Annotated in this window: 49 protein-coding genes and 3 rRNA genes (1 of these 52 only partly in view); 48 read left to right on the forward strand and 4 right to left on the reverse strand. The window is 45.1% G+C overall.

Annotated elements, in window-relative coordinates:
* Positions 1-178: 178 nt before the first annotated feature.
* The 29 genes from ACZ42W_RS06970 (at position 179) to ACZ42W_RS07110 (ending at position 33,798) form a co-directional block, all read left to right on the forward strand.
* Positions 179-637 (forward strand): ribosome maturation factor RimP, encoded by a 459-nt coding sequence (locus tag ACZ42W_RS06970; RefSeq protein ID WP_464169478.1) that lies wholly within the window; start codon positions 179-181, stop codon positions 635-637.
* Positions 638-692: 55 nt separating this feature from the next.
* The gene (gene nusA / locus ACZ42W_RS06975) at positions 693-2,141 is read left to right on the forward strand and encodes a transcription termination factor NusA (RefSeq protein ID WP_464169480.1); all 1,449 of its coding nucleotides are present in this window, start codon (positions 693-695) and stop codon (positions 2,139-2,141) included.
* 9 nt (positions 2,142-2,150) lie between these two features.
* On the forward strand, positions 2,151-2,417 hold the full coding sequence (gene rnpM, locus ACZ42W_RS06980) for an RNase P modulator RnpM (RefSeq protein WP_464169482.1): 267 nt from the start codon (positions 2,151-2,153) through the stop codon (positions 2,415-2,417).
* Positions 2,414-2,710 (forward strand): L7Ae/L30e/S12e/Gadd45 family ribosomal protein, encoded by a 297-nt coding sequence (locus ACZ42W_RS06985; protein ID WP_464169484.1) that lies wholly within the window; start codon positions 2,414-2,416, stop codon positions 2,708-2,710. Before rnpM ends, ACZ42W_RS06985 begins: the two co-directional genes overlap by 4 nt.
* A gap of 46 nt (positions 2,711-2,756) precedes the next feature.
* Positions 2,757-5,852, forward strand: coding sequence for a translation initiation factor IF-2 (gene infB, locus ACZ42W_RS06990; protein WP_464169486.1), 3,096 nt, complete (start codon positions 2,757-2,759; stop codon positions 5,850-5,852).
* 24 nt (positions 5,853-5,876) lie between these two features.
* Complete coding sequence (gene rbfA / locus ACZ42W_RS06995; RefSeq protein ID WP_464169488.1) at positions 5,877-6,254, forward strand: 30S ribosome-binding factor RbfA; 378 nt, start codon at positions 5,877-5,879, stop codon at positions 6,252-6,254.
* On the forward strand, positions 6,244-7,224 hold the full coding sequence (locus ACZ42W_RS07000; protein ID WP_464169490.1) for a DHH family phosphoesterase: 981 nt from the start codon (positions 6,244-6,246) through the stop codon (positions 7,222-7,224). The genes rbfA and ACZ42W_RS07000 overlap by 11 nt, the downstream gene beginning before the upstream one ends.
* Positions 7,208-8,101, forward strand: coding sequence for a tRNA pseudouridine(55) synthase TruB (gene truB / locus ACZ42W_RS07005; RefSeq protein WP_464169492.1), 894 nt, complete (start codon positions 7,208-7,210; stop codon positions 8,099-8,101). The genes ACZ42W_RS07000 and truB overlap by 17 nt, the downstream gene beginning before the upstream one ends.
* A 56-nt stretch (positions 8,102-8,157) precedes the next feature.
* The gene (locus tag ACZ42W_RS07010) at positions 8,158-9,087 is read left to right on the forward strand and encodes a bifunctional riboflavin kinase/FAD synthetase (RefSeq protein ID WP_464169494.1); all 930 of its coding nucleotides are present in this window, start codon (positions 8,158-8,160) and stop codon (positions 9,085-9,087) included.
* 109 nt (positions 9,088-9,196) lie between these two features.
* Positions 9,197-9,463, forward strand: a complete 267-nt coding sequence (gene rpsO, locus ACZ42W_RS07015; protein WP_464169495.1) for a 30S ribosomal protein S15 — start codon at positions 9,197-9,199, stop codon at positions 9,461-9,463.
* Between the two features lie 164 nt (positions 9,464-9,627).
* Complete coding sequence (locus ACZ42W_RS07020) at positions 9,628-11,787, forward strand: polyribonucleotide nucleotidyltransferase (RefSeq protein ID WP_464169497.1); 2,160 nt, start codon at positions 9,628-9,630, stop codon at positions 11,785-11,787.
* Positions 11,788-11,866: 79 nt separating this feature from the next.
* Complete coding sequence (locus ACZ42W_RS07025; RefSeq protein WP_464169498.1) at positions 11,867-12,622, forward strand: polysaccharide deacetylase family protein; 756 nt, start codon at positions 11,867-11,869, stop codon at positions 12,620-12,622.
* Positions 12,623-12,643: 21 nt separating this feature from the next.
* Positions 12,644-13,924: a D-alanyl-D-alanine carboxypeptidase family protein gene (locus tag ACZ42W_RS07030; RefSeq protein WP_464169500.1), complete on the forward strand. Its 1,281-nt coding sequence runs from the start codon at positions 12,644-12,646 to the stop codon at positions 13,922-13,924.
* Positions 13,925-13,928: 4 nt separating this feature from the next.
* On the forward strand, positions 13,929-15,197 hold the full coding sequence (locus ACZ42W_RS07035; RefSeq protein ID WP_464170891.1) for a M16 family metallopeptidase: 1,269 nt from the start codon (positions 13,929-13,931) through the stop codon (positions 15,195-15,197).
* A gap of 23 nt (positions 15,198-15,220) precedes the next feature.
* Positions 15,221-15,679, forward strand: a complete 459-nt coding sequence (dut, locus tag ACZ42W_RS07040; protein WP_464169501.1) for a dUTP diphosphatase — start codon at positions 15,221-15,223, stop codon at positions 15,677-15,679.
* Positions 15,680-15,765: 86 nt separating this feature from the next.
* The gene (locus ACZ42W_RS07045; RefSeq protein WP_464169503.1) at positions 15,766-16,068 is read left to right on the forward strand and encodes a hypothetical protein; all 303 of its coding nucleotides are present in this window, start codon (positions 15,766-15,768) and stop codon (positions 16,066-16,068) included.
* Positions 16,069-16,090: 22 nt separating this feature from the next.
* On the forward strand, positions 16,091-16,372 hold the full coding sequence (locus tag ACZ42W_RS07050; RefSeq protein ID WP_464169504.1) for a YlmC/YmxH family sporulation protein: 282 nt from the start codon (positions 16,091-16,093) through the stop codon (positions 16,370-16,372).
* A gap of 108 nt (positions 16,373-16,480) precedes the next feature.
* Positions 16,481-17,284: a 4-hydroxy-tetrahydrodipicolinate reductase gene (dapB, locus tag ACZ42W_RS07055; protein WP_464169506.1), complete on the forward strand. Its 804-nt coding sequence runs from the start codon at positions 16,481-16,483 to the stop codon at positions 17,282-17,284.
* A gap of 83 nt (positions 17,285-17,367) precedes the next feature.
* Entirely contained in the window at positions 17,368-18,282 is a 915-nt protein-coding gene (dpsA, locus tag ACZ42W_RS07060) for a dipicolinate synthase subunit DpsA (protein ID WP_464169508.1), read from the forward strand.
* Positions 18,283-18,301: 19 nt separating this feature from the next.
* The gene (locus ACZ42W_RS07065; RefSeq protein WP_464169509.1) at positions 18,302-18,889 is read left to right on the forward strand and encodes a dipicolinate synthase subunit B; all 588 of its coding nucleotides are present in this window, start codon (positions 18,302-18,304) and stop codon (positions 18,887-18,889) included.
* A 98-nt stretch (positions 18,890-18,987) separates the two neighbouring features.
* Positions 18,988-19,977, forward strand: a complete 990-nt coding sequence (locus ACZ42W_RS07070) for an aspartate-semialdehyde dehydrogenase (RefSeq protein ID WP_464169511.1) — start codon at positions 18,988-18,990, stop codon at positions 19,975-19,977.
* A 101-nt stretch (positions 19,978-20,078) separates the two neighbouring features.
* Positions 20,079-21,305: an aspartate kinase gene (gene dapG / locus ACZ42W_RS07075; protein WP_464169513.1), complete on the forward strand. Its 1,227-nt coding sequence runs from the start codon at positions 20,079-20,081 to the stop codon at positions 21,303-21,305.
* Between the two features lie 33 nt (positions 21,306-21,338).
* Entirely contained in the window at positions 21,339-22,214 is an 876-nt protein-coding gene (gene dapA / locus ACZ42W_RS07080; RefSeq protein WP_464169515.1) for a 4-hydroxy-tetrahydrodipicolinate synthase, read from the forward strand.
* Positions 22,215-22,584: 370 nt separating this feature from the next.
* Complete coding sequence (locus tag ACZ42W_RS07085; RefSeq protein WP_464169517.1) at positions 22,585-23,649, forward strand: multiheme c-type cytochrome; 1,065 nt, start codon at positions 22,585-22,587, stop codon at positions 23,647-23,649.
* Positions 23,650-23,943: 294 nt separating this feature from the next.
* Positions 23,944-25,608: a ribonuclease J gene (locus ACZ42W_RS07090; protein ID WP_464169519.1), complete on the forward strand. Its 1,665-nt coding sequence runs from the start codon at positions 23,944-23,946 to the stop codon at positions 25,606-25,608.
* Between the two features lie 576 nt (positions 25,609-26,184).
* Positions 26,185-27,915: ribosomal RNA gene (locus tag ACZ42W_RS07095) — 16S ribosomal RNA — on the forward strand.
* A gap of 416 nt (positions 27,916-28,331) precedes the next feature.
* Positions 28,332-31,391 (forward strand): 23S ribosomal RNA (locus ACZ42W_RS07100).
* A gap of 137 nt (positions 31,392-31,528) precedes the next feature.
* Positions 31,529-31,645 (forward strand): 5S ribosomal RNA (gene rrf, locus ACZ42W_RS07105).
* Together the 16S, 23S and 5S rRNA genes form the textbook arrangement of a ribosomal RNA operon.
* A 1,094-nt stretch (positions 31,646-32,739) precedes the next feature.
* Positions 32,740-33,798 (forward strand): cytochrome c3 family protein, encoded by a 1,059-nt coding sequence (locus ACZ42W_RS07110; RefSeq protein ID WP_464169521.1) that lies wholly within the window; start codon positions 32,740-32,742, stop codon positions 33,796-33,798.
* A 182-nt stretch (positions 33,799-33,980) separates the two neighbouring features.
* Here the strand turns inward: ACZ42W_RS07110 and ACZ42W_RS07115 are convergent, their stop codons facing one another.
* The 4 genes from ACZ42W_RS07115 to ACZ42W_RS07130 form a co-directional block, all read right to left on the reverse strand.
* Positions 33,981-34,652 carry a formate dehydrogenase subunit gamma gene (locus tag ACZ42W_RS07115; protein WP_464169523.1) on the reverse strand — a complete coding sequence of 224 codons (672 nt, stop codon included), beginning with the start codon at positions 34,650-34,652 and terminating at the stop codon, positions 33,981-33,983.
* Positions 34,645-35,373 carry a 4Fe-4S dicluster domain-containing protein gene (locus ACZ42W_RS07120; protein ID WP_464169525.1) on the reverse strand — a complete coding sequence of 243 codons (729 nt, stop codon included), beginning with the start codon at positions 35,371-35,373 and terminating at the stop codon, positions 34,645-34,647. Before ACZ42W_RS07120 ends, ACZ42W_RS07115 begins: the two co-directional genes overlap by 8 nt.
* Positions 35,374-35,391: 18 nt before the next feature.
* Positions 35,392-37,533 carry a molybdopterin-containing oxidoreductase family protein gene (locus ACZ42W_RS07125; RefSeq protein WP_464169527.1) on the reverse strand — a complete coding sequence of 714 codons (2,142 nt, stop codon included), beginning with the start codon at positions 37,531-37,533 and terminating at the stop codon, positions 35,392-35,394.
* A gap of 441 nt (positions 37,534-37,974) precedes the next feature.
* Positions 37,975-38,193 (reverse strand): small, acid-soluble spore protein, alpha/beta type, encoded by a 219-nt coding sequence (locus ACZ42W_RS07130; protein WP_464169528.1) that lies wholly within the window; start codon positions 38,191-38,193, stop codon positions 37,975-37,977.
* 371 nt (positions 38,194-38,564) lie between these two features.
* Between ACZ42W_RS07130 and hypF the strand changes: the two genes are divergently transcribed.
* From hypF to secF, 19 genes are all read left to right on the forward strand, one after another.
* Entirely contained in the window at positions 38,565-40,877 is a 2,313-nt protein-coding gene (gene hypF / locus ACZ42W_RS07135; protein ID WP_464170892.1) for a carbamoyltransferase HypF, read from the forward strand.
* Positions 40,868-41,092, forward strand: coding sequence for a HypC/HybG/HupF family hydrogenase formation chaperone (locus ACZ42W_RS07140; RefSeq protein ID WP_464169530.1), 225 nt, complete (start codon positions 40,868-40,870; stop codon positions 41,090-41,092). The genes hypF and ACZ42W_RS07140 overlap by 10 nt, the downstream gene beginning before the upstream one ends.
* A complete protein-coding gene (gene hypD, locus ACZ42W_RS07145; protein ID WP_464169532.1) occupies positions 41,076-42,179 on the forward strand; it encodes a hydrogenase formation protein HypD in 1,104 nt (367 codons plus the stop codon). The genes ACZ42W_RS07140 and hypD overlap by 17 nt, the downstream gene beginning before the upstream one ends.
* Position 42,180: 1 nt before the next feature.
* Complete coding sequence (gene hypE / locus ACZ42W_RS07150) at positions 42,181-43,173, forward strand: hydrogenase expression/formation protein HypE (protein ID WP_464169534.1); 993 nt, start codon at positions 42,181-42,183, stop codon at positions 43,171-43,173.
* Between the two features lie 107 nt (positions 43,174-43,280).
* Positions 43,281-43,691, forward strand: coding sequence for a DUF3842 family protein (locus ACZ42W_RS07155; protein WP_464170894.1), 411 nt, complete (start codon positions 43,281-43,283; stop codon positions 43,689-43,691).
* Positions 43,692-43,878: 187 nt separating this feature from the next.
* Positions 43,879-45,252, forward strand: coding sequence for an MATE family efflux transporter (locus ACZ42W_RS07160; RefSeq protein ID WP_464169536.1), 1,374 nt, complete (start codon positions 43,879-43,881; stop codon positions 45,250-45,252).
* Positions 45,253-45,331: 79 nt separating this feature from the next.
* A complete protein-coding gene (locus ACZ42W_RS07165; RefSeq protein WP_464169538.1) occupies positions 45,332-46,090 on the forward strand; it encodes a YebC/PmpR family DNA-binding transcriptional regulator in 759 nt (252 codons plus the stop codon).
* 188 nt (positions 46,091-46,278) lie between these two features.
* Complete coding sequence (locus ACZ42W_RS07170) at positions 46,279-46,653, forward strand: hypothetical protein (protein WP_464169540.1); 375 nt, start codon at positions 46,279-46,281, stop codon at positions 46,651-46,653.
* A 65-nt stretch (positions 46,654-46,718) separates the two neighbouring features.
* The gene (gene ruvC, locus ACZ42W_RS07175) at positions 46,719-47,216 is read left to right on the forward strand and encodes a crossover junction endodeoxyribonuclease RuvC (protein WP_464169542.1); all 498 of its coding nucleotides are present in this window, start codon (positions 46,719-46,721) and stop codon (positions 47,214-47,216) included.
* The gene (ruvA, locus tag ACZ42W_RS07180; RefSeq protein ID WP_464169544.1) at positions 47,213-47,821 is read left to right on the forward strand and encodes a Holliday junction branch migration protein RuvA; all 609 of its coding nucleotides are present in this window, start codon (positions 47,213-47,215) and stop codon (positions 47,819-47,821) included. The genes ruvC and ruvA overlap by 4 nt, the downstream gene beginning before the upstream one ends.
* Before the next feature lie 387 nt (positions 47,822-48,208).
* Positions 48,209-49,231 (forward strand): Holliday junction branch migration DNA helicase RuvB, encoded by a 1,023-nt coding sequence (gene ruvB / locus ACZ42W_RS07185; RefSeq protein WP_464169546.1) that lies wholly within the window; start codon positions 48,209-48,211, stop codon positions 49,229-49,231.
* A gap of 154 nt (positions 49,232-49,385) precedes the next feature.
* Positions 49,386-50,690 carry a SpoIID/LytB domain-containing protein gene (locus ACZ42W_RS07190; protein WP_464170895.1) on the forward strand — a complete coding sequence of 435 codons (1,305 nt, stop codon included), beginning with the start codon at positions 49,386-49,388 and terminating at the stop codon, positions 50,688-50,690.
* Positions 50,691-50,721: 31 nt separating this feature from the next.
* Positions 50,722-51,747, forward strand: coding sequence for a tRNA preQ1(34) S-adenosylmethionine ribosyltransferase-isomerase QueA (gene queA, locus ACZ42W_RS07195; protein WP_464169548.1), 1,026 nt, complete (start codon positions 50,722-50,724; stop codon positions 51,745-51,747).
* 429 nt (positions 51,748-52,176) lie between these two features.
* Entirely contained in the window at positions 52,177-53,298 is a 1,122-nt protein-coding gene (gene tgt / locus ACZ42W_RS07200; protein WP_464170897.1) for a tRNA guanosine(34) transglycosylase Tgt, read from the forward strand.
* A 99-nt stretch (positions 53,299-53,397) separates the two neighbouring features.
* A complete protein-coding gene (yajC, locus tag ACZ42W_RS07205) occupies positions 53,398-53,790 on the forward strand; it encodes a preprotein translocase subunit YajC (protein ID WP_464169550.1) in 393 nt (130 codons plus the stop codon).
* A gap of 123 nt (positions 53,791-53,913) precedes the next feature.
* Positions 53,914-54,657: an EcsC family protein gene (locus ACZ42W_RS07210; protein WP_464169553.1), complete on the forward strand. Its 744-nt coding sequence runs from the start codon at positions 53,914-53,916 to the stop codon at positions 54,655-54,657.
* Between the two features lie 82 nt (positions 54,658-54,739).
* Complete coding sequence (locus tag ACZ42W_RS07215; RefSeq protein ID WP_464169555.1) at positions 54,740-55,402, forward strand: HD domain-containing protein; 663 nt, start codon at positions 54,740-54,742, stop codon at positions 55,400-55,402.
* Between the two features lie 148 nt (positions 55,403-55,550).
* Positions 55,551-56,780 (forward strand): protein translocase subunit SecD, encoded by a 1,230-nt coding sequence (gene secD, locus ACZ42W_RS07220; protein WP_464170899.1) that lies wholly within the window; start codon positions 55,551-55,553, stop codon positions 56,778-56,780.
* Positions 56,780-57,671, forward strand: partial view of a protein translocase subunit SecF gene (secF, locus tag ACZ42W_RS07225; RefSeq protein ID WP_464169557.1) — the 5' portion only. It continues 98 nt past the right edge of the window; only the first 892 of its 990 coding nucleotides appear in the window; its start codon is at positions 56,780-56,782; the stop codon falls past the right edge of the window. The genes secD and secF overlap by 1 nt, the downstream gene beginning before the upstream one ends.

The raw sequence follows: 57,671 nt of genomic DNA on the forward strand, positions 1-57,671 counted from the left end.
AAGCCTTTTTTGAGTGGGTTGCGAATGCTTTAATGATGTGCTATAGTATAAGCAGGAAATATGTAGCATTGTAATGTAAGGAGTGGGTCTTGGCCCACTCTTTCGTTTGTTTTGTATAACTCTGTTAATCCTTCGCAACACTAGAGATAGTGGTTTTTATTTTAAAGGAGAGATGACTATGGGACTGTCAGTTGAGCAACGGGTTGATGCGCTTATCTCACCGATCCTACGAGATCAAGGGATTGAACTTGTTGATGTCGAGTATGTTAAGGAAGGTGCACATTGGTATCTTAGAATTTATATCGATAAAGAAGGCGGAGTCGATATAGATGATTGCACGAATGTAAGCCACGCTGTTAGTGAGATTTTGGATCGAGATAACCCGATCGCTCAAGCCTATATGTTGGAAGTCTCTTCTCCAGGTTTAGAGCGACCGCTTAAGAAGGACGAAGACTTCCTTCGTTTTGCGAGTAAACTCGTTCGTGTGCTAACGAAAGAACCCTACGAAGGGTATCAGGAATTCACAGGGTATTTAGTTGGTCTCATTGATGATGCGATTGTTCTCGAATATGAGAAGGAGACCATTAAAATACCACGTACAATAGTAGAAAAGCCTAACTTAGCGCTAGAGTTTTAAGAGAGGGTATGAAGGATTAGGAATCCTAACATAACACAAGGGGGAAGAATTAAAAATGAATATGGAGTTCATTGAGGCCCTTCATGAACTAGAGAAAGACAGAGGGATCTCTGCGGAAATTCTGTTTGAAGCCATTGAGGCGGCGTTGATTTCAGCTTATAAGAAGAATTTCGCCTCTTTACAGAATGTACGCGTACATATCGATCGGATGACTGGAGAGTTTAAGGTCTTTTCTCGCAAGACCGTTGTAGAGGAGGTCGAAGACTCACGCATCCAAGTAAGCTTAGAGGAAGCACGGAAGATTGACGGGAACTATATTCTCGAAGACATCGTAGAATATGAAGTGACTCCGCGAGAATTTGGCCGGATTGCAGCCCAAACCGCAAAGCAGGTTGTGGTACAGCGGATTCGCGAAGCTGAACGGGGAATGATTTACGACGAATATGTCAATCGAGAAGGGGATATTGTCACAGGAGTTGTTCAACGATATGACCAAAAAAATGTGATCGTTGACCTTGGTAAAGTTGAAGCAATTTTGACAGCCCAGGAACAAATCCCTGGTGAAACTTATCAACCTTTTGAACGGATAAAGACCTTTGTAGTCGAAGTGAAGAAAACAACGAAAGGACCACAGGTCATGCTATCGAGGACTCATCCTGGCTTGATTAAGCGACTTTTCGAGCTGGAAGTTCCTGAGATACATGATGGTCTCGTCGAGATTAGAGGGGTTTCCCGCGAAGCAGGGGCTCGGTCCAAGATCGCTGTATACTCTAGGGATTCTAATGTTGACCCTGTGGGAGCTTGTGTTGGACCGAAAGGTAGTCGAGTACAGACCATCGTCACTGAACTAAAAGGTGAGAAGATAGATATTGTCAATTATTCGACCGATCCAGAAGAATTTGTAGCCAATGCTCTCTCCCCGGCTAAAGTGCTTGGCGTTTATCCAAAGCCTAACGAGAAAGTGGCCTTGGTCGTTGTTCCGGATTATCAGTTATCCTTGGCGATCGGTAAAGAAGGGCAGAATGCCCGCCTAGCAGCCAAGTTAACAAACTGGAAAATCGACATCAAGAGTGAATCGCAGGCCTTAACTCAGAATCTTATTCCGGTCAAGGAAGAATATTCTGAGGGAGCTCAAGACTACGACGAGTTCTCCGATTACGCTGAGTATGATGAATACGGTGAGTATGACGAATATAGTGAGTACGACGAGAACGCAGAATATGATGAGAATGCAGAATATGATGAGAACCCAGAATATGATGAGTTCTCAGACTATGGGGATGAGAATATCGTATATGCCGAAAGTCCTGGATATGACCAGAAATCAGGCTATGAAGGGTATGAAGATCCTACTCCTGTAGAAGAACCTGAAACTCCTCCTTCTGAGGTTACACCTGTGAAGGAAGAAAAACTAACCGAACGTGATCGATCAATGATGAAGTATTTTGAAGTCGATGAAAAAAACAGTCGCAAGGAGAAAAAGAAAAGTAAAGGGAAAAAGTAGGTGAAGGGTATGAAGACACGAAAAATTCCGATGCGAATGTGTTTGGGTTGCCAGGAAATGAAGCCGAAAAAAGAGCTGATTCGAGTTGTCCGAACACCGGAAGGGACAGTAGAACTTGACCCATCTGGTAAACGGAATGGCCGTGGCGCATACATTTGCCCGAAAGTCGATTGTTTTAAGGCAGCGGTTAAAGGAAAAAGATTTCAAAAAGCACTTGAGATTGAACTGTCACAACAAGTGATTGAAGAGTTAGAAAGGAAGTTGGTGGGTTCGTGATTGAACGGATCTACTCACTCTTGGGTTTGGCCCGAAGAGCTGGGAAAATAACATCCGGGGAGTCCCAAGTTGAAGTGATGCTGAAAAAGGGGAAGGGACATCTTCTGATTCTGGCTGAGGATGCTCCAGGGACCCATAAAAAGTATATGCAATGGGCGGAAGATCTTGGTTTACCCGTTCTCATTGCAGGAACGAAGCAAGGATTGGGAAGTGCTATCGGACTATCGCCCAGATCGACGGTTCTTATAATGGATTACGGATTCGCTAAAGCGATCTTAAAGGTAAGGAGTTGAAAGCCTGGAAAGTATATTGCGCGCCGAATATGTGGGGGTGGTATTATTGAGTATTCGTGTTCATGAATTAGCTAAGGAGTTAAATTTGAGTAGTAAAGATGTAATGACCCGTCTAGAGGGCATGGGTGTTGATGTTAAAAACCATTTAAGTGCGGTAGAGCCAGTGGACGCTGATCGTCTCCGTACGCAGGTCGTAAAACCTCAGGGAAAAGAGAAAAGTTCAGAGGTGCCTAAGACACCGACTCAAGTACAGGAGAATAGGCCACAAGGTCAAGGCCCACGTCCAGGAATGGAAGGACGGCCACAAGGACAAGGTCCACGTCCAGGAATGGAAGGACGGCCACAAGGACAAGGTCCACGTCCAGGAATGGAAGGACGGCCACAAGGACAAGGCCCACGTCCAGGAATGGAAGGACGGCCACAAGGACAAGGCCCACGTCCAGGAATGGAAGGACGGCCACAAGGACAAGGCCCACGCCCAGGAATGGAAGGACGGCCACAAGGACAAGGCCCACGTCCAGGAATGGAAGGACGGCCACAAGGACAAGGCCCACGTCCAGGAATGGAAGGACGGCCACAAGGACAAGGCCCACGTCCAGGAATGGAAGGACGGCCACAAGGACAAGGCCCACGCCCAGGAATGGAAGGACGGCCACAAGGCCAAGGCCTGCGTCCAGGAATGGAAGGACGGCCACAAGGCCAAGGCCCACGCCCAGGAATGGAAGGACGGCCACAAGGCCAAGGCCCACGTCCAGGAATGGAAGGACGGCCACAAGGCCAAGGCCCACGCCCAGGAATGGAAGGACGGCCACAAGGCCAAGGCCCACGCCCAGGAATGGAAGGACGGCCACAAGGCCAAGGTCCGCGTCCAGGAATGGAAGGACGGCCACAAGGCCAAGGCCCACGCCCAGGAATGGAAGGACGGCCACAAGGCCAAGGCCCACGCCCAGGAATGGAAGGACGGCCACAAGGCCAAGGCCCGCGTCCAGGAATGGAAGGACGCCCACCCTATGGTCAAGGTCCGCGCCCACAAGGTCAAGGTCCACGTCCGGGAATGGAAGGACGCCCACCTTATGGTCAAGGTCCGCGGCCACAAGGTCAAGGCCCACGTCCAGGAATGGAAGGACGCCCACCCTTCGGCCAAGGTCAACGCCCTGGTACGGATGGAAGGGGACCAGGCGGTCCAGGTCAACGGCCAGGACAACGACCTCCCGCCGCAGCTCCTAGTACACCAGCTGTAGAACAACCACCAAAGCGGCAGATAACAGACAAAAAGAAACCTCAAGATCGTTTCTTTGAACGTAAAAAAGAGGTGGAGAAAGAAATACGTTCTCCACGTTATAATAACAAGCGTAATTACCGATCTGCACCACGTGAAGTCCGTGATACCGCTCCTAAGCATATCGTTATTCCTGAGTCGATTACAGTGCAGGAACTCGCCTCTATTATGAGTCGTAAGTCCGGAGAGCTAATTAAGAAGCTCATGGATTTAGGGGTTATGGCGACCATCAATCAAGAAGTTGATGCAGAAACTGCTACAATTATCGCCGGAGAGTTAGGGGTTACGGTTGAAGTTAAAGTGGAAAAATCCCTCACTGTCGTAGAAGAGATTGAGGATGATCCCGCTGATCTTATTCAACGTCCTCCCGTTGTTACAGTAATGGGCCATGTCGACCATGGTAAAACCTCCCTACTTGATGCGATTCGTGCAACAAATGTTACGGCGTCCGAAGCCGGTGGTATCACCCAGCACATTGGTGCTTATCAGGTGGAGATTAAAGGACAAAAAATTACCTTCTTGGATACTCCAGGCCATGAGGCTTTTACAGCGATGCGTGCTCGTGGAGCTCAAGTCACTGATATCGCGGTTCTTGTCGTAGCAGCAGATGATGGTGTTATGCCACAAACCATCGAAGCCATCAATCATGCTAAAGCAGCTGAGGTCCCGATCATCGTGGCCATCAATAAAATTGATAAAGAGAATGCACTTCCAGATCGAGTCAAACAAGAGTTAACCGAGTATGGGTTGGTTGTAGAAGAATGGGGAGGCGATACCATCGCCGTTCCAGTATCTGCAAAGGCTAGGCAGAATATCGGGCAACTGCTGGAGATGATTCTTTTAGTTGCTGAAGTAAAGGAGCTTAAGGCTAACCCCAATCGCTTAGCAACTGGAACTGTGATTGAAGCTGAGTTAGATAAAGGTAAAGGACCTGTTGCAACCGTTTTGGTCGCCAAAGGAACCCTTAATGTTGGGGATATCATCCTGGCAGGTTCTTCCTTTGGGAGAATCCGGGCGATGGTTGATGACAAAGGTCGACGGGTGAAAAAAGCCGGACCTTCTATGCCTGTAGAAGTTCAGGGGCTGAATGAAGTTCCAATCGCAGGGCAGCCTTTCAATGTCGTGGAAGATGAGAAGCAAGCGCGTCAAATCGCTACTGCTCGTGCAAATGAGCGGAAGGCTGAAGAAGTTCGGCAGACGACTAAAGTGAGCTTAGAAGACTTGTTTGATCGGATCAAAGAAGGAGAAGTCAAAGAGCTCAACGTTATCATCAAAGCAGATGTTCAAGGTTCGATTGAGGCCCTGAAGCAGTCCCTTCTTCGCTTATCGACAAGCGAAGTCCGCGTCAATCCAATTCATGGTGGAGTAGGAGCAATTACAGAGACTGATGTTATGCTTGCAGCTGCCTCGAATGCGATTATCATTGGGTTTAATGTTCGGCCAGATGCCAATACTAAGGCCACAGCAGAAATGCAAGGGGTCGATTTACGCCTTTATCGAGTCATTTATGATGCAATTGAAGATGTAAAGGCTGCAATGACTGGCATGCTCGATCCAGACTTCAAAGAGGTTGTACAAGGACGTGCAGAAGTCCGTCAAGTCTTTAAGGTTCCGAAAGCAGGAACCATCGGCGGATCTTACGTTCTTGATGGTAAGATAACGCGTAACTCTAAGGTCCGTGTCATCCGAGATAGTGTGGTCATTCATGAAGGTGGATTAGAATCTCTTAAGCGCTTTAAGGATGACGTTAAGGAAGTTGCGGAAGGCTATGAATGCGGAATTGGCGTGGATAACTTCAATGATATCAAAGAAGGAGATATCATCGAAGCGTTTATCATGGAAGAAGTTAAACGTCAACTTTAATTTCGCCCTATGGAGGGAGACCACATGGCAAAACATCGTTCTAACAGACTAGCAGAAACCCTAAAAGAAGAGATATCTTTGCTCATCCGAGAAGATCTTAAAGACCCACGTATTGGGTTCGTCACAGTAACCAGTGTGGAAGTTGCAGATGATCTTTCTCACGCAAAGGTTTATGTCAGCGTTTTAGGAGATGAGCAAGCGGGAAAAGATTCGATTGAAGCACTCAAACGAGCTGCTGGGCATGTTCGGAGCGAGATAGGAAAAAGAATCCGCTTACGGCATGTACCTGATATTGTGTTCAAGTATGATACGTCAATTGAACACGGTGCACATATCGCTCAACTCCTCCGGGGAGTGAGAACCGAAGAGCCTGGGAATGAGGAAGAATCCCATGAAAACTAGGATAGCGAATCAAATGGCTGAGGAACTAAGAAAAGCGCCGCAAGTGGCGCTTTTCTCCCATGTATCCCCCGATGGGGATTGTATAGGCTCGATGCTTGGGATTGGGTTAGCTTTGGAGAAATTAGGTAAGGACGTTTATTTATATAATCCAGACCCGATTCCACGAAATTTGAGTTTTTTACCAGGTGTGGATAGAATTCAGACGACACTTCCTGATCCACTCCCACAGACCTTGCTCTTTGTTGACTGTTCGGATTTGCAGAGAGTTAATTTGAAGCCAGAGCAAATACCTGTCAGGTCCATCGTGCTTAATTTAGATCATCACGTTTCAAATCAAAATTTTGGGAGTATCAACTGGGTAGATGCTAAGGCAAGTGCAAGTGGTGAAGTCGCCTTTGAGCTGATCCGTGAGCTGCAGATTGAGCTTACTCAGGAGATGGCGACCAATCTCTATACAGCAATCCTCACGGATACGGGTTCTTTTCAATATAGTAGTACGACAGCCAAGACTCATCGAATAGCCGCTGAACTTTTAGAATGCGGGACTAGTCTGGTTAAAATACACAATCAGATTTTTGACCAAAAACCACTGGCTAAGGTTAAACTTCTGCAACATGCCCTGAACCAGCTCCAGCTATACGCCGATGGAAAGTGTGCAATCATGTCGCTTCGGATGAAGGATTTTGAAGAGAGTGGTGCAGAGGAAAGCTTAAGTGAAGGTCTTATCGATCATGCCAGGTCGATTCAAGGGGTCGAAGTCGCCATTCTTCTCAAGGAAATCGACTCCAGAAAGGTTCGGGTAGGGCTACGATCCAACCTTTGGTTTAATGTCAATGAGTTGGCTGCCCGATTCGGTGGTGGAGGGCATAAGCGTGCTGCAGGATGCACCTTGGAGACCTCTATAGAAGAAGCAGAGCAGATACTTTTACAAGCGATTGAGGAGGAAATGAAATTTGGACGGGGTTATTAATGTATTCAAGCCGTCTGGCATGACTTCCTCAGACGTGGTCGTTCGTTTAAGAAGAATCTTAAGAACCCGAAAAGTTGGGCATACAGGAACACTCGATCCTGAGGTCACAGGGGTATTGCCGATCTGTGTTGGGAAGGCAACTCGAATAGCCGAGTATCTTACAGATCAGGGTAAGTCCTATCGAGGAGAAATTACCTTTGGGCTATCAACAGATACTCAGGATTCTTCGGGACAGCCTCTTCAGGTAGAGAAGGTTGCACTAAATTCCGAGGACTTTTGTCGTGTTATCCCACAGTTTCTGGGCAAGGTTCTGCAGATTCCCCCGATGTATTCTGCTGTGAGGCATCAGGGGAAGCATCTTTATGAGCTGGCGCGCCAAGGGATGGAAGTGGAAAGAAAAGCTAGAGAGATACGAATAGACCGTTTAGAACTTCTCGAATGGAAATTCGATGAGTTTCCCAAAGCAATATTTGAGGTGGACTGCTCCAAAGGGACTTACGTACGCACCCTTTGTCATGATATCGGACTTGCTTTAGGGTGTGGGGCACATATGTCAGGTTTGGTTCGCATCCGTTCAGGTCCCTTCAAGCTTGCGGAGAGCCATCCTCTTACTGAGATAGAAGAGAAATCACTGCGAGACGATTTTTCATTTTTAATCCCCTTACATCAAGTATTGGATTTACCTCGTGTAAGGTTGAACGCTCAACGTGCCCAAGCCTTTCGCAATGGACTATCGACTTCCTTAAATCAGGTCGAGGAAACGACGAATTGCGACGAGGGTACTGCTGTTCAAGTTTTTAGTGAAGAGAATTTCTTAGGAATTGGAATCTGGAGAGAGCAATCTCTCTGTCCTCATAAGGTTTTGTCCGATGACTAATCACCTTATGAAAGTTTATTTTCTGATTACCCAGTGGGGGGCTAGGAGGTGGTTATGTGCAGATTATAAGAGAATTACCGCCTGAACCGGGGGAACAATGCGTATTGGCCTTAGGCAATTTTGATGGAGTGCATTTGGGACATAGGCGGCTGTTGGAGAGTGGCTTAGAAAAAGCGACCCAGTTGGGGATAAGGCTTAGTGTACTCCTTTTTGAGCCCCATCCGATGAAAATGCTCTTTCCTGAGCGCGCCATTGGCTTACTCACGACCCAAGCGGAGCAAATGAAAGCGTTTGCTGAGATTGGAGTCGATACGGTTTACTTACTTCCGTTTAATCGGGCGATGGCAGGCACTTCCCCTGAAAGGTTTGTCGAGGAAATCCTTGCAAGAATGGGTGTCGTGCATATCGTTGTCGGTTTTAATTATTCCTTTGGAGCCCTGGGAAAAGGAACACCAGATCTCCTACAGTGTTATGGACAGGAATATGGCTTTGGTGTGAGTGTCCTCCAAGCCCAAACACTTGAGGGAAGAGTAATCTCTTCGACAGCAATTCGTAAGGCATTACTGCAAGGGGATGTAAGCCAGGCCAAGAGGTTATTGGGTCGGACTCCAAGTCTTTGTGGTAAAGTCGTCGAAGGGGAGAAACGCGGTAGAGAATTAGGTTATCCGACTGCAAATCTAAGTGTCCCGGAAGATTTATTGATCCCAAAACGTGGAGTCTACGCTGTGTGGGTAGACATTGACGGACAGAAGATTTTGGGGATGATGAATATCGGGATGAAACCGACCTTTCACTCCGAATATCATTTAACGATAGAAGTTCATTTTTTTGATTTCACTGGAGATCTTTATGGTAAGGAACTTGTCGTATACCTAGAGGACAGACTTAGGGAAGAACGAAAATTCTCTGGTATCAAAGAATTGAAGGAACAACTTGAGCGAGACGAGATATTGGCTAAGAAGGCTTTAAAACTTTACAAACGTTAGAATTTCCTGTACAATACATAAGAAATCAAATGAACCGCTCGCTCGGCTAGGCGTTTCTCCGACGCTACTCTGGGCAGCAGGCGATTAAAAATGATGGAGGGTATGCCAAATGATGACAGCTGAAAAGAAAAAAGAAATTATCGAGAAATTTGCACAACACGAAGGAGATACAGGATCTCCTGAAGTACAGATTGCGCTTCTTACCGAGCGGATTCTTTATTTAAATGAACACTTCAAAAGCCATAAGAAGGATCACCATTCCCGTCGGGGCCTTTTGAAAATGGTTGGAAAACGTCGTGCGTTACTCAACTATCTTAAGAGCAACGACTTCAATCGGTATCGTCAAATTGTTACCGATCTTGGCTTACGTCACTAATTCATTAGAAGTTCAAAAAGTAGAAAATAGAAATAAAAGAGGAGCAGATATTTCTGCTTCTCTTTTTTTACGTAGTTTTTTTAGCCAATTTGCAGGAAATAATAATATCATGTCGAAGAGGAAACAAGTTAAAAAGAAGGACAAGAATTTAAGGAGGTTCCATTGTGAAACAGGAAGTTTTTGAACGTTCGATTCAGGTAGGTGGCCGAACCATGACGTTCCAAACCGGGAAAATAGGAAAACAAGCAGGCGGTGCTATTTTTTGTCGGTATGGAGATACGGTCATTTCTGCCTTCGCGACCGCAAGTAATGAACCACGGGAAGGAATTAGTTTCTTTCCACTCACCGTTGAATTTGAAGAGAGGCTCTATGCTGCAGGAAAAATCCCTGGTGGGTTTATTAAAAGAGAGGGACGTCCGAGCGAGAAAGCGATTCTCTCTGCTCGACTTATTGATCGCCCGATTCGTCCTCTATTCCCAGAGGGCTATCGAAATGATGTACAAGTCGTTACTCAGGTTATGTCTGTGGATCAAGACTGTGCTTCAGATATTACTGCAATCAATGCTGCTTCAGCAGCACTCACGATTTCTAATGTTCCCTTTGAAGGGCCAATTGCATCAGTGACTGTAGGTTTGATTGGAGATGAGTTCATCATCAATCCAACGGTTGAGCAAGCAGAAAAGAGCCTGATGCATCTCACAGTAGCAGGAACGAAAGATGCTGTGATGATGGTGGAAGCCGGAGCCCAAGAAGTACCTGAAGCTCAGATGCTTGAAGCGATTATGTTTGGACATCGGGAAGTTCAGCGAATTGCTGAGTTCTTAGAGAATTATAGAGCGGAAGCTTTGGAGAAGAATCTAGCCAAACCAAAGCAAGAAGTTAAGGTAGATCATATTCCGGAGAATATCCTAGAGGCAGTGAAATCTTATGCCTATGATAAGATGGACGCTGCAGTTCGTACCGAAGAGAAAAAGGCCCGCGAAGTGGCAATTAAGCTAGTAAAAGATGAGACTCTTGCTCACTTTGCAGAAGAGCTTCCTGATCAACTTCGTTATATTGACCGGGCACTCGAGGATTTTGTACATAAAATCGTCCGCCGCTTGATCACCGTGGAACATATTCGTCCTGACGGGAGAGCCTTGGATGAGATTCGCCCCATCAGCATTGATGTCGGAATACTCCCAAGAACTCATGGAACGGGTTTATTTACACGGGGACAAACCCAAGTTCTGACTGTAACAACTTTAGGAGCTGTAGGGGATGAACAGATCCTCGATGGACTTGGACTAGAAGAATCGAAGCGCTATATGCATCATTATAACTTCCCTCCCTATAGTGTAGGAGAAACTCGCCCGATGCGAGGACCAGGACGCCGAGAAATCGGACATGGTGCCTTGGCTGAGCGTGCCTTAGTGCCTGTAATTCCGAATGAGAATGAGTTCCCTTATACCCTTCGACTCGTTTCTGAAGTTCTAGAATCCAATGGGTCTAGCTCTATGGCTTCAGTCTGCGGAAGTACGCTTTCATTGATGGATGCAGGGGTTCCCATTAAGGCGCCGGTAGCGGGGATAGCGATGGGTCTAATCAGTGAGGCAGATCATATTGCGATATTAACGGATATTCAAGGGCTTGAAGATCATGATGGAGATATGGACTTTAAAGTCGCTGGAACAAGTGAAGGAATTACTGCCTTACAGATGGATATCAAAATAAAGGGAGTTTCAAGGGAAATTTTAGAGAGAGCGTTGAGCCAAGCGAAAGCAGGACGTCTCTTCATTCTCGATAAAATGTTAGGTGCTATTGAAAAGCCGCGTCCAGAGCTCTCTCCTTATGCTCCACGGATTATTACAGCATCTATCCACCCGGATAAGATTCGAGATGTTATCGGACCTGGCGGAAAAACAATTAAAAAGATTATCGAAGAAACCGGAGTGAAAATCGATATAGAAGACGATGGACGGGTCTTCATTTCTGCTGTGGATGGAGAAGCCGGAGATAAAGCGTTGAAGATTATTCAATCTTTAACCCAAGATATTGAAGTCGGGCGGATCTATAATGGACGGGTTACCCGTGTTATGGACTTTGGAGCCTTTGTCGAAGTTATACCAGGAGTACTTGGACTTAACGGTAAAGAGGGTTTAGTTCATATTTCACAACTAGCCCATAATCGAGTAGAGAAGGTCGAGGATGTCGTAAAGGTTGGAGATGAAATTCTCGTCAAAGCAACGGGTGTCGATAAGCAAGGGCGTTTGAACCTTTCAAGGAAAGAAGCTCTTCCTAATCCTAACCCGAATTCCAATGGTACTTCCCCAAACAAAAAGTAGCTCAGAATGATTTCTAGGCTTGAATCAGTCTGCATTTGCCCCCCCTTGCATAAAACTAAAATGTAAGGGGGGGAGATGAATGATTGCTTATTTCAAGCTTTCGCATCGGGCCATAAAGCTACTTGGCCTGGCGCTGGTTTTACTCTTAGGATTGTTCTGTGAACAAAAGATTTTGGGTGTCATTGCTTCCGTGTCTGAGCCTGTTGATCAGATTAAAACAACACAAAAGGCTATGGGTCTTACGATTAATGTCGATTGGGGCGAGGAATATCTTCCCGCTATCCTCGAGGCGCTTGATCAAAAGAAGGCAAAAGCAACATTTTTTTTAACCGGACGTTGGGCAAAAAAAAATCCTGAATTGGTTAAAGAAATTGTAAGCCGTGGGCATGAGATAGGAAACCACGGATATTCTCATCCACACCCTGACCGAATATCAATCGCTGCAAATCAGGAAGAGATTGTAAAGACAGAAAAGATTGTGGAAGAGATAACGGGGATTAAGATGAAGTACTATGCACCTCCCTATGGAGAAAGAGGGACCCCAGGATTGAGGGCGGCCCAGAATCTAGGCTACCAAACGATTCTATGGACTTTGGATACGGTAGACTGGCGCGCAGATAGCACTCCAGAAGTTATTGCAAAACGGATTTTGAATCCTAGCATTCGTTTTGGGATAAAGCCGACAAAGGAAGGCGCTATTGTTCTAATGCATCCAAAGGAAAATACCGTAAAAGCTCTGCCGAATATTCTACAGCAGCTCACTCGTGAAGGCTTTCGGTTAGTTACGCTAACCGAACTGATAACATTGGAGAGAGTCGGAAATACTACCTCATAGATTGAAAGGTGAGGTGGTTGAATGTTTAGGCAAAAGTGGACGCAAGCCTGGTTTTGCGTCCTTCTTTTAACGGTATTTTCACTGGATACTTTTGTCTCTCAGGTCCGCGCAGATACAGAAAATGCTCCTTCTACGATTACAAGCATGGCCTATAATGCCTATAACATAGCTGCAAAAGCTACAAAGCCCAAAATAAAAACCAAGAAAACTACACCCCAAAAATCCTCAGTTAAAAATTCGTCGGCACCAGTAAAGAACCCAATCGAAAGTACAAATATGCCTACTGTAACAGCCGATGCGGCAATTCTAATGGATTCAGCAACTGGAGACATCCTCTTCGATAAGCAGGCCCATAAGAGAAGACCGCCTGCGAGCACCACGAAGATAATGACAGCCATTCTGGGACTTGAATTGGGGCGACCGGACGAACTAGTTACCGTGAGTGAAAAGGCGGCTGCAGTGGGTGAGTCGACGATTCACCTCGATCCTGGAGAGAAGATTCCACTCTATGAATTGATCACTGGGGCACTCGTTAAGTCAGGAAATGATGCCTGTGTGGCGATTGGAGAGCAAATCGTAGGGAGTGAAGAAAAGTTCGTCCGGATGATGAACCAAAAAGCCATGACTTTGGGTGCAAAGGACACGAATTTTGTCAATACGAATGGTTTACCTAATAAAAATCACTACTCTACAGCCTATGATTTAGCGTTGATGGCTCGTTATGGACTACAAATTCCGGCTTTTTCATCAATTACTCGTTTGAAGGAAACAGAAATTCATTTTCTTGAACCCGATGTTTTCATGGACTTGCGTAATACGAATAAACTCTTATGGAATTACCCTTTTGCAGATGGGGTGAAGACTGGAACGACGACTGCAGCCGGCAAATGCTTAGTTGCTTCTGCAAGCAAGGATGGAAGGCAACTCATTGCAGTGGTTTTGAACGCACCGAATCGCTTCGGTGATGCACAGAAACTCTTAGAATGGGGTTTTCAACAGACAGAGACGGTTATGCTTGCCAAAGCCGGAGAGGTCGTTGCTGAGTTTCCAATGGTTAGTAAAGAGCCAGTTAAGGCTTTTGTACAATATCCTTTAGATGTATGCGTACAAAAGATGGATAAGGAGAAAATAGAGAAGAAGATTGTCTGGACGAGGAAAGCTAGCCTTCCGATTCAAGCAGGAGAAGAGCTTGGAGTTTATGAGGTATGGCTGAACGAACAAAAATTGAAGAGTACTCCATTATTTGCTGAAGGAGATGCAAAACTCAAAGGAGGCTTCTTGAATCTCTATGAGGGGAAGTGAAATAGTGTATCAAAAAACGGTATTATCCAATGGAGTTCGAATTATCACGGAAGAAATTGATCATGTACGCTCTGTTTCAGTAGGCTTGTGGGTTGGAGCAGGCTCTCGAGATGAGAAAGAAGGATATGAGGGGATTTCTCATTTTATTGAGCATATGTTCTTTAAAGGGACGAAAAATAGGACAGCGCGGGATTTGGCAGAATCCTTAGAAGCTGTCGGTGGTCAACTGAATGCCTTCACCACGAAGGAGTGCACTTGTTTCTATGCTAAAGTGCTGGATGAGGATATGGATTTAGCGATTGATGTACTCAATGATATGTTCTTCGAGTCACTTTTTGATGAGAATGAAATCGAAAAGGAAAAGAAAGTCGTCATCGAAGAAATTAAAATGTACGAAGATTCTCCGGATGAGATCATTCATGATGTTTTTTCCGAACAGGTCTGGAACGATCATCCATTAGGAAGGCCAATTCTGGGCAGTGAAGAGAGCATCCGTGAACTCAGCAGAGAAAAGATTCTGAACTATTTAAGTCAGCATTATGCTCCAGATAATTTAGTGATAGCACTTGCAGGCAAACTAAAGCATGAAGATGTCTTAAAGAAGCTTGCACCGATCTATGGAGAGTTCAAAAGAGGCGGAAGACGAGTTCTTGAGGGAACTCCTACGGGGCATCAAGTCCATAAGATGGTCACTAAGGATACCGAACAGATGCACCTCGTCCTCGGAGTGCCAGGTCTCGGTCAGGATGATGACGATATGTACCCGATGCATATAGTGAATAGCATTCTCGGTGGAGGTTTGAGTTCTCGATTGTTTCAGGAAATACGGGAACAGCGTGGGATGGCTTATTCCGTTTTTTCCTATCATTCCACCTATGTTGATACAGGATTGTTTGCTATCTATGCTGGGACGACACCTGCGAATTCGACTGAGGTTGTTGAATGTATTCTAGCTGAAGTTTTGGATATTAAAAACAAGGGTATTACTACTGCTGAGCTAGAACGAACGAAAGCACAGATCAAGGGAGGTCTTTATCTCGGACTGGAGTCTGCCAGCAGTCGAATGAGCCGTCTAGGAAAGACTGAATTAACCTATAATCGGGTGATTTCGCCAGATGAAGTAGTAGAGAAGTTAGAGCGTGTAACGTTAGAGGATATTAAGAGGGTTATCAATCGTTTGTGGGAAAAAGATAAGATAAGCCTCGTTATGATGGGTCCCTCGGGTCACGAGGTAGATCTCGAGGCACTTTTCAAAAAAGTGGGCTGGAATTAAGGCTCTTTAAGGGGAGAGAACGTTTGAATCGTATTTCTGTCAAAATTACAAGTATACACAAGGAAAAGCCCTTGACACTTCCTCACTATGCGACCCCTGGATCTGCAGGGGTAGATTTGCACGCTTCCCTCGAAGAAGAGCTATGGATTCTTCCTGGGCAGATTGTCCGCGTGCCGACAGGGATAGCGATTGAAATTCCTGATCCCAATGTAGGGGCTTTCGTCTTCGCTCGAAGTGGTTTAGCGTCTAAGTATGGAGTGGCTCTTGCGAATGGAGTCGGGGTCATCGATTCGGATTATCGCGGGGAGATTCAAGTGGCGGTCGTTAACCTTGGAGCTGAACCTTTTAAGGTGAGTGATGGAGATCGAATCGCTCAGATGGTTTTCCTTCCTGTGTATTTAGCAGACTTCCAGGCAGCTGATCAGCTAGAGGAAACCGCTAGAGGCAGTGGTGGATTTGGCTCGACCGGAGTCCAATCCTAAGATGAATCCTCTAATCGGATAAAACCTAAGAAAAGTTCTAGGGCTGTTTATCTTGTCATACTAATTCCTTAGAAGGGGGTAACGGTATGCAAGCCCTAGGACTTTTCTGTCTTTTTATGGGAGCGGTAGTATCAGTTCGAGCAAGACGATTTTTTTTAATGTGGCGATCTGATACGAAAACGAGTCTACTCTCTACAGCAATCGCTCAACTGGTTGGGACGGCTGGAGGAATTTATCTTTCACTTGAACTCTTATTTTCTTTCTTGAAGATTCCAGAAAATTGGTGGAATCCATCTTCTTTTATCGTTGAGCCACTTGCAGTTATTTCTTTAGTCCTAGCTATTGTCCAACCCTTTGCAATTAGAGCTTGGATGAGGATTCGTAAGTGAGTAAATAAGGGAGGTTACACTCATGCTTTTAAGCGATCTGGCAGGAAAGGAAATCATTAATCTATATGATGGGGCAAAGCTGGGATTAGTAGGAGATGCGGACCTCGCGATCTCTAATGGGGGGGCAATAGAGGCGATTATCTTAACCTCTCGATCGGGCTTCGGTGGGTTCTGGGGGAATACGAGTTCTAGAGAGAGAGATACCATAGTTATTCCTTGGCAATCCGTGAAAAAAGTCGGAACAGAGGTCATTATCGTCGATATGCATAATAAATCAGAAAGAATGAATAAATATTCCGTTTGACACGATTAAACTAATTCAATAGAATAGTAAAAAAGGTGACAACCCCGAATTGCCATGTTGGCGACGGGGTTTTTAGTCTATTGTTTAGGCTCTTAGGAGGGGTTCTATTTGAAAAAAATTCGCGTGTTTGTTGCCGGAGCCGGGGGCAAAATGGGGAAAGAAGTTCTCCGTACAATTCTTAATCAAGAAGATATGCAACTTGTCGGCGCTTCAGACACCCGTCACCAAGGAATGGATATTGGATATATGATTGGAGCTCCTCGTTTGGGAATGGATGTATCTGGCGGATTAGAAGCAAGTCATTTGCGTGATACTCAGGCCGATGTACTTGTTGATTTTACCAACCCACAGTCAGTGCTTAAAAATGCAAAATGTGCTATTTCTGCTGGAGTCATTCCAGTCATAGGGACGACGGGGTTGGATGAAACCGAGATATCTGAACTCCGTGAACTTATCGATCGTGAAAAAACAGGAGCTTTTATCGCTCCAAACTTCGCTATCGGGGCAATACTGATGATGCGTTTTGCTCAAGAAGCTGCAAAGTATTTCCCACATGTCGAAATTGTTGAACTTCATCATGATCAGAAGTTGGATGCTCCATCCGGAACGGCCTTGAAAACCGTGGACTGGATCTCCGAAGTTAGAAAACCGATGGTTCAGGGTCATCCCAATGAATATGAGAAAATAGCGGGAGCACGTGGTGCAGATGTAGAAGGGGTTCATATCCATTCCGTCCGCTTACCAGGCCTTGTTGCTCATCAGGAAGTCATCTTTGGGGGGCTTGGACAAGCTTTAACAATCCGACATGATGCGTACTCGAGAGAAACCTACATGCCAGGTGTTATGTTAGCGATTCGAAAGGCCTGTAACCTCACAAATTTGGTAATTGGACTAGAGAATTTCCTCGATTAGGAATTTTTCTTAGGGAACCGCCTTCCTTATTCCCTCATATACTGGATAGTAGTCATGGACACTGTCTTAAAGGGGGCTTAAAGATGAGTGCGGGTCTGAAAGGAATTCGACTAGCTGTGATTGGAGGGGATGATCGAGAACTTTACATGATTTCAGAGCTTCAAAAACTGGGGGCCTACATAGTCGGGGTCGGATTTGAAAAAGCAGTTCCAATTGAGGGGCTTACCCTTGCCACTTCGCTACAAGAAGTAGTAGGTCAAGTGGATGCCTTGCTTTTTCCAATGTATGGTACCGATGAACGTGGGGGGATCAAGGCCAAATATTCAAATTCGCCCATCATTCTAAACAAAGAAGTGCTTGAAGCCATTCCTTTGCATGTGCCGCTTTTCATTGGCTGGGCACGCCCGGCCCTGAAGTCTGCAGCAGATTTGATGGGGATACGAATCATTGAGACTGCAAATCTTGACCAAATAGCAATTCTTAATTCAATTCCATCTGCAGAAGGTGCTATCCAGATGGCTATGGAAGCTTCAACGATTACAATCCATGGCAGCGAGAGTTTTGTTCTCGGATTAGGTCGATGTGGATGGACCCTTGCGCGTACATTAAAGGGGATGGGGGCTCATGTCACTGGAGTAGCCCGTAAACCCGCCGATTTGTCTAGGGCGACTGAGATGGGCTTGAAGGCTGTTCCTTTTCCCGATCTAGAGGAGGAAATTGGGCGAGCAGAGTTCATTTTCAATACAGTGCCTCAACTCATACTGGACAAAGAGATGTTGGATCGAGTGGCTAAAGATGCAGTAATCATTGATATTGCTTCCGTTCCAGGTGGAACCGATTTTGAATATGCCCAGCTATCCGAAATTAAGGCTGTGCTGGCACCAGGCTTACCTGGGATTGTTGCTCCGAAAACGGCTGGTCGAATTCTAGCTCAAGTATACCCGCAGCTTATTCTTCGCTACCTGACCACGATCATGAATACGTCCTTAAAGTCTTGAAGTGGAGGTGCCGAAGGAAATGAAGTTCGACGGGTTAAAAATTGGTTTTGCAGTGACAGGTTCTCATTGTACATTGCACGAGATCACTCAGGTGTTGCAGAATATCGTAGATGAAGGAGCCGATGTGACTCCGATTATCTCTTACGCCGTAGAAAGTATGGATACTCGGTTCGGCAAAGCGGAAGATTGGAAAAATAAGCTTAAGGAGATAACTCATAAAGAGCTGATTCATACCATTCCGGATGCAGAACCCATTGGGCCTCAGAAAAAGTTTGATTGTCTGGTTATTGCACCCTGTACGGGTAACACTTTAGCTAAGCTTGCCAACGGAATTACAGATACTCCGGTTCTCATGGCTGCTAAAGCTCATTTACGTAACCAAAGGCCACTGGTCATCGCGATATCTACGAACGATGGACTTGGCATGAATGCACGAAATTTAGGTGTCTTACTCATCACAAAAAATATATTTCTTGTTCCATTCGGGCAGGATAGCCCAGCTACGAAAGCGAATTCTTTAGTAGCACATATGGACAGAATTCCCGACACCATCCTGATGGCTTGCGAGGGAAAGCAAATCCAGCCACTGCTTGTGGATTATCATTAAACGTTGATAATAGCCGTGTAGGTAATACGGTGCCCTGCTGGAAAGTAAGGCACCCTTTTCCTACATCTTAATTTCAATCATAACGAGGAGGGGCAATAATGCCGAATGTTGCAATCGTTGGAGCCACTGGCGCAGTGGGACAAGAGTTCTTAAAGATACTTTCAGAAAGAAATTTTCCTGTGGATGAGTTGCGTTTACTCGCAACGAAACGTTCGGCAGGTAAAAAGGTGATGTGGCAAGGAAGGGAACTAGAAGTTCGAGAAACAACGCATGAGAGTTTTCATGGGATTGATATTGCCTTATTTGCAGGTGGCTCTTCCAGCACAGAATTTGCGCGCTCCGCTGTGGAAAGCGGCGCAGTCGTAATTGACAATAGTAGCGCCTTTCGCCTTGATCCAGAGGTTCCGCTGGTCGTACCAGAAGTTAATCCTGAAGATGTTAAATGGCATAAAGGGATTATTGCCAACCCCAATTGCTCGACCATTATTATGGTGGTAGCGTTAAAACCTATTTTTGATCTGGTAGGAATTAAACGGGTCGTCGTTTCGACTTATCAAGCGGTTTCAGGTGCAGGGAGAGAAGGAATAGAAGAACTTGAAGATCAGGTTCGTTCCTGGACCAAAGGAGAAGAACTTAGGAATCAAGCCTTCCCTTACCAAATCGCGTTTAATGTAATTCCTCGGATCGATGTTTTCCAGGAAGGGGATTATACAAAAGAAGAGTGGAAAATGGTTAAAGAAACTCAAAAGATTTTCCATGTCGAAGATATGGCAATCACTGCAACCACGGTTCGAGTTCCTGTCTTTCGTAGCCATTCCGAATCGATTAACATAGAAACAGAACGTAAAGTTGAGTTGGACGCAGTTAAGGCAGTATTAGGTAAAGCCCCTGGTGTTATTGTAGTGGATAACCCAGCAGAAGATCGTTATCCCATGCCTTGGTTTAGCGCGGATACAGATGAAGTTTATATTGGACGAATTCGTAAAGACTATTCCATTGAAAATGGCATTAATTTATGGGTCGTTGGGGATCAGATTCGCAAAGGAGCAGCCACGAATGCAGTCCAAATCGCTGAACTTTTGCTGTAGCTAAAACTCCACTTGTAGTAAGATTCCTTAACTAGGCTTTGGCTGAAAATGAAAGAGCATCAATAAAGAAAGAGATTAAGGTTGACAGGAGGAGTTTGGGAATGCGCGTCCTTGTGCAAAAATTTGGAGGAACATCAGTATCCACAGCCGATCGCCGTGCCCAGGTCGCTGCTAAAGTCTCAGAAGCAATACGAGCAGGGTATTCACCTGTTGTAGTAGTATCTGCGATCGGTCGTACTGGAGATCCTTACGCGACGGATACCTTTATCAATTTAGTAAAGGGGATATCAAGTGAGCTTCCAAAACGTGAGCTCGACCTATTGATGAGTTGTGGTGAAGTAATTTCTGGTGCTGTGATGACTAGTACCCTAAAGAGTTTAGGGTTTGAGGCTGTACTATTAACGGGCGGTCAGGCCGGAATTATCACGAATGATAGTTTTGGCGATGCTCGAATTACCCGTGTTGAACCTAAGGCGATCTTAGAGTATCTTCAGTCAGGTAAAGTCGTTGTCGTAACTGGCTTCCAAGGCATTACTGAAGAAGGGCAGGTGACGACTCTAGGACGTGGCGGGAGTGATACGACGGCTGCTGCTCTCGGAGTTGCCCTAAATGCTGAAGCGATTGATATATATACGGACGTTGAGGGAATCATGACAGCAGATCCCCGAATTGTTGAGGATGCTCGCATCTTGGATGTAGTCACATATAATGAGATCTGCCAACTCGCTCATCAAGGGGCCAAAGTTATTCATCCTCGAGCTGTGGAAATCGCCATGCAAAGAAATATCCCAATATGGATTAAGTGTACCTTCTCAGATGCCCCAGGTACTTTGGTTTCAAGTATGCAGCCAGATATGTGTGCTGGAACAGATATTACTGGAGATCGTATCATTACGGGGATTGCCCATACTCCAAATGTAACACAAATCCAAGTTCCAACCTCAGAGGTGCCAGATTTACTTCAAGTAGATAAGCAGATTTTTAAGGGAATGGCACTTGCTGACATTAGTGTCGATTTTATCAGTGTTCAGCCTGAGGCCGCTCTTTATACCGTCCCAGATGATGTAGCACAAAAGGCAGTAAATATACTCCAAAATATGGGTTTCAAACCAACAGCTCTCTCAGGATGTGCGAAGGTATCGATAGTTGGAGGAGGAATTGCGGGTGTTCCTGGTGTCATGGCCAATATGGTTGAAGCTCTTTCTGATGCAGGAGTTCGTATTCTCCAATCGGCGGATTCGCATACGACAATTTGGGTGCTTGTGAATAAGGAGGATATGGTCCCTGCTGTTCAAGCCCTCCATAAGAAGTTTAATTTGGGTGCATGACTCTGAAGTATATTTTGACAGGAGCTGAAGGTAATGGCATTAAGTAGAATAATGACCGCAATGGTCACTCCGATGAATGAAACGTTGGAAGTTAATTACTCAGAAGCTGAGCGATTGGCCGTGTACTTAGCAGAACACGGTTCAGATGGGATCGTGATCTCAGGAACGACAGGTGAATCGCCGACGATTTCGGCTGAAGAAAAGCTTGAGCTATTTCAAGTGGTTAAGAAAGCTGTTAGCCCAAAAACGACGGTCATCGCAGGAGTGGGTTCCAATTCCACTGCGGCAAGTGTAGATTTAGCACGTAGGGCTCAGGATACTGGTGTAGATGGGATTATGGCTGTTGTACCTTACTATAACAAGCCCTCTCAGGAAGGGATGTATCAACATTTTCGCACGATAGCAGAAGCCACGTCTTTGCCGCTTATGGTTTATAATGTACCGGGAAGAACATCAGCCAATCTTCTTCCGGAAACGGTTCGAAGACTGAGTGAAATTCCTAACGTCACAGCTCTTAAAGAGGCTGCAGGATCAATGGATCAAGTGAGCGAGCTCAAAAGACTTTTACCTGAGGATTTTGCAATTTACAGCGGGGATGACACCTTAACATTACCGATGCTTGCTTTGGGGTGCGAGGGGATTATTAGCGTGGCAGCGCATATCGTTGGCGATGAAATGAAGAGTATGATAGAGGCCTGGTTTTCAGGTGATGTAAAAACCGCGCTTCAATGGCACCTGAAACTAATGCCAATGTTTAAGGGAGTATTTGTAACCACGAATCCTGTCCCTGTTAAGTATCTTTTGAAACACGTCGGAATTAATGCGGGTGGAGTTAGACTTCCTCTTGTCAATGCGACTCCAGAAGAAGAAGCATTTTTGGATGATTTATTACAAGAAGTAAAAGGATAAGTAAAAGCATAAGAAAAGCATTTGCGGAAAGCAAGGTAGTTGGTTTACTAAGATGGGGCTAATTGTGTAATACAATAGCCTCATGTTTTTTTACGCATTTCGTGTCTATTCCATGACACAGATTGTAGGATTCTGTTAAATGGTAAGAAAGATATCACAAGGAGGGGAAAATTGTGAAAAAAGTATGAAGAAATAGTGGAATTTCGGTGAACTCTTTGTTAAAATGATGACGAGTTGTTTCTCTCACATTTGAGAAAGCTGTAGTTCCCAAGAATATCGACAAAACTGGAACTACAGAAAAGGGGGGAGTTATCAACATATTTTTTGAGGTGATACTTGTATAAACAACTAAGGAGGGAAAAGGAAGCAAATGAAAAAGGTAAAACATTTGATTCTGGGTGCAGCAACGCTCGTACTAGCGGGAGCAATTCTCGTTGGATGTGGAAGTACCAAACCAGCAGCAGCACCTGCGGAGCAACCGAAACCTGCAGCCGAGACTACTCAGCCAGCAAAAGCTACATATGTTGGTTCAGAGACTTGTAAGAGCTGTCATGCTGACGCAGCAAAGAATTTTGCTATGACCAAGCACGTCCAGGCCTTTAAACCATTATCCGATTTTCCAACAGATAAACCACTTGGTGAAATTACAGTATTCGACCAATCGAACACCGAAAAAGCAACATCAACTAAAATTGATCTCTCTAAAGCAAAAGTCTACGGCGTAATGATGAGTGATTATATAGTTGTTGAAATCCCGAAAGAAGCAGGTTTTAAATCTCCAATTTATCGTGCAGCTAAGCTTGAGAAAAAAGGCGATAAGTATGAAGTTTTAGCAGCTAAAGAAGACGATTTTGATAAAAACGGTACAAAAGATTGGGGTGCAGCTGCATTTACATGTGGGAATTGTCACGCTCCTGGAATCGCAGCAGGTTCTAAAGATCTAGGTATTTCCTGTGAATCTTGCCATGGAGCAGGAAGTAATCATATCACTGCTGAGAAGAAAGCAGGAACAATGAATGTAACCTCTAGTTCTTGCCTTACCTGCCATCCAACTGATCCTGCTAAAGATGCAACCACAGGTGCTATCACCACACAGAATCACTATGGAACACGGAATTTCAATACGAGTGCACATGCTTCAAATACGCAAAGCTGCTTACTATGCCATACCACACATACTGCCAATGCAAGCGGTCAATTGCTCAGCAAGGATAATCCCAAAGATGTCTGTGCTAAATGTCACTCTGACAAGAATTATGATCCAGAGCAGATAATGTGGAAGAATCCTACCGATAATAATGGACACATCACAAAGGATCACAGCTTTGGAGCCATCAAGTATGAAGATCTTGGGGATGATAAAGCAACAAAACCGCTCGAAGTTAAAAACCAAAAAGTTCTAGACCTCCTTAAGAAGGCATATCCTAAACTCTAATGATGTAAAAGAATCCTAAAAGCAGAAGGTTAGCCGATTCGTTCGGTTGGCCTTCTGCTTTTCGCTCTTGTCACCATAAGTTTTCCGAGTTATAATAAAATTAAATATATTGTGCGGTGAGTTTCATAGATGTTCCCGGAATACTTACGAATACCTAGGATCGTTGTATTCGTTTTAAGTATTTCACTATTTTTGTTTCCATTTTCGGATGTGGAAGCAAAATGGGGTAGCTCCCAAGAAGTAGTGGCACAATCTAACTTTATAATAGGTAAAATTTGGTGGAGGTGTAAAAGTTTGCCAAAAGAACATAAGGTTCAAATCATTCCTTTAGGTGGTTTAGGCGAAATCGGTAAGAACATGACCGTCATTCGTTATGATAATCAGATACTACTTATCGACGCGGGTCTTGCATTTCCAGAAGATGAAATGCTCGGAATAGATATTGTGATTCCAGACTACTCTTATTTGCTTGAGCATAGAGAAATGATCCTGGGAATTTTAGTGACGCATGGCCATGAAGACCACATTGGAGCACTGCCTTATTTGTTAAAAGATTTGGACGTTCCTATTTTTGCGACGCGTCTTACTCTGGGACTTATCCAGTCTAAGTTAAAGGAAACTAGCTTAAATAGTATTAAAGCAACGGTAGTTCAACCAAGAGACGTCATTAAGCTCGGAGTATTTAAGATTGAATTCATTAGAGTGAGTCATAGCATTCCTGATGCGGTCGCCCTAGCAGTGCACACACCACTAGGGGTAATTGTCCATACGGGTGACTTTAAGTTAGATCATACCCCAGTATCAGGAGATATATTGGATATCCATAAGTTTTCCGAGCTTGGTGACAAAGGTGTCCTTTGTCTCATGTCTGATAGTACTAATGTCGAGAAGCCTGGCTTTACTCTGTCGGAACGCAGCGTTGGTAAGATGTTTGAAGAAACCTTCGATAATGCTGAAGACCGAATTATTGTTGCAAGTTTTGCTTCTAATGTTCATCGGGTACAACAAGTCATCACCGCGGCTTATCGTACGAATCGTAAAGTCGCCGTGGTTGGGCGAAGTATGGTTAATGTCGTGGCGATTGCTGCTGAATTAGGCTATTTAGATATCCCAGAAGATACCTTGGTTGATGTGGACGAAATTGTTAATTTGCCCGGGAATCAGGCCTGTATTTTGACTACCGGTAGTCAGGGTGAGCCTATGTCCGCCCTCACTAGGATGGCAATGAGTGACCATCGTAGAGTTGAGATTCAACCTGGAGACACAGTCATCATTTCTGCGAATCCAATCCCTGGCAATGAGAAATCAGTTTCCCGAACAGTCGATCATTTGTTTAAGCTAGGGGCACATGTTATCTATGAATCCTTTCAGGGGCTGCACGTTTCAGGTCACGCCAGTCAGGAAGAATTGAAGCTGATGATGAATATGGTGCGGCCTCAATATTTTATTCCTGTACACGGCGAATATCGAATGTTAATCAAGCATGCCGAGTTAGCAGAGCAACTGGGAATTCCCAGAGAGAATACCTTTGTCGCTGATAATGGAAGCATCATTGAATTTACTCGACATGGAGCAAGTATCGCCGGAAGGGTCAGCGCGGGCAAAGTTCTAATTGATGGCCTCGGGGTAGGTGACGTTGGAAATATCGTACTGCGTGATCGTAAGCAACTCTCTCAAGACGGTATTCTAATTGTCGTCATGACGATAAGTCGGACAACGGGAACTATTGTCGCTGGACCAGATGTAGTGACCCGAGGATTTGTTTATGTACGTGAATCTGAGTCAATGCTTGATGAAGCGAAAGAAAAGGTTCGGCAGACGATGGCTCGTTTGAGGGAAAACCGTGTTACAGAATGGGCGGTCTTAAAGGGGCAGGTCCGAGATACCTTGAGCAAACATTTTTATGAAAAAACTCGTCGCCGCCCGATGATCTTGCCTATTATCCAGGAAGTAGAATAGAAAAAGTAAGAAGAGCTCATGGGCTCTTCTTTTTGTGATAGCCAAGGATCCTTCCATTCTTATATGAGAGTTTTTTAAGGAAGCAAAGGGACGTTTTTTCTGTTTTCATAGTTATTTCTTCGTTATATGAGATTTTTTACAAAAATCAGTATTCTATACGTATATTTAATTTCAAAAGATAAAATAATAGTACTCGTAAACTTCTAGAGATTTCCATCTTATATTCCAACCTCCTAACTGTCTGATCCAGAAGACCCAAGAGGTTAAATACAAGATCATGGCGTGGAATAAATTGGAGGGTAATTAGCAGTTCACTCGAAAGTGCTGACATGTTACTATGTAATTCCTGTCGCGGGAGTCGAAAGACAAAAATACAAAAATACAAAAGACAAATGCGGCAGAAAAAGGTGTTGACAATGAGAAGCCAATCTGCTAGAATCTATAAATGTCGCCACTAAGTGCGTCACGGTAAAAGCCGACAAATGGTCTTTGAAAACTAAACAACAAGGAACAGCCAATGACTCGTCAAGAGTTAAAGATTTAGAACATTTGAGCAATCAAATTTTCTTCATAAATTTTATGGAGAGTTTGATCCTGGCTCAGGACGAACGCTGGCGGCGTGCCTAACACATGCAAGTCGAACGGTCCAGTGTCTAACACCGAGTATTTTGGAGCTCGCAAGTTGGTGCCATGCGTGACGCTAAAGAAAACTCTGATTGTGCTGAGTAAGCGAAGCAGAATCGGTAGTTGCCTTATCCCTGAAGAGGGGGAAGAATGAGCGCTCCACGCATTCAATAAGTACCAACACGAAGCAGAGAATACTGGGTGTTAGATGCTGGATAGTGGCGGACGGGTGAGTAACGCGTGGGTAACCTACCCATTAAATCGGGACAACCCTTGGAAACGAGGGCTAATACCGGATAAGCTTAAGAGCTGGCATCAGCACTTAAGGAGAGGTGGCCTCTGAACATGCTACCGATAATGGATGGACCCGCGTCTGATTAGCTAGTTGGTGGGGTAAAGGCCTACCAAGGCGACGATCAGTAGCCGGCCTGAGAGGGTGAACGGCCACACTGGGACTGAGACACGGCCCAGACTCCTACGGGAGGCAGCAGTGGGGAATCTTCCGCAATGGACGAAAGTCTGACGGAGCAACGCCGCGTGTACGACGAAGGCCTTCGGGTTGTAAAGTACTGTCTTCAGGGACGAACGGTATGGGTGTGAATAATGCCTGTACATGACGGTACCTGAGGAGGAAGCCCCGGCTAACTACGTGCCAGCAGCCGCGGTAATACGTAGGGGGCAAGCGTTGTCCGGAATCATTGGGCGTAAAGGGCGCGTAGGCGGATATTTAAGTCTGGTGTGAAAACCTAGGGCTCAACCCTGGGAGTGCATCGGAAACTGGGTATCTTGAGGACAGGAGAGGAAAGTGGAATTCCACGTGTAGCGGTGAAATGCGTAGATATGTGGAGGAACACCAGTGGCGAAGGCGACTTTCTGGACTGTAACTGACGCTGAGGCGCGAAAGCGTGGGGAGCAAACAGGATTAGATACCCTGGTAGTCCACGCCGTAAACGATGAGTGCTAGGTGTAGAGGGTATCGACCCCTTCTGTGCCGCAGTTAACACAATAAGCACTCCGCCTGGGGAGTACGGCCGCAAGGTTGAAACTCAAAGGAATTGACGGGGGCCCGCACAAGCGGTGGATTATGTGGTTTAATTCGACGCAACGCGAAGAACCTTACCAAGGCTTGACATCCACAGAATCTCGAGGAAACTTGAGAGTGCCCTTCGGGGAGCTGTGAGACAGGTGGTGCATGGTTGTCGTCAGCTCGTGTCGTGAGATGTTGGGTTAAGTCCCGCAACGAGCGCAACCCCTATATTTAGTTGCTAACGAGTAAGGTCGAGCACTCTAGATAGACTGCCGGTGACAAACCGGAGGAAGGTGGGGATGACGTCAAATCATCATGCCCCTTATGTCTTGGGCTACACACGTAATACAATGGCCGGTACAGACGGAAGCGAAGCCGTGAGGTGGAGCGAATCCGAGAAAGCCGGTCTCAGTTCGGATTGTTCTCTGCAACTCGAGAACATGAAGTCGGAATCGCTAGTAATCGCAGGTCAGCATACTGCGGTGAATACGTTCCCGGGCCTTGTACACACCGCCCGTCACACCACGAAAGTCTGCAACACCCGAAGCCGGTGAGGTAACCCGAAAGGGAGCTAGCCGTCGAAGGTGGGGCCGATGATTGGGGTGAAGTCGTAACAAGGTAGCCGTATCGGAAGGTGCGGCTGGATCACCTCCTTTCTAAGGAGAACGGTTCACTCTAGTAGTGAGCGTATCCTATGGTCGATCCTTTGAAAAAGCTGATGCGAAAGCATTAAGAGTTCAAAGGTGAAGAGTCGAAAGACTCGAAATGCCGAAGAGGCAAAACAGGGAAACCTGTAAAGAGCTGTTTGAGTGCAAACTACTTGTTGTTTAGTTTTGAGAGACCAGAAATGGGAACTCACTATTTTTTTGACCAAAAGAGAGTGAAACTGAATAAGTTTTGTTCGAAAAATGGCAAAAAATACAGATTGAAAGTCTAGCTGAGACATGCTAAACTAACAATCCGCTAAGAGATGAAAGTCTCGAAGCAAAGTGTTCTTTGAAAACTGCACAGAGAAAAGAAATTAACTGTAAATTAGGATAAACATCTGAGAACCTAATGTGGCGGGACGTTTGGTCAAGCTACTAAGGGCGTACGGTGGATGCCTAGGCGCTAAGAGTCGAAGAAGGGCGCGGCGAGCGGCGAAACGCCACGGGGAGCAGTAAGCATGCATTGATCCGTGGATACCCGAATGGGGCAACCCATCCAGAGTCATATCTGGATATCGTTAACTGAATCCATAGGTTAACGAAGACAACCCGGGGAACTGAAACATCTAAGTACCCGGAGGAAGAGAAAGAATAATCGATTCCCTGAGTAGCGGCGAGCGAAACGGGAAGAGCCCAAACCGACCCCTTCGGGGATCGGGGTTGTAGGACCCTCTTTTAGGAATGGATTTCTAGCCGAAGTGATCTGGAAAGATCGAGCAAAGAAGGTAACACTCCTGTAGGCGAAAGGAAGACATTCTGTGAGGGTATCCTGAGTACCGCGGGACACGAGAAACCCCGTGGGAAACCGGGAGGACCACCTCCCAAGGCTAAATACTCCTTAGCGACCGATAGCGAACTAGTACCGTGAGGGAAAGGTGAAAAGCACCCCGGGAGGGGAGTGAAAAAGAACCTGAAACCGTACGCTTACAAGCAGTCAAAGCACCCTAGAGGTGTGATGGCGTGCCTTTTGTAGAATGAACCGGCGAGTTACGGTATGTAGCGAGGTTAAGGCGAGAAGCCGGAGCCGGAGCGAAAGCGAGTCTGAAAAGGGCGACTAGTTACATGCTGTAGACCCGAAACCGTGTGATCTACCCATGGACAGGGTGAAGGTGGGGTAAAACCTACTGGAGGCCCGAACTCACTGTCGTTGAAAAGGCAGGGGATGAGCTGTGGGTAGGGGTGAAATGCCAATCGAACACGGAGATAGCTGGTTCTCCCCGAAATAGCTTTAGGGCTAGCCTCGAATCGATGATTATTGGCGGTAAAGCACTGAATAGGCTAGGGGCCTTACCGGGTTACCGAACCTTATCAAACTCTGAATGCCAATAATTTAGATCGGGAGTCAGACTGTGGGGGATAAGCTTCATAGTCGAAAGGGAAACAGCCCAGACCATCAGCTAAGGTCCCAAAGTATACGCTAAGTGGAAAAGGATGTGGAATTGCACAGACAACCAGGATGTTGGCTCAGAAGCAGCCACCATTTAAAGAGTGCGTAATAGCTCACTGGTCGAGTGGTTCTGCGCCGAAAATGTAACGGGGCTCAAGCGTATCACCGAAGCTATGGCTTGGAATGGAATTATTAAGTCTTTAGATAGAGAACACAAAAGACGTTACTTCAGGAATTTTGCTTCCACTAAGGAAGACAAAAGCTTTAATCAAAGCAAAATTCCCAAATGTCTTTGGGGCTCAGCGTAAAGTCAATGCTAAGGATTTAATAATTCCATTCCAGGGGTAGGGGAGCGTTCTAAATGCAGCGAAGTTGTTCTGTAAGGAATGGTGGAGCGTTTAGAAGTGAGAATGCCGGTATGAGTATGCGAAAAGGTGAGTGAGAATCTCACCCGCCGTAAACCTAAGGATTCCTGGGGAAGGCTCGTCCGCCCAGGGTAAGTCGGGACCTAAGCCGAGGCGTAAAGCGTAGGCGATGGACAACTGGTTGAGATTCCAGTACCACTCTTAAGCGTTTGAGCAATGGGGTGACACAGAAGGATAGGTTAAGCGTGCCGTTGGTAGAGCACGCCCAAGCCCGTAGGGTGTGAGACAGGAAAATCCGTCTCGCGAGAAGCCTGAAAGGTGACGGGGAGCGAAAATAAGTAGCGAAGTAACCGACTCCAAGCTGTCAAGAAAAGCCTCTAGTGAGCAAGAGAGTGCCCGTACCGCAAACCGACACAGGTAGGTAAGGAGAGAATCCTAAGGCGCGCGAGAAAACCCTCGTTAAGGAACTCGGCAAAATGACCCCGTAACTTCGGGAGAAGGGGTGCTCTTTGAAAGAAGAGCCGCAGAGAAGAGGTCCAGGCGACTGTTTAACAAAAACACAGGTCCCTGCCAATCTGAAAAGAGAAGTATAGGGGCTGACGCCTGCCCGGTGCTGGAAGGTTAAGAGGAGAGGTTAGCCGCAAGGCGAAGCTTTGAATTGAAGCCCCAGTAAACGGCGGCCGTAACTATAACGGTCCTAAGGTAGCGAAATTCCTTGTCAGGTAAGTTCTGACCCGCACGAAAGGCGTAACGATCTGGACACTGTCTCAACGAGGGACTCGGCGAAATTGTAATACCCGTGAAGATGCGGGTTACCTGCGACAGGACAGAAAGACCCCATGGAGCTTTACTGTAGCTTGACATTGGATTTTGGTATAAAATGTACAGGATAGGTGGGAGACAAAGAAGCTAGGGCGCCAGCCTTGGTGGAGTCGCCGGTGGGATACCACTCTTTTTGTACTGAAGTTCTAACTTAGACCCCTGAATCGGGGTTGAGGACCGTGTCAGGTGGGCAGTTTGACTGGGGCGGTCGCCTCCTAAAGAGTAACGGAGGCGCCCAAAGGTTCCCTCAGCGCGGTTGGAAATCGCGCGTAGAGTGTAAAGGCAAAAGGGAGCTTGACTGCGAGACCAACAAGTCGAGCAGGGACGAAAGTCGGGCTTAGTGATCCGGTGGTACCGAGTGGAAGGGCCATCGCTCAACGGATAAAAGCTACCCTGGGGATAACAGGCTTATCTCCCCCAAGAGTCCATATCGACGGGGAGGTTTGGCACCTCGATGTCGGCTCATCGCATCCTGGGGCTGTAGTAGGTCCCAAGGGTTGGGCTGTTCGCCCATTAAAGCGGTACGTGAGCTGGGTTCAGAACGTCGTGAGACAGTTCGGTCCCTATCCGTCGCAGGCGCAGGAAATTTGAGAGGATCTGACCCTAGTACGAGAGGACCGGGTTGGACGGATCACTGGTGTACCAGTTGTCTCGCCAGAGGCACAGCTGGGTAGCTATATCCGGAGCGGATAAGCGCTGAAAGCATCTAAGCGCGAAACCGACCTCAAGATGAGATTTCCCACAGCACAAGCTGGTAAGACCCCTGAATGATGATCAGGTTGATAGGCCCGGTGTGGAAGCGCGGTGACGCGTGGAGCTGACGGGTACTAATCGGTCGAGGGCTTGACCTAACAAACGCAGGCAAGCGGTTCACTCACTTTGGGCTCAATCTTAAGTGAGGAAGAGATTATCTTAATTACAGTTAAGACATTACATCTGTGCAGTTTTGAGGGAATAGGGTTCCGAAAGGAGCTTGAAACTTCAAAGATCTGGTGATTATTCCGGAGGGGTTCCACCCGTTCCCATACCGAACACGGAAGTTAAGACCTCCAGGGCTGATGATACTTGGACCGCAGGGTCCTGGGAAAGTAAGTCGTTGCCAGGTAAGCGTAAAGAGACCGTCTTTAATAGATGGTCTTTTTGCTTTTTTACTGCGTAAAAAACGACGGGAATGTGCATGATTCTTTGGGGTTAGTTCCACCCGTTCGGCTCACACGGCGATAGTATTCCTTTGACAGTTTGCCGTGTGGCCGAAACAGTCCACCGGACTGTTTCGTGGCGCCGCGAAGTCTCTCTCTCCAGCACAGCGGCTTGGCCGAAATGATATCCCATATCATTTCGTATCTCGAACACGGAAGTTAAGACCTCCAGGGCTGATACGAAATTATCCGGTGGATGATTTCGGGGCGAGTGCCAAGGCTACAGACGCATTCTGAGAGGCGCCGCCCTACTTGGACCGCAGACGTAACAGTCCAGTGGACTGTTACGCGGCCAGCGCCACATCCCCAAAGAATGACTGATTGGCGTGGCCTCCTGGGAAAGTAAGTCGTTGCCAGGTAAGTAAGTGCAGAGACCGCTTTTCTAAATGATCTCTTTTTCTTTTTTATAATAGAAATATTTTTCTGAAATCTAGAAAAATTACATCATTTTGAGCAGGTTCTTGCGAAGGGGTGTCGAATAATTATATGTCATGAGTTTTGGATCATAACGGGATGCAAATTGTACTTTCAACCGCCTAAGTGATCTCAGAGGAGATCGAATCTTTAATAAAGAAAAGATATTCTGTAAGCAGGTTAAAAATAATCTTTCCTTTAAATAACGACGACTGAATCTACCAGCACCCCGAGTATCTCCTGAGCCCAGTAAGGCAAGAGAGGAGGTTTTTTGTGTGCAAAACAAGTTTAACCTAGATCTCAAGTCAATTCTTTTTATTCTCGTTATCCTTTTAATTGGCGTAACAGCTATTGTCACAATTACGACCTAAGGGTAAAAAGCCGCCAATCATTTTATCTTTGATGAGATGATTGGCGGCTTTTTACTTTTACGTAATTGGATGTTCCGCTAGCATGAAATAATCTCAAAAAAGATAGTATTTGTGAGTGTTTTCTGGTTAATAAATTGAGAATTTGAACAAACTAAGCTCGATGTAATCAGAAGGTAAAGGCTATTTTAAATTAAAGGTATAAAGGAGGAAGTATTTTGAAGATCAAAAAGACATTACTCGGTCTTGGATTAATTGCGTTACTGGGTATAGTGCTAGTAGGTTGTAAAGCTCAACAACAACCTGCTCCGGCACCACAAACGGGACAGCCCGCTCCTACAACTACTGCTCAATATGTTGGGAGTGAAACGTGTAAGGGTTGCCACGCGGAGTATCATACCAATGCTTCAAAGTCAAAACACTTTAGCGCATTCAAACCTCTTTCGAGTTATTCGTTGGATAAGCCAGCAGGACAGATTAAAGTATTTGATGCTTTAACAACGGATACAGCTAAGTCAGGTACAGTTGATTTATCACAGGGGAGTCAAGTCTATGGCGTCATGATGGATCGCTATGTTGTCGCTAAGGCTCCTGAAGGTTTCAAAGAGAAGGTATATCGTGTAGCTACTATTGAGAAGACCGGAGATAAATATACACTTAAACCGGCAAAAGAAGCTGATGTAGATAAAGATGGAAAACCGGATTGGTCAGCAGAAAGTTTTACTTGTGGTAAATGCCATGCTCCTGGAGTTGTAGTGAATTCGAAGGATTATGGTATATCTTGTGAGTCCTGTCATGGTCCTGGTGGAAATCACGTAACGGCTGCAGATAAAAAGGCAACTATGGATCCCAAGACTGCTACAGATGCATGTAATACATGTCATGCTAGTAATCCGACTAAGAATGCAGATGGGGTCTGGATAGCTAATACCCACTATGGAACCCGAAATTTCTTTGCAAGCAAACATGCCCAGAATGCATCTACAAATTGTCTAGCCTGTCATGATCCCCATAAAGTCAATGCAACTGGATCTTTGCTAAAAGCCGATAAGGCACAAGATCTATGTGCGAAGTGCCATGCAGGAAAAACTTTTGACCTTGATAAGATAATGTGGAAGAACCCAACTGATGAGCGTGGCCACTTTACTAAGGACCATAGTTTCGGAGCCCTTCCATATGCAGACTTAGGTGATGATCCAAGTACGAAGCCAATCGAAATGAAGAATCAAAAGGCTATTGATTTAATAACAAAATTGCTTCCAGCTGCTGCAAAATAATTATATTGTAGTATTCGAGTGCACTCTCATAAAGTAAGGTATTCAAAAGCACGGCTCTAAATAGCAGATAGTCATCGGTCGGATAGAAGTAAAGGTATTAGAAAAGTCCTAGGAATAAAAACAAATTCCTAGGACTTTTTTTGAAACTAAACTTCCTTTTTGTTGACGCTTGAAAAAACAATTTAATTTAGCGGCAGTGTCTGTGAATCAGCTTGAGAACTTACCACTTCATTATACCATTTTTCATGGTGCCCTTTGGCAAATTCAGATGAAACTGTTCCATCAATCATCCCAGATAGTGCATCTTTTGAACCGGGATGAAAGAGCCCTAGATAGGAGTGCCCGATAATAGCTGCTCCGACGACTGCAGCTGCCATATCATGAATAGCATAAGCCATTAAGACAAGAGAAGGGGAGAAAGAATCGCTAAACCACATAATTAGTCCACTGAGGACAAGGAGTCCACATCCGATAATTCCGAGGAGGGAGTTAATTTTCTCTCCGGCGTTTAGACTTCCTTGAGCAGGGAGTTTTACATGCCCGCCGAAGAATTCCTTGGCAAAACCCGTAATCCAGATAATATCATCCTTTGACCAAGTGAAGATTTCCTTAAGCCATATTTTCGTTGTCTTTGGTGTTCCAAAAATCATCATCAGCGGGACAATAAGGATAAATGGGACAGCTGCAATTCGATGAACGAGTTTTGTAAAGGCAACTCCGCCATGACCGATGGTTGAAGCGATAGTTCCGAAAAATAGGACCATCCCTGAGAGGAAGAGTAGTCCAAAAAAGATGGCGTTAGCCCAGTGGGTAATTCGCTCTTTTTTATTGAATCGTTGTACTCGATTACTCATGTATATCGTCCTCCTTTTTGCGGGAGTTTGAGAGTCCTGCGAAAGCTACAGCACCGACAACAACACCTAACCCGGCCTTAGCGACAGGTTTGATGGCATCCTGCCAGACTCCAATCGTAGCCGAGGGCTCTATATCTTGAGGCCCTGCTTCGATATGAACTCCCTTTGGAACGAGATAAGCAACTTGTGTTCCACCAACTTTGTCCCCACTGTAAAGAGTATAATCAAGACCTAGAAGTTTGGCCTGAGCTAGACGCTTGTTTGATTCTTCTTGTAGTTTGTTGGGGTCAATTGCGGATCGTGCGCCAGTCGGACAATTCACGGTACAGGCGGGAACCTCTCCACGTTCTTGGCGGTCTATACAAAGCGTACATTTCTCAGCTTTTTTGACCGTTTCATTAAAATGGGATTGTCCAAAGGGACAAGCCGTGACGCAAAATTTGCAACCCACGCATTTTTCGGGGTCACGCTGTACGATACCATCGGGTTTTTTTGTGATGGCATCTACAGGACATACTTTTGCGCATGAGGGTTCTCCACAATGCAAACAACCCATAGGGAAGGTATAAAGTTGAGGGCCTTTTTCGGTTGCGAGCACCTCATTATGTACTTTTAGCCAGGAAATACCAGCGGAGACCTTGTTCTCATGTTTACAGGACAGGGCACAGGATTTGCACCCGAGGCAGTTACTTAGATCTACTAAAATTCCGTACTTTGCCATGCGCTTTTCCTCCCTTCCTTAAGCCTTGCTAATTCGGCATTGAATGTTTTTTTGCGGGAACGATTGTCCAATCGGATCGATAACATTTGGGAACAGACTGTTAACTGGTTCAAGCTCATAGAGTGAGTGCTTTCCGAAATAGGGTTGTGTATTAACAACTTTTTCATGAATTCCCTGTGTTACTTTTGCTGTAAGTGTAAGTTTTCCAAACTTAGTTTCGACTAAAACCCTGTCGCCATTCTTAATTCCAGCTGCGCCTGCTGTTTTAGGATGGATTTCTAGATAGGGTTGTTCCACTTCAGTCGCCCAAGAAAAATGTGCATTTTGTGTATGGTAATGAGAGGCTACTTTAGACGTATTAAGGTAGAGTGGAAAATCTTTGGCAACTTCTGAAGTATTTCCAGGGGATTTTTCTGTCGGAATGTACAGGGGTATGGGTTCTTTCCAATCTTTAATATAGAAGTTAATCTTCTTATCGGCAGTCTTAAATTCCAACTTACTATACTTTCGTGGTTTTGGATCTTTTTCATCAGGGCATGGCCAGTAGACCCCACCGGGAGTATTGAACATTCTCTCGATCGATATTCCACCACAATTATTTTTGTTAAACATACGGTCAATTTCTTCCCAGCATTGCTCGGGATTTTTGGGATAGAAGGGAAGTGCGGGCTCCTGACCGAGAGCTTTGGCAAGCATAGCCCAAACTTCGAAGCCTGATTTTGTTTCCCCCAGTGGCTTCACCACTTGTTCACGCCATTGGATCGTCCGGTTAATTCCTTTGACGGCACTCGCTTCCTCAAACCAATGAGTAGCAGGTAGGATTACGTCAGCAAGGGCAGCCGTGTCATCTATAATCAAGGTATAGGAAACAAGAAAGGCCTTTTCAAACTGTTCCTTCATCTTGGCCGAGTTCGGCCAAGTAACAACAGGGTTGCCCATAGAATAAACCATTTTGATATCACCTTTTTCTAGGCTTGTAATGACGTCTTGATGTTTAATCTTTTTGGGAGATACTTTTAATTCCTTGGGATAGAAGTCTTCTGGTTTTCCATAGCTTTGTAGGTGGGCTACTATTCCAGCACCAGGCTTACCGATATTTCCCATAAGATACATAAGGGACTCAAAAGCATAGGTGGCAGATGTGCCATTGGTCGTCATGATAATTCCACGACCACTCCAGAACATTCCAGGCTTAAGGGTCGCAATGTCTTTAGCCAATTGTTCAATGACGGCTTTGGGAATGCCTGTAACTTTCTCAGCTTCCTCTATAGAGAACAATTCGACTGCTGTAGTTAGCTTATCGAATCCAGAGGTATAGTTCTGGATAAAATCCTGATCATAAAGATTATTCTTTATGATGTAGTTGATGAGCGTATAACCTAGGAAGCCATCTGAACCGGGATTAATCATGATGAACTGATCAGAAATCCGTGCGGTTTTGGTTAATCGGGTGTCGATTGTAATCACTTTACCGCCATTTTTGCGGCACTCCATAATCCATTGGGCTTGTCCGGCTTTAATCTCGGCGATATTTGCACCGACGAAAATTACGAGTTTTGCTTTAGCTAAGTCATGGGCAGGATTGGGTTGGTCTGCACTACCCAGTTGAGCTGTCCGAACGACTTTTTCTGTTTGCTTACAGATTGGATCCGTCCCGAAAGATGGAATACCATTCGTGTCCATAAAGAGCTGCCACGCGTTACCTGAGGCATGACCACCAGGTTTAGGATCAAAGCCAAGAATTTTCCCGTTATTTTTTTTGTGATTTTCAGCAATAAGTTGTATGGCCTCTTGCCAAGAAATCTTTTGGAAACTTCCATCGGCCATTTTTTTCATCGGAGAGAGCACTCGATTGGGGCTATAGACCATTTGAATCATTTCGACCGGTTTAGGGCAAAGTCCACCTTTGTTGAAGGGGTTTTTCTCATCCCCATATACGCCAATAATCTTGTCTTCAGACACGGCTACTTTCAGACCGCACCCACCACTGCAAAGGCTACAAACACTTTTTTTCCACACGATATTAGGCATTTTTGCTGCTTCTTCTGCAGATACAAGTTTAGGAATCCAGGACCCTGTTGCGGCTGCAAATGCAGTACCTGCAGATAGTTTAAGGAATGAGCGACGACTAACATCAAAGAAACTTGAGTTTTTCTCCATTCAGATATCCTCCCTTAAGATTAGCTATTGAATTGATAATATTAGGGTTAATACCTTGTGTATGTGAGTCTTTTCACCTTGGTTACCGAGCTTCCTTGGATTTGGACATTACCGGAAAATTAGTGATAAATATTACAAATGTGCACATACTTATTAAACGATAAATAATATTTTTCGTAAAATAAGTATTCTAAATTGTTCTATAGTATTATTTTATTGAGGATCGACCCAGAACTTTAGAATTGAGAGAATTAGACAAGATTCTATAAAGAGAAGAGAATACCCCTAGGATGAGGTCCAAGCTAAGTAGAATATTAGATTGAAATAGCAAAAGAAGCGAAAAAACTCGCTTCTTTTGTGTAAGTGCTCCTTAAAGAAGTCACTTCAGATGCAGAAATTTCGTGCTGGCCGTCACGAAGCTTCTACAATATGAACTTTGAGTTACCCGTCAATGTCGACTCCATCCCCCATTTGTTCTTCGGCATACTCGATCAATTTTTTGACCATGTTTCCACCGATTTGCCCGACTTCTCGGGTTGTCATGTTCCCAAACCCTTTATCCTTGATGTCGTCATCCAAATGGAGTTCTTCGGCTACTTCCCACTTAAGCTGATCCAACTGCTTTTCGGATTCAGGAACCATAGGCGTGTTATTGCTCATCTGACCTTCCTCCTTTATATATTCAGCTAGATTCGACGGGAAATATTTAATGGAGCACTTTTAAATTGCCCAAAGTGAAAGGTTTTTATACAATAAAGCACACTATTATAAAAAAGGACAAAAAATTAGCCCAACTGTTGCTGGGCATAGAGCAGAGGGGTTAGATTGAGGAGGAGTGAGATGAGAAGGTAACCAGTGTATTACACTAGTTGTGAAACTATATGCTTTCACAACTAGATTGTAACCTATTCCGCAAAGGTTTTCTAGTCCATTTACTATAGTCGGAATATTAAAATTATTTACTTAATGCCTCATAAGCGTGTAAAATAGGAGGTACAAGACTAGCAGAGAAAGGTAATTGTTGTAGAGTGATAGGTAAGGCATATTCTATTCATCTTAATGGAATCGTCCAAGGCGTTGGATTTAGACCTTATGTCTTTAGACTCGCACATGAGATGGGAATCCAAGGGTGGGTTAGTAATTCAAGCCATGGAGTAGATATCCATGCTGAAGGAACTCAAGTGGATTTGTTTTATGATAGACTGTTAAAGGAAACCCCTTCTCTAGCAAAGGTTACAGGGGTGGAACAGTGTGAAGTATCCTTGCACAATTACCGAAGTTTTGAAATCATTCAAAGTAGAGATGAAGGAAATCCCGATGTACTCATCTCACCTGACGTGGCAACGTGTGCAGATTGTCTAGACGATTTAAGGGATCCCAATAATCGACGCTATCAGTATCCTTTCACGAATTGTACAAACTGTGGACCCCGTTACACAATCATACGGGATGTTCCTTATGATCGTTCACAGACAACTATGAACGGCTTCCCTATGTGCAAGGAATGCGCAAAAGAGTATGAAAACCCGCTGGACCGAAGATTCCATGCCCAACCGGTAGCCTGCGCTCACTGCGGACCCTCGGTTCAGCTGGTGAATGCTCAAGGGGAAGCTCTCCCGGGCTTAGGAATCGATCAACTTGCTCAAGGCGCCATTCTTGCGGTCAAAGGACTGGGTGGATTTCATCTGGTATGTGATGCTCGGAACCCAAAGTCTGTTCAGCGTTTGCGTGAACGAAAAGAACGTGGCGCAAAGCCATTTGCTTTAATGGCCCAGAATCTTGCTGTAATTCACGAACAGCTCAAGGTTTCTTCCTTAGAAGAAAATCTTCTAACGAGTACGGCAGCGCCGATTGTTATTCTAGAAAGGCGAATTGATGCAGCGAATTCGCTCCCGGTAGAAGTTGCTCCTGGACTCCATACTTTGGGTGTGATGCTTCCTTATACTCCACTTCATTCCCTGCTTTTTGAGGCGCCCTGCGATTTTCTAGTGATGACGAGCGCTAATCTGAGTGGGCGTCCGTTAATCTACACGAATGAAGAAGCAGTGCAGGAACTTAAAGGGATTGCGGACTATTTTCTCTTGCATAACCGAGATATTTATCACCCCTGTGATGACTCTGTCTTACAGGTTATAGGGGAAAAAACCGTTTTTCATCGTCGTGCTCGTGGATATGTCCCTTTGCCTCAGAAAAATCCAGAAGAAGTGTTTTCTGCGATTTTAGGGGTTGGGGGAGAGCTAAAGAATGCATTTTGTTTAGCCTCAGGACCTAGGGCCTTTGTCAGCCAATACATAGGTGATATGGAAGGGTATGCGAACTTTCTTCGCTTTCGCCAGGAACTATCTTCCTTTCAAAAGGTAGTTCGGATTATCCCAGAAGTTGTTGCCCATGATACTCATCCCAATTATCAAACCACTCGTTTTGCTAAGGAAAGTCCTTGGCCAAGCATCGAGGTACAGCATCATCATGCCCATCTGGTGAGTGTTCTGGGTGAACATGAAGTGACGGCCCCAACGTTTGGTGTAATCTGTGACGGGACAGGCTGGGGTGATGATCAAAAAATATGGGGTTTTGAGTTTCTAAAAGGAAATGCGAGGAGCTATGAGCGGGTAGCTCATCTCGAGTATCTTCCTTTACCAGGCGGAGATGCCGGGTCTAAGCATCCACTGCGAATTGCGTATACCTATGCGAAGTCCCTACTTTCTAAAGATGAATGGTCGATGAGTCAGGCCCTCTGGGAACGCCTCACTCCATCTGAGCGAAACATACTAGACCAGCAGCTCGAGAAGAAAATTCAGGTCTTCGAGACTTCCAGCGCAGGGAGACTCTTTGATGCCATAAGTGCTCTATTAGATGTTTGCACTGAAGTGACGTATGAAGGGCAAGCCGCGATTGAACTCGAGTCACGTGCAAGTGTATGGCTCCAAAAGAGTAATGAAGGATTAATGCCTACTTCCCACAGTGATAACGCATTTCCCACCCCTTATTATTCAATGGATTGGGTGTGGGAGGAGAAGGGGTTAATATTAAAGATTAGTCGGTTACTCCAAGGTATCATTCGCGATTACCTACGGGGAAGGGAGCCTGGCTGGATTGCCTATCAATTCCATGACTCTATCGCGCATGCGATTGTCCAGACTGTACGTAAACTGCACATTGGGCAGGGCCCTCTCGTATTAACTGGCGGAGTATTTCAAAATAAATTGTTAACGGAAAGGGTCTTAGCCCTCTGTCAGATTCATCAAATTCAGGTGCTCCGGGCAAAGGAACTCCCGCCTGGAGATGGAGGACTTTCCTTTGGTCAAGTATTAATTGCGAATGAGGTGTGTAAATCATGTGTCTAGCTATTCCAGCCCGAGTGGTTTCCATCGATGAAATGATGGCTAAAGTAGATATGATGGGGAATGAACGAACTGTTGGGACCCATCTGGTACCAGAGGTTAAGGTAGGGGAATACGTTTTAGTCCATGCAGGATTTGCTATTGAAGTCATAGATGAGCAAATCGCTAAAGAAACCGAAGAATTATTATTAGAGGAAGCGGATGCCCGTGAAGAGTAGAGAGAATAATCAACAAGCAACGAAAGAATTAGCGGCCCACTATCTTGAGGAAATTAAAGAACTAGCTACGGAACACTATACTGTCATGGAGGTCTGTGGAACGCATACCGTAGCGATTGCGAAGAACGCTCTGCGCGATCTATTGCCCCCTCAGATACGACTGGTCTCTGGGCCGGGGTGCCCAGTCTGTGTTACAGACAGTAGTGATATTGATCGTTTCTTATATCTCGCAGCTCAGCCTAACGTAATCACTGCCACTTTCGGAGATATGATCCGAGTACCTGGATCTGAGAAAAGCTTACAAGTTTTGCGTGGAGAGGGTGCTGATATACGGATTGTCTACTCCACTCTTGATGCACTCGAATTAGCTCGTAAAAATCAGGATAAGGAAGTCGTCTTTTTAGGGGTTGGGTTTGAGACCACTGTCCCCACGGTTGCAGTGAGTATTGAAAGTGCAAAGCAAGAGGGGCTAAAGAATTTCAGTGTCATGTCCATGCATAAAATCGTACCTCCGGTGCTTCAAGCCTTAGCTGAAGATCCAGAACTTGAAGTCAATGCTTTTTTAGATCCCGGGCATGTATGTTCAATTATTGGGACAAAATCCTTGGAGTTTATGGCAAAGGACTATGGAAAACCTGGAGTGGTTACTGGATTTGAGGCTTTGGATATTCTGGAAGCCTTAGTGATGCTTCTTCGTCAACGAGCGGAAGGACGCTCAGAAATTGAGATCCAGTATAAGCGAGTCGTAAAACCCGAAGGAAATCCTATGGCGCAACAGTTCATCGAGAGAGTCTTTGAACCTGTGGATGCACGCTTCCGAGGTATAGGCATCATTCCGCTTGGGGGCTTGGGAATTCGCACGGAATACCAAGAATGGGATGCGGTAAGGAAATTTTCACTCCCAGAGTTTGATTCGCCGGAGATACCTGGTTGCTGTTGTGGTAAGGTACTCAAAGGACAAATTATCCCATCAGAATGTCCATTGTTTGCTCGCAAATGTACCCCAATTGATCCCGTAGGACCCTGTATGGTCTCCACTGAGGGGTCGTGTGCAGCCTATTTCCGATATGCACAAAGGAGAGGATAGAATGGATAGAATCATCATGGCCCATGGGAGTGGGGGACGGCTGAGTCATCAATTGATCCAGGAGATTTTTCAAAAATATTTAGGAAATGAATACCTTAATCAAATGAATGATGCTACTGTCGTGCCTGGAAGTGGGAAGCTTGCCATAACCACTGACTCCTTTGTTGTTTCTCCTATATTTTTTCGCGGAGGAGACATTGGAAAATTATCGGTGTGCGGTACGGTCAATGATTTAGCCGTTTCTGGGTCAGATCCGCGTTTTCTTTCTTTAGGTGTTATCCTGGAGGAAGGATTTTTACTCGAAGACCTTGAACAAATTGTTCGGAGTATTGCGGAGACTGCGGAAGAGGCCGGTGTATTCGTGGTTTGTGGAGATACCAAGGTCGTTGAGCTGGGAAGTGCGGACAAAATCTTCATAAACACGACAGGAATCGGATGGGTAACGGAACGTAAGGTTGGACCGCAACATATCCGCCCGGGGGACTATGTCCTCATCAGTGGAACGATTGGAGATCATGGAGTAGCCATCTTGGCTGATCGACAAGGCTTAGAGTTTGAGACACCGATAAAAAGTGATTGTGCCCCACTCAATGGATTGATTGATAGTTTCTTTATGCAAGGCGTTCGCTGTATGCGTGACCCTACTCGGGGTGGGGTAGGAACAACGATAAATGAATTAGCGCGTCAGGCTCAGGTGGGTATTCTCCTAGAAGAAGAAAAGCTTCCGTTAAATCCTGGAGTAGAGGGAGCCTGTGGAATGCTTGGGTTGGATCCTTTATATCTCGCGAATGAGGGGAAAGTTCTAGCCATAGTCTCTCCTGAAGTAGTGCAAGACGTATTAGACCATATGCATAAGCATCCTTTAGGAAAAAAAGCCGCTATCATAGGACGAGTAATGGAGTCAGATCCAGGGCTTGTACTTCTCGAGACATCACTTGGGGGAAAACGTATCGTAGGCATGCTCGAAGGAGAGCACCTGCCGCGGATATGCTAGATATTATGGAATAACATAGAGAGAACTGTATAAGAAAAAATCAGGGTGACATTAGTTATAGATAAGACTTAAACCTACAAGAGAGAATTGGGATGAGGTGGCAAGGAATGCGAGTTGCTGTAATAGACGGTCAGGGTGGTGGAATTGGGAAGCATATCGTGGAGCAGTTGCGCAAGCGAATACCTGATCTTGAGATATTGGCCTTAGGAACGAACGCACTTGCGACAGGTGCCATGCTTAGGGCGGGAGCTACAGAAGGGGCCTCAGGTGAATCGGCAATATGCTTTAATACTGACCGAGTGGATATTATAGCTGGTTCCTTAGCTATAGTGACTGTTTACGGATTGCTGGGGGAAATCACTCCTGCGATGGCTACAGCGATATCCTCAAGTAAGGCGGATAAACTTCTGATACCAATCCAACGAAGCAATATCATGGTTATCGGAACGACTCGGATGCCTTTGCCCCATCATGTGGAGACTTTAGTTAGTGAGATAGAAAAAAGGGCCGCAGAATAGCTATTCTAGAAAAACGAGTAGCCAGTTCGATTTGAACTGGCTACTCGTTTTTTATTCGGATTTTATTTCCATCTACGTTTTGCAATTAGCATGAGTAAGTAGAAAGTTTTATTTCTCCATATGATAAGAAGATGCTATAATAAACGTTATTATGCCTGAAGAGATGAATCAAGGAGAGAAGTAAGATATGGACAGATCGAATATTTTAGGAGAAGAGAAGATAGGAAAACTGTTACTAAAGTTTTCAGTTCCTGCGATTATTGGGATGCTTGTAAATGCGTTTTACAGCGTTGTTGATCGAATTTTTGTAGGCAAGGGCGTGGGCCCTGAGGCCTTATCGGGGATTGCAATTAGTTTTCCTATTCCGCTAATCATTATGGCTTTTAGTATGCTAGTTGGAATCGGTGCCACCTCACTGATTTCTATTCGTTTGGGTCAACATAGAAAAGAGGATGCAGAACGTATCGTCGGAAATTCCTTGACACTCCTTTTGCTAATATCGGTCGTTATTAGTCTTGTAACCTTTCTTTTTATGGATGGATTACTCATACAGTTCGGTGCCAGTCAAGAGGTTCTGCCATATGCTCGAACCTTTGTTAAAGTCTTACTCTGGGGAACGGTTTTCCAAAGCATCGGCTTCGGGATGAATAACTTCATTCGAGCCGAAGGAAATCCAAAAGTCGCGATGTTTACGATGATTTTGGGAGCGGTACTGAATATCATACTAAATCCTATCTTCATTTTTGTTTTTAAGTTGGGAGTCGCAGGCTCGGCGTTGGCAACCGTAATTTCGCAGATGGTGACATCGATCTGGGTGCTATACTACTTCTTAAGCGACCAATCGTCTCTTAAACTACACTTTGTAAATTTGAAGTTGGACAAACTGATTATTCGCGAGATTGTAGCTATCGGGGTATCACCATTCTCCATGCAGATTGCAGCGAGTGTGATCACCGTAATTTTTAATAAGAGTCTTGCCTTTTACGGGGGGGACTCTGCGATTGCAGCGATGGCAGTTATTAACGGGATTGTTATGATGATTTTCATGCCTGTCTTTGGGATTAACCAAGGTGCTCAGCCTATCATCGGGTATAATTATGGTGCGAGGAAATATAAACGAGTTAGGCAGACGCTCTGGCTCGGAATTCTAGGAGCTACAGGGTTCATGGTCCTAGGTTTTCTTGTGACCCATCTTATCCCCTACGGACTGATGAGCCTTTTTACTAGCGACCCAGAACTCATTCGCGATGGAGTCGAGGGATTGAAAATTTATCTAGTAATGCTTCCTATTATTGGCTTGCAGATTGCGGTCGTAAACTATTTTCAAGCAACGGGTCAACCCAAAAAATCTCTGTTCTTAAGCTTATCACGTCAATTAATCTTTTTAATTCCGGCACTTTTGATCCTGCCTCGTTTCTATGGGCTTATCGGAGTTTGGATGGCGGGGCCAGTATCGGATGTTGTTTCGACTGTTGTTACCGCAATTTTATTATTTTTTGACTTGAAGCGTTTGGGCCGACTTGATAATCAAGAGCAAGAGCCTGTATATGCAGAGGCATAGTCGTTTGTCATGAATATCTTTACACGCAAAAATTTTCTGTGTTACAATAATCGATGGACGAAACGAAGGAGGAATCTTTGTGTCAGGACATTCCAAATGGGCTAATATTAAACATAAAAAAGCAAAAGCAGATGCACAAAAAGGGAAGATATTTACGAAACTCGGACGAGAACTCATTGTGGCAGCTCGTACCGGTGGTGGGGATCCAAATAATAATTTCCGCTTAAAAATTGCCATTGATAACGCTAAGTCTGCTAATATGCCGAATGATAATATCCAAAGAGCGATCCAAAAAGGAGCCGGTGGTGGAGAAGGTACCAATTACGAAGAGTTACGTTATGAAGGCTATGGCCCAGGTGGAGTTGCAGTTATGGTGAACGTCGTAACTGATAATCGAAACCGTACCGCAGGTGAGATGCGTCACATTTTCTCGAAAAATGGTGGGAATCTCGGAGAAACTGGCTGTGTTAACTGGATGTTCAATGAAAAAGGACAACTCACTCTCCCGAAAGAAGACTTAAAACTCGAGGAGGATGAGTTAATGCTTGTTGCTCTTGAAGCAGGGGCAGAGGATATGGACCAAGAAGAGGAGAGCTTTGTTATCTATACAGATCCTGCAGAAATGGAAGCAGTACGGCAAGGTATACTCGATCAAAGAATTGAAATATCGGAAGCAATTGTCAACCTTATCCCACAAAATACAGTCGAAATCGCTGATGTGGATCAGGCTAAAAAGCTCATTCGCTTAATGGATCTCCTGGAAGAACATGATGACACTCAAGGAGTTTATGCAAACTTTGAGTTCGCTGATTCTCTATCTGAAGAGGATCTTGATTAATTTAGCCATTAGTTAGAGCCTTATGAGAATTAATCTTCAGTAATTTAAATTTTGTCAAGGGCAAGCTGGGGGCTTGTCCTTTTTACTGAGAAAGAGAGCAGTTTTTCTTTCTTACCTAACCGGGGGGGTTGTAATCAAGAAATCTTGGCAATGCTACGGATAAAGAGTATTGTCAGGAGGTTATGATTGTGTTTATTTCCCGTTATAAGCAATTTGTTCTTATTTTAGCGATTGGGATAGGACTAGGAATTCTTGTTCCAGTCCTGATTCAGAAGATACCCCTCGGAGACCCCTCTAGCGAAAATAATGTGCTTGCGGATGATGCAGAGGTAGTTAACAAAGGAATTCCGATTCAGTCAGGAAATTATTCTGTACTTGTTCAAGATGGAATCCTATCCATACTTCAGGGTGACCCTCAAACCGGTCAAGTTCTACTCTCTGGATTAGATGTTAAACACTGGCCGCAGGAGATGCAATCGATGGTCACACGAATTGAATTCCATTCTTTAGATGAAGTTCAATCCTTCATCGATTCTATGAGTGAAGAATTGTGGTTGGAATAAAACATTTTTAACAAGGAATTATTTGCCCTCCTGTCGAATTCACTGGGATAGAGAGGAAGGCGAATATGCTCATACTTGGTATTGACCCGGGAACCGCGATTATGGGGTATGGTCTAATTGAAAAGAAGGGGAATCGTTTGATCCCTTTAACCTATTCGTCTTGGAGAACTCCGGCACATACCCCGATGTCTGAGCGGTTATTAACACTTTATAATGAATTACAGACGTTTATCCAGAGTTATCAACCACAACAGATCGCAGTGGAAGAACTCTTTTTCAATCGAAATACCACCACAGCCATTACGGTTGCACAAGCTCGTGGAGTGGTGCTTCTAGCGGGAGCACAAGCTGGAATCCCGGTTTTTGAGTATACCCCGCTTCAAGTGAAGCAGGCTGTTGTAGGGTATGGTAGAGCCGATAAAAAGCAGATTCAGCAGATGGTAAGAGCTCTATTAGGGCTTCAAGAGGTACCTAAACCTGACGATACTGCAGATGCGCTAGCGATTGCGATTTGTCATGCACATAGTGCCAATCTAATCAATAGAATGGGGGGATCACTTTGATAGGGATGCTCAGAGGGAAGGTTTGGGAAATACAGTCGGAAAAATTAATTCTTGACGTTCAAGGGGTAGGATACCAAATCTCTACCCCTTATGGTTTTTTGGCGAAGTGTCAGGCGGGACAGGAAATCACGGTATATACTCATGTGATATTACGTGAAGAAGAACTCGCCCTTTACGGTTTTTCCTCCATGGCTGAGAAAGAACTCTTTTTGCAGATGCTCACTGTATCAGGAATTGGACCGAAAGCATCGCTCTCTATCTTATCTACCCTCGGTTCAGCGCGGACAGAAAGTGCAATCGCCGGCGAGAATCTTACTCTTTTGACTAAGGTACCTGGAATTGGGAAGAAAACGGCACAACGCCTAATCTTAGAATTAAAAGAGAAATTCAAGGGCAAGGCAGTCACTGCTTTGGGAGGGTCGGATCCGTTAATAACGCAAGAGCAAGGACTCATCTACTCTGAAGCGATGGAAACGCTTCTTGCTTTGGGCTTTAGCCAAGAAGAGGCAAAGAAGGCTCTTCTGACTCAGGAAGAAACTGGGCAAGAGCTTAGTGTTGAGGAACAAGTCAGATTAGCGCTTCGTTCGCTTGCGGCAAAAAAATAGACTTATAGGACCCGATAATGTAGCTTTACGTACAGAACGAAAGCCGTGGTCGGCTTTCGGCCTTAGCTGAACGACTTCTAGCGGAGGGGCGTTAAGGCGAACGAGGCTTTCGATGACGAAACCCGTGGTAGGGTTTCGCGCCTTAGCGTAGTGGCGCCACTGGTTTACATGCAGTAAGCAAAAGGGTTTGGCAACGAAAGTGTCCAGTGGACATTTTCGCCCGAGGCGGCATTCCACAAATGATACACATCCGCTGAAGGTGCTCCATCGGAAGCGAGTAAGGCCTTCGTCCGAATGCTCCACCGCATTCGAGCCCTGGAGCTAATGAGTGAGCGGATGTACGAAAAGCTACTTACCTGAGTACATAAGAAATTGAGGAGAAAAGTTATGGAAGAACGCATGATATCTCCGCAAGAACTCCCCGGAGATCAAGAGGGAGAGGTGCTTCGTCCGCATCGATTAGCGGATTATATAGGTCAAGGAAAAGTAAAAGATAACCTTCATATTTTTATTCAGGCTGCCTTAGCGCGAGGCGAAGCCCTAGATCATGTCCTCCTTTACGGACCCCCTGGATTGGGAAAAACGACACTTGCAAACATCGTAGCAACGGAGATGGGGGTTAGTATCAGGACAACTTCTGGTCCTGCGATTGAAAGGCCTGGGGATTTAGCGGCTATTCTTACCTCGTTAGAACCGCGGGATGTTTTATTTATTGACGAAATTCACAGATTGAGCCGAACCACTGAGGAAATATTATACTCAGCAATGGAAGATGGATGTCTGGATATAGTCATTGGTAAAGGCCCGAGTGCACGCTCTATCCGTTTGTCCTTGCAGCCCTTTACTTTAGTTGGAGCGACGACTCGTGCAGGGCAACTTGCTTCCCCCTTAAGGGATCGCTTCGGGGTGATAAGTCGGCTGGAGTTCTACGAAGTTGAGGATTTAGTCAAAATTATCTGCAGAGCGGCTGGAATCTTGCGTCTAGAAATCACTCCCGACGGGGCCTCAGAAATTGCCCGACGTTCACGAGGAACACCAAGGGTAGCGAATCGGCTATTAAAGCGCGTGAGAGATTATGCTCAAGTTTGGGAAGATGGCGTTGTGAGTGAGGAACTTGCCCGGAAGGCCCTTGATCGTTTGGAAGTCGATCCTGCTGGACTTGATCGAATTGACCAGAACTGTCTGATGACAATCATCCAAATGTTTGCAGGCGGACCGGTCGGTTTAGAAACTCTGTCAGCAACCATCGGGGAAGAATCAGAAACCATTGAAGATGTTGTTGAACCCTATCTTCTCCAACAAGGATTTCTGCAGCGGACACCCCGCGGTCGAATTGCAACGGTACGAGCGTATCAGCATTTAGGACTTCCACTTCCTACTCGCCAAAGCGATACCTTATTTGAGGAATAAGATTAGATCTATAGTATTTATGTATCCTCTTGTTTCGTAAATTAGGAATACATAAAACCCCAATCGGGCAATCTGTTCTCAGAGTGAGAAAGAGGTGGTTAAAGTGAAGCTACCTTTCTGGGACAGATTGTCTTTAAGATTTGTTATCTCGTTTATGATACTCTTTCTAAGTCTATTTCTCGGAGTTTATCCTTGCCAAGGGAAGGAAATATCCGTTGAATTAGTGTGGAAGTTTCAAGAGGCGTCTTGGATTCAGATTCGGATTGAACAAGGAAACTATATTCTGAAAGAACTTAATCAGGGAGTAAAGTCGGAAAGTACCTTTCCTTCTGGGTCACGTCTCGAAATGACCTGGGGGGGATGGACTCCCGTCCTAAAAAAGAACTACGATGAATTTAAACTATGGCGAGGATCTGAGATCGAACTGATAACGCAGGGCAGTCATGGGGTCTTCCAGATTCGCACCCCGGATGGACAGTATGTGAGTTATCGGGGAAGTCTCACACTGAGTTGGGAGAGCGATCATTGGAAGCTCATCAATCGGGTTGAACAAGAAGACTATCTCAAAGGAGTCGTTCCGATCGAGATGAGTAACCAGTGGGGTGCCGATGGATTGGAAGCGCTTAAGGCACAGGCCGTTGCGGCACGAACGTTTATGGTTAGAAAAACTCAGAGTACTTCAAGGATTACTGATTCTCCGGATCTAGATCAGGCATATTTAGGGAAGAATGTAGAAGGAACTGCGACGAAAGCCGTCGAAGAGACTCGGGGAGAGGTTTTAGTCGATTCCGCGACACGAGCCCCTATCGATGCGCTATACTCCTCACATAATGGGGGGTATACAGAACTTGCTGAGAATGTTTGGGGAAATTCTGATCCGCATTTTTCTTCTCAACCGGATCCCTTTTCAGATGGAATCGGTGGAGCGGCAAACCGCTGGAGGTTCATTGTTGGAGCAGATTTTCTTGGGGAATCCTTCACAATGGGTCCGATTAAAAAAGTCGAACTTGACAAGCTCCCTTCGGGCAGGGTAAAAAAGGTGAGTATGCTCGATATTTATGGTAAGCTAAAGAGCGTGAGCGGAAGAGAATTTGTCAAGACGTTCTATCCCTTCGGTCAGCCTATACAAGCTCAGTCGTTTCTTGGCATTTTATTTGATATACGTGAAATTCCCGGTTCAGAAAGCTTTTCTTTCCCCAGAAAGCTAAGAGCGTTTGCTTCTCAACAGAAAGTAGAGTCGGATTCCGGACCTCGATTGGATCGGATTATTAGCTCTGCCCAAGGCATTCGAGAAATGCCCTCCCCGTATGGTGTATTTATTTTTAATGGGCGGGGCTGGGGACATGGAGTTGGAATGTCGCAGTGGGGAGCTTATCATATGGCTCAGAGAGGGTATACCTATCAAGAAATCTTGGATTTTTACTATGAGCGTGCTGAACTTGCTCTAGTCAATCCTTAGACATATTACTTTAGATTGAAGGAGAATCATTTTGAAGTTAGAGGATTTTGATTTTGACCTTCCAGAAGAGCTGATAGCCCAGCATCCAGTAGAGCCTCGGGACTCTTCCCGACTCATGGTGGTTGACCGCTCGACCGGAGGCATCAAGCACCAGGTCTTCCGTGAACTTCCCAGTTTACTTAAGGCGGGAGATGTCTTGGTCATCAATAATACCAGGGTAATCCCGGCTCGGTTGATGGGCGAAAAGGAAGGAACACAGGCTAAGATTGAATGTTTACTGCTTAAACGCAGGGAACGGGATGTTTGGGAAGTTCTCATTAAACCTGGCAAGCGCTTAAAGGAAGGTCAGTTTGTGCTTTTTGGTGAAGGGCTTCTCAGGGGTGAACTTTTAGAGATTCTACCCGATGGCAACCGGGTGATGAGATTTACTTATGTCGGAGTTTTTGAAGCCGTCTTGGATGAATTAGGGAATATGCCTCTGCCTCCTTATATCACTGAACAACTAGAGGATAAGGAACGCTATCAAACGGTTTATTCGAAAGAGAGTGGGTCTGCCGCAGCACCAACGGCTGGTCTACACTTTACTCAGGAGTTACTTGAGAGATTAAGGAAGTCAGGCATCGAGATTGTAGAGATTCTCTTGCATGTTGGGCTAGGGACCTTTCGTCCGGTCAAGGTGGAAAATATCGAGGAACATGATATGCATTCGGAGTACTACCGCGTTTCTAAAGAGGCTGCTGAGCGCCTCAATCGAGCAAAACGTGAGGGTAGAAGAGTCATTGCTGTGGGAACAACAGCCTCTCGAACCTTGGAATCTGTCGCTTCAGAGGATGGACAGATTCAAGCAGGTGAAGGCTGGACCGATATTTTCATTTATCCAGGTTATCAATTCAAAGTCGTTGACGCGTTAATTACCAATTTCCATTTCCCAAAATCCACCCTGGTGATGTTAGTCAGTGCACTAGCGGGTAGGGAACTTATCTTAAATGCGTATAACTTGGCAATCCGCGAACGCTACAGATTTTATAGCTTTGGGGATTCAATGCTCATTTTATAGTTTATCTTGGTTTAACTTGTATCATTTGATGGCGCTGTAAAGCGGCGTAAGGGTCTATTCTTAAAAACCTTTATGAAGACTAAAAAGACCTGAAAGTGTAGCTTCTCGCACAGGAGTGAACGATTTGCGGCGGAAGGGTGTTAAGTTGAACGATGATTTCGGGGGTTAGCGGCGCCACTGGTTCACATGCAGTAAGCAGAAGGGTTTGGCAACGAAAGTGTCCAGTGGACATTTTCGCCCGAGGCGGCATTCCACAAATGATACTCATCCGCTGAAGGTGCTCCCCCGGAATCGAGTTTGACAGCCCTGGAGCGCTGAGTACGTGAGTCTACGGTGTAGATTCACGCCCGAAGGTACGGATGTGCGAGAAGCTACAAGACCCCATAGAGTCTAATAAATATTAGCTCAAATGCTTTAAAGGAAGTGAACATATTGGCGGTTCGTTTAGAATTACTTAAGGAAGAATCGAGAACCCGTGCTCGTTTAGGTAAGCTTCATACTCCTCATGGAGTCATCGACACCCCAGTCTTTATGCCCGTTGGAACTCAGGCTACAGTAAAAACCCTGACGCCGGAGGAATTAAAGGAGCTGGGTGCTGGCATAATACTAAGTAACACCTATCATCTTTTCCTTCGCCCAGGGCATGAACTGATCCGTGAGGCCGGGGGACTTCATGCGTTCATGAATTGGGATGGTGCCATTCTGACTGATAGTGGTGGATTTCAGGTATTTAGCCTTGGAGATCTACGCAAGATTACGGAGGAAGGAGTGGAGTTTCGCTCTCATCTCGATGGGTCAAAGAAGTTCTTAAGTCCGGAAATTGCGACTCAAGTACAGATGGCCTTGGGTTCAGACATCGTCATGGCCTTTGATGAGTGTACTCCCTTCCCAGCGACACGGGAATATGCTAAGGCGTCCTTGGAGCGAACAACACGCTGGTTGAAGCGTTGCAAAGAGACTCTCACGACGAATGACCGTCAGGCGCTGTTTGGAATTGTTCAAGGTAGCATGTTCGAAGATCTACGCAAACAAAGTGCTGCAGAAATTACCGAGCTGGATTTGCCGGGCTATGCAGTTGGGGGATTAAGTGTCGGCGAACCCAAGGATTTGATGTATGAGGTCTTGGATTACACGGTTCCACTATTACCGAAAGATCGCCCTCGCTACTTGATGGGAGTCGGATCGCCAGATGCTCTCATCGAAGGGGTAATGCGAGGAATTGATATGTTTGACTGCGTACTACCTACTCGAATCGCTCGAAATGGAACAGCTCTCACGCGTTTCGGAAAACTCGTTGTGCGTAACGCAGAAGTCTCACATGACTTTTCTCCGGTTGATCCGACCTGTGACTGTTACACCTGTCGTAATTATTCGCGGGCTTATCTGCGACATCTTATAAAGGCTGATGAAATCCTGGGATTGCGTCTTATGTCGATTCATAATCTCCACTTCTTACAGACTCTGATGAGGGAAATTCGTGAGGCCATTGCCGAGGATCGATTGCCTGAGTATCGGCAGAAGTTTTTCTCAGATTATGGTTATTTGGATTAAATCTCTTAGTAAAGCAGGATTTTCGCGATTGACGCGGAATATTTATAACTTTAGAATATTTAATGGATAACAGGAAATAAAAGGAGGACTTTGATTTTTATGGGAGGCTCATCATCTACTATTACTTTGGTCCTTTACATGGCGGTTTTTTTCGGGATTATGTACTTTTTTATGATTCGCCCTCAACAGAAGCAAGCGAAACAAAGGCAGGCAATGTTAAATAGCTTAAGAGTGAATGACAAGGTCATTACTTCTGGAGGGATTTACGGTAAGGTTAAAAAAGTAAAGGATAATTCGGTTATTGTTCAGATTGCTGATAAAGTAGAAATCGAAGTCGCAAGAGCAGGAATCGCTTCAATCGAGAATCGTGAAGTCGTTGTTGAAAAAGATAAAAAATCCGATAAGAAGGATAAAAACGACAAGGTTGAAGAAGCAAAAGCTGAAGACAAGCAGCCTGAGGAAGAAAAGGCCGCTGGAACGACAGAAGCCTAAGAATGCCCAGGCCTATCTTGGGAACACTAAAATAATGAATGAATAAATAAGCAAGTGGGCGATCCACTTGCTTTTCAATTAATGAACTAATTAAATTCCTTGTAAGAATTGGGGATAATAACCATGACCTATGAAGAACACCTTCGGGGTGAGTTGGAACGCTGGCAGAAGAAAATGCTTAAACCGCCAGGTCTATTTGAAAAAGGTTCGAAAGCTCTTCAAACGCGTGTTAATGCACTCTTCCCAAAGAAAATTCAAGATGCCCTCACGGTTACCATCAAAGGGCTTGTCAAAGGAGTATTATTCAGCCTTGATTATATTCCTAAGGGGAAAGCGGAAGCGAATCTCGAATTGATCGAGAGAGATCGACGAGCTTTAGATCTTCTTAAAACGTATAAAAGATTGGCTGCAGCAGAGGGCGCTGGAACCGGAGCTGGCGGAATAATGCTTGGGCTTGCTGATTTCCCAGCATTGATTGCTATCAAAATGAAATTTCTTTTTGAGCTAGCTCATATCTATGGTTACTCTACGAAGGATTATCGAGAGAGATTATACTTACTCTTTGTATTCCAGCTCGCTTTTTCGAGTCAGGAAAAACGACCAAATTTGTTCTATAAACTATCTCACTGGGAGGAAAGCGTCGAGGAATACCCAGAAGTGAAAGCCTTAGAACATTTTGATTGGGAGCAATTTCAACGTGAATATCGTGATGCGATTGATCTGCGGAAAATGCTGCAGATGCTTCCAGGTATAGGTGCCGTTGTTGGGGCATGGGCGAATTATGGCTTGTTGGAGGATTTGGGGCATGTGGGAATGAACTGCTTCCGCTTAAGAATTCTACAGGAGAAGGATCGTCTCGAAAGCTGACTGTGAGGAATTCTCTAGCAGGTAAGGGAAGATAAAATGGGGCTAGCTATGGTGAACTAGGGATAAGTCTGGAGGGATATCTATGAAGCGTGTGATCCTAGCCGATTTGAAAGCGGATCCGATCGTACAAGGATATATAGAAGGGGGGAATCGGCATTTAGAGGCAATCGGCTTTACGGAACATGGCTTAAGGCATGTCGGCTTGGTTTCAAATATTGCCTCGAATATTTTAGAGAAATTAGGCCATACAGAAAGAGAATGTGAGCTTGCAGCACTTGCAGGTTATCTCCATGATATTGGAAATGCCGTTAACCGCATCAGCCATGCGCAGACTGGAGCGGTCTTAGCTGCAGCGATTCTTGAGCGTCATGGAATGGCGCCAGATGAGATAGCTATGGTGATTGGAGCCATTGGAAACCATGATGAGTCTGACGGGAACCCAGTAAATACAATATCAGCCGCCCTGATTCTAGCAGATAAATCAGACGTACATCGCTCAAGGGTTAGAAATTCCGACCTTGCCAAATTTGATATTCATGACCGTGTAAACTATGCAGTCGAGCACTCCTTTCTCAGGGTTTACCCACAGGATCGAATAGCGCTAGAAATCACCATTAATAATGACATCTGCCCTGTCATGGATTATTTTGAGATTTTCTTGGCGCGTATGCTTCTATGCCGAAAAGCAGCAAATTTTTTAGGAAGTCAATTTGAATTAAAGATTAATGAAGTTAAACTTCTGTGAATTTGGGTTTTTACGTCGGAGGTTGGTAAATAATTTCGGATATATCATATTCGAATATCTTTTCACGAATTGACACTTTTGACAATCGAGGCTTATAATGAATTTTGGCATGGGCAAGTCCCATTGAAACAAAAAGGGAGGAAAAATGATGAAGAGGGGAAGTATTCTGAAGCTAACAGCAGTTGTCTTGCTGATAGCAATCGCAGTCGCACTTTCTATCCAACCCCTTACGGATCCCACTAAAGGACTCCGACTGGGACTTGACTTACGAGGTGGAGTTCACTTAGTATTGCAAGCCGAACCCGGTAAAGATGGTGCTCCCGTCACCAACGAGGATATGGAAAAAGCCAAAGGGATTATTGAAAAGCGGGTTAATGAGATGGGGCTTTCTGAGCCGATTGTCCAAACAGACCTTGCTAAGAAACGCGTTATCGTCGATCTAGCTGGGGTTCAGGACCCAGAAAAAGCAGTTGAGGTTTTAAGAACCACGGCTAAATTGACGTTTAAAGACCCCCAAGGCAATGTAGTTATCGAAGGTTCCGATCTTAAAGATGCTCGTGGTGGGTCGGGACAACAAGGGTTTGTCGTTAATCTAACCTTTACTTCAGAAGGTGCAAAAAAGTTTGCTGATGTCACTACTAGAAGTGTAGGACAAAAAATCGGAATCTATTTGGATGATAAGCTTCTACAAAACCCTACCGTTAATGGGCCAATTCCAAATGGACAAGCTGAAATTACCGGATATTCTTCTCTCGAAGAAGCTGCGAATTATGCAGTGCTCTTAAGATCAGGTTCTCTACCTGTAAGTTTGAGTATTGCTGAAAAACGCTCAGTAGGAGCTTCGCTTGGCGTGGATTCTTTGAATAAGAGTGTTCTAGCTGCAATTTACGGTTTAGCATTTATTGTTCTATTTATGCTTGTGTTATACCGTTTACCTGGACTTGTCGCTAATCTTTCCTTAGTTCTTTTTACCCTGATTGTTCTCTGGGTACTTAAAGGATTTGGGGCCGTACTTACGTTACCTGGTATAGCAGGTATGATTCTCTCGATTGGTATGGCCGTGGACTTAAATATCATTATTTATGAGCGGATTAAAGAAGAAATCCGACTCGGAAAATCGTTACGTGCTGCAGTAGAAGCAGGATTTAGCAGAGCATTTATCACGGTCTTTGACTCTAATATCACGACCATGTTTGCAGCGGCTACGCTCTACTTCTTAGGGACAAGCACAATCAAGGGCTTTGCAATTACCTTAGCGATTGGTATCATTGCGAGCTTGTTTACTGCAGTAACCTTTACGCGCTTGATTTTACGTTTAATCGTTGGAATTAACCCACGTATGAATACATTCTGGTTTGGTGTAAGGAGGGAAGGGTAATGGCTGAGAAAAAGGTACCTCAAAATGTGACGAAGGCCCAAACTCCTGCTGAGCATTCCGCAACCTATGAGGATGTTCAAAAATTGCATCCACTCTATTTTAATATTGTCAAGAAGCGCTACTGGTGGTTCGTAATTTCGCTATTGATTTTAATTCCTGGGATTATTTCCTTATTCATGCAAGGCTTAAATCTCGGCATTGATTTCAAAGGCGGAACGATGCTGGATATAAAGTTTACTAAACCGGTTACGCAAACGGCCGTTTCGGATACTATGAAGTCGGTTGGGCTTGAAGGTTCTGTACAGCTTGCGAACAATGATACGTCTGCTTTAATTAGAACCTCTGCTTTGGAAGAGGATGAGAGAACTCAATTACTTTCCGCACTCCAATCAAAAGTAGGCGACTTTGACAAATCGACCTTAAAAGAAGATAAAGTGGGACCTGCAATCGGTAAAGAATTAACTCAGAATGCCTTCCTGGCACTTGCTATTTCTGCTGTGCTTATGCTCATCTATATTGGCTTTAGATTCCAACTTGCCTTTGCAGTCTCGGGAATCCTCGCTTTGCTTCATGACGTTTTTGTTGTTGTTGGGCTGTTCTCAATTTTCCAATGGTCAGTCGACTCTACGTTTGTTGCAGCGATTCTTACGATATTTGGTTATTCTATTAATGACACAGTTGTTATCTTTGACCGGATTCGTGAGAATGAGACCCGCATGAAACGTGGGGAAAGCTATGAAGACATGGTCGATAAATCGGTTTGGCAGACGATGGGGCGCTCGATCAAGACGGTTCTCACAGTCATTATCGCTCTGCTTTGCCTTCTTATTCTGGGTGGAGAATCCCTTCGCACCTTTGCTTTAGCAATGCTTATTGGGGTTGTGTCTGGAG

Source organism: Desulfitobacterium elongatum (assembly GCF_055378975.1).

Excerpts from the sequence above, each read along its gene's own strand:
- ruvC (WP_464169542.1), top strand. The coding sequence starts at position 46,719 with ATGCTCATACTTGGTATTGACCCGGGAACCGCGATTATGGGGTATGGT.
- ACZ42W_RS07085 (WP_464169517.1), top strand. The coding sequence starts at position 22,585 with ATGAAAAAGGTAAAACATTTGATTCTGGGTGCAGCAACGCTCGTACTA.
- ACZ42W_RS07025 (WP_464169498.1), top strand. The coding sequence starts at position 11,867 with ATGATTGCTTATTTCAAGCTTTCGCATCGGGCCATAAAGCTACTTGGC.
- ACZ42W_RS07215 (WP_464169555.1), top strand. The coding sequence starts at position 54,740 with ATGAAGCGTGTGATCCTAGCCGATTTGAAAGCGGATCCGATCGTACAA.
- ACZ42W_RS07065 (WP_464169509.1), top strand. The coding sequence starts at position 18,302 with ATGAAGTTCGACGGGTTAAAAATTGGTTTTGCAGTGACAGGTTCTCAT.
- ACZ42W_RS07115 (WP_464169523.1), bottom strand. The coding sequence starts at position 34,652 with ATGAGTAATCGAGTACAACGATTCAATAAAAAAGAGCGAATTACCCAC.
- hypE (WP_464169534.1), top strand. The coding sequence starts at position 42,181 with ATGGATAGAATCATCATGGCCCATGGGAGTGGGGGACGGCTGAGTCAT.
- ACZ42W_RS07045 (WP_464169503.1), top strand. The coding sequence starts at position 15,766 with ATGCAAGCCCTAGGACTTTTCTGTCTTTTTATGGGAGCGGTAGTATCA.
- ACZ42W_RS07140 (WP_464169530.1), top strand. The coding sequence starts at position 40,868 with ATGTGTCTAGCTATTCCAGCCCGAGTGGTTTCCATCGATGAAATGATG.
- secD (WP_464170899.1), top strand. The coding sequence starts at position 55,551 with ATGAAGAGGGGAAGTATTCTGAAGCTAACAGCAGTTGTCTTGCTGATA.
- ACZ42W_RS07070 (WP_464169511.1), top strand. The coding sequence starts at position 18,988 with ATGCCGAATGTTGCAATCGTTGGAGCCACTGGCGCAGTGGGACAAGAG.
- hypD (WP_464169532.1), top strand. The coding sequence starts at position 41,076 with ATGCCCGTGAAGAGTAGAGAGAATAATCAACAAGCAACGAAAGAATTA.
- ACZ42W_RS07125 (WP_464169527.1), bottom strand. The coding sequence starts at position 37,533 with ATGGAGAAAAACTCAAGTTTCTTTGATGTTAGTCGTCGCTCATTCCTT.
- ruvB (WP_464169546.1), top strand. The coding sequence starts at position 48,209 with ATGGAAGAACGCATGATATCTCCGCAAGAACTCCCCGGAGATCAAGAG.
- rnpM (WP_464169482.1), top strand. The coding sequence starts at position 2,151 with ATGAAGACACGAAAAATTCCGATGCGAATGTGTTTGGGTTGCCAGGAA.
- ACZ42W_RS07030 (WP_464169500.1), top strand. The coding sequence starts at position 12,644 with ATGTTTAGGCAAAAGTGGACGCAAGCCTGGTTTTGCGTCCTTCTTTTA.
- ACZ42W_RS07120 (WP_464169525.1), bottom strand. The coding sequence starts at position 35,373 with ATGGCAAAGTACGGAATTTTAGTAGATCTAAGTAACTGCCTCGGGTGC.
- dapA (WP_464169515.1), top strand. The coding sequence starts at position 21,339 with ATGGCATTAAGTAGAATAATGACCGCAATGGTCACTCCGATGAATGAA.
- ACZ42W_RS07130 (WP_464169528.1), bottom strand. The coding sequence starts at position 38,193 with ATGAGCAATAACACGCCTATGGTTCCTGAATCCGAAAAGCAGTTGGAT.
- ACZ42W_RS07000 (WP_464169490.1), top strand. The coding sequence starts at position 6,244 with ATGAAAACTAGGATAGCGAATCAAATGGCTGAGGAACTAAGAAAAGCG.
- ACZ42W_RS07190 (WP_464170895.1), top strand. The coding sequence starts at position 49,386 with ATGATACTCTTTCTAAGTCTATTTCTCGGAGTTTATCCTTGCCAAGGG.
- yajC (WP_464169550.1), top strand. The coding sequence starts at position 53,398 with ATGGGAGGCTCATCATCTACTATTACTTTGGTCCTTTACATGGCGGTT.
- nusA (WP_464169480.1), top strand. The coding sequence starts at position 693 with ATGAATATGGAGTTCATTGAGGCCCTTCATGAACTAGAGAAAGACAGA.
- ACZ42W_RS07155 (WP_464170894.1), top strand. The coding sequence starts at position 43,281 with ATGCGAGTTGCTGTAATAGACGGTCAGGGTGGTGGAATTGGGAAGCAT.
- ACZ42W_RS07050 (WP_464169504.1), top strand. The coding sequence starts at position 16,091 with ATGCTTTTAAGCGATCTGGCAGGAAAGGAAATCATTAATCTATATGAT.
- rbfA (WP_464169488.1), top strand. The coding sequence starts at position 5,877 with ATGGCAAAACATCGTTCTAACAGACTAGCAGAAACCCTAAAAGAAGAG.
- rpsO (WP_464169495.1), top strand. The coding sequence starts at position 9,197 with ATGATGACAGCTGAAAAGAAAAAAGAAATTATCGAGAAATTTGCACAA.
- ACZ42W_RS07210 (WP_464169553.1), top strand. The coding sequence starts at position 53,914 with ATGACCTATGAAGAACACCTTCGGGGTGAGTTGGAACGCTGGCAGAAG.
- ACZ42W_RS07160 (WP_464169536.1), top strand. The coding sequence starts at position 43,879 with ATGGACAGATCGAATATTTTAGGAGAAGAGAAGATAGGAAAACTGTTA.
- dpsA (WP_464169508.1), top strand. The coding sequence starts at position 17,368 with ATGAGTGCGGGTCTGAAAGGAATTCGACTAGCTGTGATTGGAGGGGAT.
- ACZ42W_RS06970 (WP_464169478.1), top strand. The coding sequence starts at position 179 with ATGGGACTGTCAGTTGAGCAACGGGTTGATGCGCTTATCTCACCGATC.
- dapG (WP_464169513.1), top strand. The coding sequence starts at position 20,079 with ATGCGCGTCCTTGTGCAAAAATTTGGAGGAACATCAGTATCCACAGCC.